The sequence below is a fragment of the Prosthecobacter sp. genome, from assembly GCF_044227185.1.
Classification (GTDB): Bacteria; Verrucomicrobiota; Verrucomicrobiia; order Verrucomicrobiales; family Verrucomicrobiaceae; genus Prosthecobacter.
Genome location: NZ_JBGAFO010000007.1, coordinates 56732 through 114402, shown reverse-complemented (window position 1 = coordinate 114402; position 57671 = coordinate 56732). Strand labels below are relative to the sequence as shown.

Sequence of the window (57671 nt, the reverse complement as noted above, 5' to 3'; positions counted from 1 at the left end):
TTCATTGTTTTGCAGCACCAGATCCGCCGGAGAGGGATCCTGCGACCACTTCATGCCCATGTAAACACAGAGCCGTTCGATGCCCATGCGGTCGGCATAGACAAGGAGGGCTTTGAGGCGTTCTTCCGGCGTGAGGCCGGGGACGCCGGAAAGATGACAGTGCAGATCCCAGATGCGCATGGGGAGATTGAAGCGGAGGCATTGCATCGCGGCAATGTTTTCTTTGCGGGCGTGCGGAGGCGCTTCACTTTGAGCCCATGTCCACCACCAAGCCCACCGACGTCCGAGTCACCGCCGCCGAAGTTTTCTTCCTTCCCATCACCCTGCGGGTGCCGCTGAAGTTCGGGCCGGAAACGGTGACCAACGCCGTGTGCCTGCGGGTGCGTGTGACGGTGGCGGACCGCAGCGGCAGGACAGCCCAGGGCTGGGGGGAGACCCCGCTGAGTGTCTCATGGGTCTGGCCCAGCACCCTCAGCGTGGCGGTGCGCGCGCAGCGCATGCGGGATTTTTCCACGCTGCTGGCACAGCGGATTGTGGAAAGCGGCTTCATCGGGCATCCGATGGAGGTGGGGGCGGACTTCATGCACGGCCCGCTGGCGGCGACCTTGAAGGAGTCCAACGCAGCGGCCGGCGGGGATGAGATGCCCTACCTGGGCTCGCTGGTGGCCTTCAGCGCCTTCGACATCGCGGTGCATGACGCCTATGGCGTGCTGCACAACCGTGACATCTACTCCACGTACAACGCCGAGTTCATGAACCGTGATCTCTCCGCCTTCATCACCCCGGAGGAAGGCAGCGGCATTGACTTCAAAGGACGTTATCCGCAGGACTACCTCGTGATGGATGCACCGAAACAACTGCCGGTGTGGCATCTGGTGGGCGGAGTGGATGCCCTGGAGGCTGCGGATTTGAACGGCAGCGAGCCGAAGGACGGGCATCCGCTGCTGCTGGCGGACTGGATTCAGAAAGACGGGCTGAAGTGCCTCAAGGTCAAGCTGCGCGGAACAGATGCAGCCTGGGACTATGAGCGCATGCAGCGCATCGGCCGCATTGGCTTTACCAATGGCGTCCAGTGGCTCAGCGCTGACTTTAACTGCACGGTGAAGGAGCCGGGCTATGTGAATGACATTCTCGACCGGCTGCTGCGCGAAGAGCCGGAGATTTATGCCCGCACCCTGTATGTGGAGCAGCCGTTCCCGTATGATCTGGAGGCGCACCAGATCGATGTGCGCAGTGTTTCGGCGCGCAAGCCGCTGTTTCTGGATGAAAGCGCGCACGACTGGGAGTTTGTGCGACTGGGCCGCCGTCTCGGCTGGTCCGGCGTGGCCTTGAAGACCTGCAAGACTCAGACTGGGGCGCTGCTGAGCCTCTGCTGGGCCAAAGCGCATGGCATGCCGCTCATGGTGCAGGATCTGACGAATCCGATGCTCGCCATGATCCCGCATGTCCGCCTGGCCGCCCATGCCGGAACGATCCAGGGCGTGGAATGCAATGCGATGCAGTTCTATCCTGACGCTTCGCTGCCCGAGCAGGAGATTCACCCCGGGCTGTTCCAGCGCCGCAACGGTGTCGTGGATCTCGGCACCATCCGCGGTCCCGGCTTCGGTTATCGTGCGGATGAAGTGAAGCGCACCCTGTAAACTGACGTCGCTTACGCCAGCTCCTCGATCATGATCGTGTAGCGGTGCGGGCTGTCGGCGTTGCCGAAGACGATTTTGTTTTCACCCGTTTTCAGCGGGGTGCTGATGCAGCCCGCATCAACGCTGACGTGTTCGCCATTCACCCACGAGCCCAGCTTGCTGCCGCGGTCGCGAAGGATGAAATGACCGTGCTCGAAGTCGATCTCGCAATGATTGCGCGAGAGATGGTAAGGGTGCTGCTCCTCAATGGAAAGATCGTTGCGTGCCAGCGATGACACCGCCGTGTCAAAGTAGGTGCGGCCGATGCGGAAGGGCAGCTTGGTGATCGTTTTTTCCACCGGCGGATGATTGAAGCCGGTTTCGTCGTAGTTCGAGCGCAGCTTCACCCGGAACACGGGTTCTTTGGCCGGTTTGGGCTTGGACACCAGCGGCACGGTCGCGTTGGTGGTCGTGCTCAGCAGCAGGTCGGTCCTGCGTATGCGCTCAAACAGTGTGGCGAGATACACATGCAGGCGTTCGGGACGCTGGATGATCTGCTGTTCAAACTCGTCTTCGGCCACAGTTTCCAGCGTCGTGTTCTCCAGCGCGGTGGCGGTGGCCGAGCGCGGGCGGTCCATGATCATGCCCATCTCCCCGAAGATTTCTCCGGGGCCAATTTTGGCGAGCGATTGAACTCCGTGGGAGGTGTTGATGGAGATTTCGACCAGTCCGCTGACGATGAAATAAGCCTCCCGAGACTTGTCGCCTTCACGGAAAATCACCTGACCTCGTTGGATATGCTCGGTTGCCATGGGTGCGGAGAATATGGGGTGGCCCTGCAAGGTCAAGCCTCACCTCGGGCAGATTAGAGACGCCGCACCAGCACGTGCCGGATGCGCGACTGTGTGGCATAGCTGGCGAATCCGAAAGGGATGCATTTTTCAATGTCGCCGGGCCGCAGGCCGAGCTTCCGGCCCTTGGTGCTGGTGTTCACAAAGAGTTTGTCATTGATCCAGGCGCGCAGTTCGTCATCGCGCACCTCGATGCGGACCTTGTGCCAGCGGTTGTTTTCAAAGTAGGCGTTTCCGGCGGTGGAATTGTCACTCGCGTCCATGTCGTCGATGCTGGAGATGCCCACAAGGGTGCCGCCCCAGCCTCCCACCACGAGGGACACATGGGTGTCATTCACCGGAAAGGTCACGGTGCCGAAGAAGTCATTTCCCGCCACACGCATGGCTTCGTACTCGATGGCGTAGCGGGTCAGCGGCAGCCCGGCGGACTTCCAGGCGTCAAATCGTGCGCCGGTCATCGGCTGGCCGGGCTGCAGGGTGATCTCGCCATCACGGACCACCACCCGGCCCTCTTCTGGAATGCCGGAGGCTTTCCAGTCAGAGGCAAACTCCGGCGAGAGCAGCTTCCACTCCATGCGAGGCGCGGGGCCGCAGTGGGTGAGCACAAAAAAGAGGCAGAGCCACGCGGCCCTGCCCCTGAAAAGCTTGAGGGTGCTGCTCATCAGCCTTTCACATCGTAGCAGGAGATGAACTCCTGGTCACGCAGGTAAAGCTTGCCGTTGCTGATGACGGGATGAGTCCAGATGCGGCCGTCTGGCGCCCGCTGGGAGGTTTGTGCCTGGAGCTTGAAGCTGCTGACCATCTCCCAGCCCTTTTCAGAAACTTTGACCAGCGCGATGGTGCCATCCTTTTCTGCCTGGCAGTACAGCATGCCATCAGCAAAGGCCACGGCACCTTTGCCGATGCCCTTGTCCTGCCACACGATATCGCCCGTCTTGAAATCCTGGCAGGTCCAGCCTCCCTTGTCGCTGAAGCCGTAAAGCTTCCCATCCACGAGAATGACGCCGCCATGATGATTCTGCATGTCTTTGTTGGAGTAAACTTCCGTGACATTGCTGCCGTCAACCTTCACGGATTTGCTGCCCACCTTGTAGCCTGCGGTCACATAGATCTGGCCGTCCTTGTGAATGGGGGTTGGAATGACGGCCACATCGCCGGGGAAATCCGTTTTCCACAGAACCTTGCCGGATTTAGACACACCAAAGATGGTCTTTTTGAGCAGCTGCACATACTGGCGCTGTCCGCCGATCTCCGCCGGAATGATGGATGAATACTGCGCCTCTTCAGGCACATCCGAGGTCTGCCACTCCACCTTGCCCGTCTTGGCATTGATGCCCGCCATGGCGCCTTTGGAGCCGCCGGGCGTCACGAGAACAAGATCGCCATCGACGAGAGGAGACTCGGTGTATCCCCAGTTCTGCAGCTTGCCGCCGAGATCTTTCACCAGACTCACGGACCATTCTTTTTTGCCAGACTCGGCGTCGGCGCAGACGAGATCTCCCTGGCCTCCCAGGGCGTAAACCTTGCCTCCTGCCACGGTGGGCGTGCTGCGTGGTCCGTTGCCCCATTTGTTGTTGTAAATGGCTCCGACCACGGTCTCCCACACCTTCTTGCCTGTGGCGGTGTCGATGCAGATGAGCTTCTCCTCGGCATCGTACAGTCCCATGGTGTAAAGCTTGCCGCCTGTAACGGCAAAACCCGAGTAGCCGAGTCCGGCATCTTCGTTCACCCAAACACGCTTGGGTCCGTCTTCAGGCCATTTTTTGAGAAGACCTGTCTCCTTGGAGACGTCGTCACGGTTCGGGCCGCGCCACTGCGGCCAGTCCCCCGGCGCGCCACCGCCTGCACTGCCGGAGCCTCCGCTGAGCAGCGCCTGGTCCGCCTTGCTGAGAGAACTGACCGGCAGGGTGACCAACGTGCCGTTTTCACGCTTCAGGGTGACTTTGCCTCCCGCCACGCCGACGAGTTCGGCTTTGATTTCGTGGGCGCCGGAGGCGTCTTTCCAGATGCGGATTTCAGCGCTGGCCGTGAGGGCCAGGCAAAGGGACAGCAGAACGGTGGTGGTGATCTTCATGGATGGATGGGAATGAGCAGCGGGGATCAAACGGGCGATGCAGGCCGGGTTTTAGCACAGACTGCCACTTTCCCAGCATTCTACCGCATGGAGTTTTCAGCCGCCCATGTCCTTGAGCAGGGATTCCGCGGCAGCGCGGGCGGACTGCTCTTTGAAACGCTCATCCTGGAGGAGCTCACGCAGCAGCGTGCGCGCGGCAGAGGCCTTTTCGCTGCGGCGCAGCATTTCCGCACGGTACAGCTTCAGGCGCAGGAGTGCGGCGGCATCTTGTGTGACGGATTCGGCATGTTCCAGCAGGTCAAGCGACTGGGGAAGCTTGGACTGAAGCGCGGAGAGCAGGGCGGTGAGCTCGAGGAAGAGCGACGGTTCACGTTTTTCGGCGAATTCGGTGAGGGCCGCCTTGATGTGGCTGTCTGGCTCGCCCGCCAGACGCAGGATCATGCCTTGATAGAGCGCATAGCCGCGGTCGGAGCCTTCACCGAGCTTGGCGCCGATGCCCTTCCCAAACGGACGGTACAGCGGGTCTCCCAGCACGACGTTCATCCACGACAGCGCCGGCGTGGCATTCCACGCGGCCTCGCCGACGGTGAAACCTTCCAGGAGGCGCCTGTTGAACACATCAAAGTGCATCGTCAGCGCGAGGTAGGGCTCAAAGACGTTGCCAAAAGTCGCGGCGGCTCCGTGCGAGAGCAGCGGACCGGCCCAGGCCTTTTCATGGGAGCGAATGATGCCGGCGCTGAAGGAATGCAGATGGCAGGCAATGGCACCGCGTTTGAACCGAAACGAGGGCGACGCGAGCGCGCCGGAGATGTGGTCTGTGTACCAGCCGAAATAGAGAATGGTGTCTGGCAGCGGCCAGCTTTCACGCAGCACGGTTTCGGACCGGTCAATAAACACGGGGATGCCCGCGCGGCGGAAGGACTCGGCGCTGTTTTTGAGCCAGTCTTCACCTTCCTGATACGCGCCGGATTTTTGGGCGAGATCAATGACGGCGCGCCCCAGCAGGCCGGTTTGCTCCGCATGCAGCGCATCGTCGATCATGCGTTTCACCGTGGCATCATCAGGTCCGTCCAGCCTGCCGACGATCAGCAGGCCGGCGGAGTTTGCAGCCTGGGGGAAACGCGACTGCTGATCGAAATAAGGATTGCGCAGGCCTCCCTGCACCGGCGGTTTGGTAAGGCCCAGCACGGTGAGCTCGGAGTCAACGCTGGCCTCGTCCTCCTGCGATTGCTTGGGGTTTTGCGCAGCCCGGCGGATCTGAAAAGGCAGGCCACGGATGAGCACCAGCACGCGCGCCTTGTTTGACGGAGCCATGGGAGAGGGAACTCCATCGCCCGTGAGCGGCCTGCCTGGGGCGGGAGGTTCGGCATTCCACCAGTGCCTTGAGGCAAAGAGCTGCAGCAGCGGACCGCGCAACTGGGCCTCAAATTCACCGCGGGAAATGGAGTCCTCCTGCGAGCAGCGCAGCCCAATGAGGCGCTCCTTGGGGATTTGGCGTTTTTCGGCGTAATAGGCGGCGAGCTCCGCGGATCCGGGAAAGTCCGGGTTAAACACGACGACGGTTTCTGCGGCGGCATCCCAGTCCGCCACGAGCTGGGCGCGGGCTGGAAGCGCGAGCGCCAGGACCAGGCAAAAATGACGGATGATGAATGCGGACTGACGAATGAATGACGAGGTGTAAAGCTTATGAGAGCGGCGCAAAACGGACGGCGCCAGGGCGGCTGGCGGTCCGCTTTTCGTCATTGAAGCTTCATTCGTCATTCCATCAGGCCCACTCCAGCTTGAGCCCGTCATAGGCGATGTTCACTCCCGGCGGCAGCTTGGGGTCTTCCACGGCGTGCATGATCTCGCACTGGATGTGGGTGAACCACGTCTGGCACGGCCGGAGCTCCCGCTGCACGGCCAGGCTCTCCTCAAAGCTCATGTGAGTGGAGTGCGGGGTGTGGCGAAGGGCATCGATGATGAGAGTGTCAACACCGCGCAGCAGCTCGAAGGCCTCCGGCAGCAGGGTTTTGCAGTCGGGAATATAGCCGCACAGCTTTTTTCCATCGCGTGAGAAAAGATAGCCGATGGTGTGCACCTTGCCATGCTGGACGGGCAGCGGGGTGACCGTCGTCTCGCCCAGATGAAAGGGGCCGTGGACCAGTTTCGGGAAGGGCTTCAGGTAGCCGCGGTAGCGGTTTTCGCCATTGAAGGCGTAGATGAACATGCGCTCCAGTGAGGCGAGGCATTCTGCCGTGCCGTAGATCGGCAGAAAATGATCCGCCTCGGTGGTGAAACGGCGCAGATCATCGAAGCCCGTGAGGTGGTCCATGTGCGGATGCGTGTAGATGGCGGCGTCCAGGCTGCGGATGTTTTCACGCAGGCACTGCGTGCGGAAGTCCGGCCCCGTGTCCACCACCCAGGCCGCCTCCGGTGTGCGGATGTAAACGGAACTGCGCAGCCGCTTGTCCTTTGGGTCCGGGCTGCGGCAGACCGCACAGTCGCAGCCGATCACGGGAATGCCCACGGAGGTGCCGGTGCCGAGGAAGGTGAGCTGCATTTCCATGGCGCGCTTTATTCGACCTCCGGCACTGGGCGGTCCACCGATCCCTTGTTCCAGCGGCCGTCCAGGGTGAAGGAAAGATGCGGGGTGTAGAGCTGGGGCTCGAGCAGGAAGGAGTCATGGCCTTTGTCGGAGTGCACGGTGATGTGCATGTTGGACACCTCGGCTTTTTCCAGATGGCTGACCAGCTCAGCCTGCTCCTCGGGATAGAAGCAGAAGTCGCTGTCGATGCTGAAGACGAGGTAGTGCTGCCCGGCGGCGGCGCTGCGTGCGAAAAGCTGGGCGTAGGTTTTCACGCCGGCATCTCTGAGCGGATCGTAGCGCAGCCACATGTCGGCGATGCGCAGATAGGTGTTGGCATCAAAGCGCTTCACGAATTTTTTGCCCTGGTGCAGCATGTAGCTCTCCACATTGTGCTGCACGCGGTACCACGAGAGGGACGCGCCGCCGTTTTTCACGTCCTGGCGCGCGCGGCGCTCGATGGCGTCCAGATGGACAAAAGTCTTGTGGCTGATCATGCGGGCGAGCGCCAGACCGTACTCGGGGGCTTTGTCTTCATAATAATCGCCGCCCTGGAAGTGGGGATCATTTTCAATGGCAAGCACCTGCTCAAACAGCGTGAGGCGTGTGAGCACTGTGGTGCGGCAGCCGCTGGCAATGGGGACCACGAGCCTGGCGCGCTCGGGGTAAAGGGTGGCGAGATTGATGGCCAGCAGGCCGCCGACGGACGCGCCCATGACGGCGTGGAGCTGCTGGATGCCGAGGCTGTCGAGCAGGGCGAGCTGGGACCGGACCACATCGCTGGTGCGCACCTCGGGAAAGCTGCTGCCGTAGGGCTTGCCGGTTGCGGGGTTCACCGAGGCCGGACCACTGCTGCCGTAGCAGCCGCCGAGGTAGTTGGCGCAGATGATGAAGTAGCGCCTGGTGTCCAGCGCCTTGTCCGGGCCGATGAACAGATCCCACCAGCCATTGTGGATGTCCTCGGTCCAGCGCTCATCGGTGCCCGGCACTTCACGGGTGATGCCCGCGGCGTGCTGGCTGCCGGAAAGGGCATGAAACAGCAGGATGGCGTTCGATTTGTCGGCATTGAGCCTGCCGTAGGTTTCGTAGGCGACCGTGATTTCGGGCAGCTGGGCGCCGGAGGCGAACGTGAACGGTTCCCTGGCGCTGCCGGTCTGGAAAAACTTGGTTTCTGCTGTTTTGACGGTCTTGGACATGTGGCGCGGAAGAAACAGGGTTTTGGAGATGCGGCAAGGCGGAGATGTGGATTGATGGATCATGGGATTGATGGATGTTTCCGCGTTCCCCCCTTTCTCCCTTCATGCTCGATCCGTTTGTCACTCTCGAAGAAGCAGGTTTCTCCCTGCGGCGGACTGGTGGGGCGGACCGGCTGGCCGGGTGGTCGCCGGAGCTGATCTCCGCTCTGGACTGGGCGCGCTTGTCGGAGCTGGCGCGCGCGATCGCGGCGGAGGCGGGCTGCGAGCTGGCGGGGTCCCGCATCATGCCGGACGGGGCGGTGCATTTTGGCATGATCGAGGAGCCAAAGTCAGCCAAGGCCCGGCGGGCGATGGTGAAGATCGCCCCGTGGAATGAATGGGGCGCCACGCCGGAGACGGTGCAGCGTTTTGCGCAGGAAGTGCGCACCGCCCACAACACCCGCGGCATCTTGATCGCCCCCGCGGGCTTCAGCCCGGCGGCCTTGAGCACGGCACAGGAGCTGCGCATCGAAGCCGTGGATGCCGTGGCGCTGGATGCCGCCGTGCGGGCGCTGCCGGGAGACAAGAGCGATTTTCTTTTCGTGGTCACAACGGCGGGCGATTTTTCCACACCCACCTGCCCGATCTGCATGAAAAAGCTGCAGCGCATCGAGCAGGAAACCCTGGCGCTGCCTTCTCGCACGATCGACATGAACGGCCTCATCGCGGACAGCGTGGTCTGTGACCGCCTCGAAGTGAGCGCCGGCTGCGAAGTCACGTTTTTGCAGGAGGTGCGGGCGCGCTCCGTCATCATCGCGGGCCATGCTTCGGGGGATTTTGTGTGCGAGGGGCCCATCACCTTGGAAAAAGGCGGCACTTTGTCAGGCACGGTGGCCGCGCGCTCCCTGGTGGTCAGAGACGGCGGCGAGCTGCTGGGGCAGTTCCGCATTCTGGAGGGAGAGCTGGGTTCGTTTGTAAAGCCCGCCGTGCGCTGGCACTGGCGCTGCGCGGGTGCTGATGGACAGCGCCAGTGCGGCACGGTGGTCTTTGAGCCGCACCAGTAAGGCGCGAGGCGCGAGATCGTTCTTGGCACGCGGGGGCCGTCTGTGGCATGTAACGCTCATGTCTTCCCACTCCTCCGGCCCCGGCGCTCTGCTTCGACTGGTGTTTTATGCCGCCGCCATTGCCATGGCGCTGCTGCATGTGTTTGTGACGTTTCGCGGCCTTAGCAGCGCGGAAGGCATGAACCAGGCGCAGCTCGCGCGGCAGATCGCCCGTACCGGATCCTATCAGACGCGGGTGATCGAGCCCTACGCCTGGGCGCAGATGGAGGCGGCGCAGAAGCAGCCCACGCCGCTGGCCATGCCGGAGACCGTACAGCCGCCGCTCCAGCCGCTGCTGTGGTCGGCCGCCTTTCGGTTCATGAAGTCCTGGGAGGTGTATGATCCTGTCACGGGCAGTGCGGTTTTTATGCTGGATCGCGTCATCGCATGCTTTGGTGTGACGTGGTATCTGCTCACCATCTTTTTCACCCACGGGGCCGCGCGGCGCTTGTTTGATGAGCAGGTCGCCGCCATCGCCGCCATCGCTCTGCTGGTGTGCGAGCCGGCGTGGGAAATGATGGTCAGCGGCGCGCCGCGCGCGCTGCTGGTGCTGCTGTTCGCGCTGGCGTTCCGCCTGCATGCCTCGGCGGTGGTTCGTGCGGTGGAAAACCGGGGCATGCTCGTGCCGCTGGCGCTGCTGGGAATCGTGTGCTCTCTCATGGTGCTCACTCAATGGATGGCGCTGTGGATCGTGCTGGGGGTCATCATCGGCGTGGCGGTGTTTTTGCCGCGCGGCAGGGCGGGTGTCCTGGTGGTGGCCCTGTTTCCAGTGCTGACTCTTGTTGCCTGGGGCTGGTGGAACACACAGCTTTGCGGTGATCCGCTGGGCGGCATCAAGGCGTTGTTTCAGGCGCAGTCCTCCGCGGTTTCGCATGATTCGCTGCTGCGGGATTTCTCCCCCAGCGTGCCGCTGCTGCAGGTGGATGATCTTTTGCGGCGCATTGGCCTCAACTGGCAGGAGCAGATGGGGCTGCTCATCGCGCATCTGGGCTATGGGATCCCCGCGCTGCTTTTCTTCCTGGCCCTCATGCATCGCTTTCGCAAGGCGGACGCGGCCTCCGCGCGCTGGACGCTGGCGGTTGTTTTTGCGTGCGTGACCGTCGGCATGGGGCTTCTGGGGCTGCCTGGAAGGGACAAGGATGACAATGCGCTCTACGTCGTGCTCATGCCGGCCATGGGCACCTTTGGTGCGGCCATGCTGGTGGTGCTGTGGTCACGTTTTCAAATGTCGGGTGACTTCATGTCGCGCTGGGGCGCGCCGCTGGCGGCCCTGATCATCACCGCCCTGCCCATGGCGGTGAATCTTCCTGTGCTGATCAAATTCGGTCTCACCATGGGAGGCAAAATCCCGCCGCACTGGCCGCCCTACCGGCCGGAGCGCATGCCCATTCTGGGGCTGCTGATGGAGAAGAATGAGTTTGTCATTTCAGACGCGCCCGGGTTCGTTGCCTGGTATGGCGACGTGCCGTGCGTGAACCTCTGCACCCAGCGTGCCGACTATGAACTCATGAAATCAAAGGCCGAGGCGCGTGGCGTGAAGCTGGCGGGTTTTGTGATGACGCCCGTGTCTGCGAAAGTCGAGCATATCACCGACCTCTACACCGGCCCCTATGCTGAATGGCGTGACCTCGTGATCCGCGGGCCCATGCTCGCTTTTGACCGTGACTTTTCCCCCAGCCCCGAGTTTCCCTTCAAGAATCCTGTCCCGCTTGTCGGCCAGACCGTGGGCGACAAGGAGCATCTCAGCCTGCCGATGGTGTTCTACACGGACAAGGCGAGGACGATCAAGAAGTAGCGGGATTGAATGCCCTGGTCCAAGTCTGGAGATGTCATCGTTGTGGAGAAGAAAAAGGCCGCCTTTTAACCGTGACCGAGACAAGTGTTAAAAAAACGCAGCGTGTCCGCCAGATGTTCCTGCCAGTAATCCCAGCTATGGCCGCCGGGAAATTCTTCGTACACATGGGGAATGCCCGCTGCCTCCAGATCGCGGTGAAGGGTGCGGTTGTGCTCGATCAGAATGTCTTCCGTCCCGCAGTCAAAGCGCAGATGTGGCAGCCGGGTGCTTAGTCTGGCACAATCGCTCACAGACAAGGGCTCGGTGCCGGTGAGATCAAATTCCGCGAGCAATTCCTCTACAAAGCCCTGCATCTGCACCACATCCGTGATGCTGCTGTGCGCGCTGATGGCCGTGAATTTCTTTGGATTCAGCAGCCCCAGCCGCAGCGCGCCATAGCCGCCCATGGAAAGTCCGCCGATGAAACGTGGCGCTCCCAGGCAGCGAGCGTCGATCTCGGCGGCGGCGTCGGGAATTTCATCCACGATCCAGCTCGCGTAATCGGCGGCGCGGTGCGGCACATAGCCGGAGCCGTCTCCCCAGAGGCCGTCTGAGGGCATGGCCAGCATCATGGGCGGCAGGTTTTCCTCTTGGACCAGCCTGTCCAGCACCTCATGGGCGCGACCTTTATACAACCAGGCCCAGTGGCTGCCGTAAACGCCGTGCAGCAGGATGACGAGCGGAAGCTTTTCGACATCAGCCGCAGGCGGTATGTAGAAGCTGATGTCCGCGCGCCGATGGAGGGCTGCGGATTTGACCGTGGCATGATGGATGCCACCGCCGGCGTGAACCGATTCAAAGGTGCGGAAACTCATTTCACGCGAGGATGTCTTTGATCACCTTCGCGCCTTCCACGCCGCTGAGGCGCGCATCCAGTCCCTGGAACTTGAAGCTGAAGGCATCGTGCTGAATGCCGAGCTGGTGCAGCATGGTGGCGTGCAGATCGTGCACGGTGGTGATTTTGTCGATGGCGGCGTAGCCGAGATCATCCGTAGCACCGTGAACCATGCCACCCTTGATGCCGGCACCCGCGAGCCAGACGGACATGGCCTTGTTGTGGTGGTCGCGGCCGCTGCCGCCCTGGGACATGGGGGTGCGGCCAAACTCGCCGGCCCACACGATGAGGGTCTCGTCCAGCATGCCGCGCTGCTTGAGATCGGTGATCAGTGCCATGCAGGCGCGGTCGATTTCCTGCGCCTTGAGCGCCACGCCTTCCTTCACGCCGCCGTGGTGGTCCCAGTCCTTGTGATAGAGCTGGATGAAGCGCGTGCCGCGTTCGGCAAGACGGCGTGCGAGAAGGCAGTTGGAGGCAAAGGAGCCATCGCCCGGTGTGCAGCCATACAGTTCGAGTGCTTTCGCGCCTTCCTTGCTCACATCCATCAAATCAGGAACGCTGGCCTGCATTTGAAAGGCCATTTCGTACTGAGCAATGCGAGTGGCGATTTCGGGGTCGTCCACCAGCGCGTTGTGCTGCTTGTTGAGAGCATTGATCGCAGCCACATCGCGGCCCTGCTGATCGCGTGAGATGCCGCCTGGATTGCTCAGATAAAGAACGGGGTCACCCTGGGCGCGAAGCTGCACGCCCTGGTATTTGGAGGGAAGGAAGCCGCTGCTCCACTGCCGTGCAGCGATGGGCTGATTCTGCCCGCCTTTGCCGAGGGAGGTCAGTACGACGAAGCCAGGGAGATCGGAGGCATCCGTGCCCAGACCATAGGTGATCCACGAGCCCATGCTGGGCCGGCCGGCGATTTGGGAGCCGGTGTTCATGAACATGTGCGCCGGATCGTGATTGATGGCGTCCGTGGTCATGGAGCGGATCAGGCAGATGTCGTCGATGACGCTGCCGATCTGCGGAAAGAGGGAGCAGATCTCGATCTGATTTTTGCCAAATTTGGCAAAGGGATGCTGCGGGCCGAAGCAGTTCAGCGGCTTACCCTGGAGCTGCGCGAGCTGCTGCCCCTTGGTGAAGGACTCCGGCATGGGCTTGCCATCCATTTCGGCAAGCTTCGGCTTGGGATCGAACGTCTCCAGATGCGAAGGACCGCCAGCCATGGTGAGCCAGATGACGCGCTTGGCCTTCTGCGGCAGGGGCAGGGTGCCCAGCACGCCGCGCACGGGTGCAGCGTGCGCGGGGCGCAGCAGGGAGGCCAGCGCCACCGCTCCGAGGCCCTGGGAGGTCCTGCCGAGAAAAGCGCGACGATGGAGCGGTGTGGGCGTGTGCATGGTGTTACTTGGTACTGGGCTTTTTGCCCAAATTTTTCAGCTCTTCCTCGGTCCACATGGCCATGTGGCTTTTGCTCTGCGCACGGATGCCGGTGACGGTTTTGGCGTCCACAGGGGAGGCCGTGTGCTCCCACTCACGGCGGATGTAAGTGAGCACGCCGGCGATGTCTTCATCGCTAAGCTGGGGCAGGGGAGGCATGGCCAGGTTGAAGCTGCGGCCGCCCACTTTCACCGGGCCGGCGAGGCCCTGCATCACGATGCGGGCGGTGATCTCCGGCTTGCCCAGCACCCATTCGCTGTCCACCAGCGGCGGGGCGAGTCCGTCGAGCCCAAAGCCGTGGGGCTGATGGCAGGCGGCGCAGAGGGTGGCGTAGATGGTTTTGCCTTTTTCAAACAGCGCTGTCTGCGCCTCGTTCAGCGGCACGATTTTCGGCGGGGGCGGTGCGCCGGGCTTGCCGGGCCAGGCGATGCGGGCTTCCACGCTGGTGAAGAGCTTTGCACTCGTTTTGTCCGTCATGGCGGCTTTCAGCTTCTTGAGCGAGGCAGGCTCGGCGTCGAGCCAGAGAAGTTTGGCGGGAACTTTGGATTTGGGATCTCCGCCAGCGGTGGCGAGGCCTTTGATGGCTGCCACCTGAACGGTGCCGCCCTGCGGCTGTGCAGCGGCGAGCTCCAGCATGTCTTCAAACGGCCCTGCCTTGTTGGCGGCTGCAAGCAGGGCACCGAGCGCCTCGATCACCGGGGTGATCTGAGCGGTGTTGTTTTTGGAAAGCTGGGCGGCCAGCAGTTTGGCAAAGGCGGCCTCTCTGCCGCGCAGGCCGGTGAGGGCGCCTTCGCGCACGAGGGCGATCTTGCCATGGCTGGCGAGCAGTTTGGCCAGGGCAGTGTCAGCGTCCGGAAGATTGAGGGAGCTGAGCTTGATGGAGAGGTGGGCGAGCACGAGGGCGTCTTTTTCTGCCGTCAGCGCAATGAGGTCCGGGGCGAGATCGCGTCCGGAAATGCGCACGGCCGCCGCGCGCACCTGAGCGTCTTTGTCAGCGAGAGCGCTGCGCAGGAGGTCAGGCGTGGCGGACGCAAGGCCATCGAGAGTCCAAAGGGCATGCAGGCGGGCAAGCGGTGTACCTGTGGCAAGGAGTTCCTTCAGCGCAGGAACGGTGGAGGCGTCTCCGGATTCCACGATGAGGCGCTGCGTGGTGTCCCGCACCCACCCATTGGCGTGGCTGAGAAGTTTCACATCCTTCGCGGCTTTCACTGGCTGCAGACGCTCCTTGGAGTCCGGCACAATGCGCCAGATGCGGCCCTGGTTGAAAGGCGTCTCCAGCTTGCGGTCCTTGATGTTGGCAATGAGGTAATGGGTGAGGAAGCTCTGGTGCTGAATGATGCCGCGGTACATGTCCACGAGGTACAGCGCGCCATCGGGGCCGTTGGTGGCCTCGACCGGGCGGAAGCGCTCATCGGTGGAGGTGAGGAACTCGGCGCTCCTGGCGGTGTTTGTTGCCTTCACGACGCCGTCCGCTTCGCTCATGGTGAAGCGCTTCACCAGGTTTGCGCAGGGTTCGGGCACAAAGGCGTTGCCACGGTAGGCAGCGGGGAAGGCATCGCCGCGGTAGATCAGCGCGCCGCAGGTGCCGGTGGGCTTGCTCAGTGTGCCGTCTGCACGCAGAGATTTCGGATCGTAGCCACGGTTCACGCCCGGCGTGGGGTGAGACGGATAGAGAGTTTGATCCGCGGCCACCTTGGCGTTGATGCTCGTCGCATTGCGCAGGAGCGGATTGCGCGTGAAGGCCTCCGTGGGCAGGAGGTCCGCGCGGAGCATGTCGGAGTTGTAGTTGAAGTAGAGCCTGCCGTAGTTGTCCTGGCACAGGCCCCACTGGCCGCGGCCAAGACCGCTGTCCTTCTGCCACATGCCGCCGCGCAGTTTAAAGCGGGTGGCGTAGCCGGCGCTCCAGATCGCATTATCCATGGCCCAGACGGGCGTGTTGGCCATGTGCTCCGGCTGGCCGCCGAGAGTGCCGTAGTCGCTCGCGACGACGTCTTTTACATCCGCCTTGCCATCGCCGTCCGTGTCTTTGCAAAAATACAGGTTGGGCGGCACGGCGACCAAGGCCCCGCCGTTCACGGCCAGCACGGCGCGGGGCATGACGAGATTGTCCAGAAACGGAGTGGCCTTGTCCATGCGGCCGTCGCCGTCTGTGTCTTCCAGAAGCGAGACGCGGCCGGTGGCCTCCTTTTCGCCCCCGCCTTCGAGGTCGTGCATGTAGCCGCGCATTTCCACCACGTAGAGGCGGCCCTGGTCATCGAAGCTCATCGCCACCGGAGACTCGATCATCGGCTCGCTGGCCACGAGCTCGACATGGAAACCCTTTTCGACCTTGAAGGTCTTCATTTCATCTTCCGGAGACAGCGGTGCCGGCGGCGGCAGCTTGAACTTCAGCTCGACCTTTTCCGGGCCGGCATTCTTCTGATGAACGGCGAACGCAACGGGCAGAAATGACGAGGCGAGAAGGACCAGCGAAGAACGCCGTAGGAGGGAGGGGAACCTTTGAGGAGGAGGCATGGGGACGGTTTTTTGATTTGAGCGGGGGAGGGGCAACTAACCAAAATCCGGGTGAAATCCTAGTCGCTCAATGACCAATTTTGATATTTCTGGTGTCGTACTGCGCACTTCATTTTTCCTTCTTCGGTTTCGGCTGGTCCGAGGCCTTGATGGTCAGGGCGGGCACGGGATCGTTCCTTCCAGCGAAGGCATTCCAGGCCTGCTGGAAGACGGCGGCATCGCGCACTTCGCCCTCGGACACGAGCCACTGGTAATGCAGCTTGAAGGGAGCCTCCGCTGTCGCCTTGCCTTTGGGGAACATGCCAAAGCGGCCGTAGTCACGGTAGGCAGAGGTGGCGCTGTCCTTCGGATTGTCCGGATGATTGAGAATGACAACTGTGAAGGTCTTGCCCTCCACCGTGAAGATCTCCGCGGCCCAGGGCAGGTCTTTGACCTTGTGCGCATCGATGTTCTCGCCGGGGAAAAGGTAGGTGGTGGTTTTGGTGTCCACCTTCTCAGACGGGCGGAATTGCGCGCCCGCATGTTCGGGGTCGCCGTTCATTTCAGCCTCACCGCTGACAGGCTTGATGGCGCTGGTCATGTCGATGCCGAGATAGAAGGGCTTGGCCGGAGTGGAGAAGGTGAAATGGCGTTCCTCCGTCAAAATCGGATCTTTGGTATTTCCCTGCCAGTCGATGAAAGCGGTGAAAGCAGAGTCCCCGGACGTCACTTTGGTCACCACCTGATCGCCGCCCTTCATGTGCCAGCGGTCATAGGGCTTGCCGTCGTAGCTGATCTTGCTAAAGCCGAGGAAGATGCCGCGATGGTGCGTGAAGTTGAAGCCAGGGCCTTTCGTCAGCTTCGTGGCTCCGCTGGGGTCAAACACGTGCAGGTAAGGCTTGTAGGTGTCGTGGTGCTTTTCCGGCGTGCTTAGATCATTTGCCGTCATGAGACGGGCGACGACCTTGCCACCGGCGGAAACATCGACGTGGTCTTTTTCCACGACGGCGATGTCGAAGGCGGCGGCTTTGAGCGAAAGGGCGAGGAGGATGAGGGCGGTGGGTTTCATGCGAGAATCTTCTTGATGACCTTCGCACCTTCGACGCCGGAGAGCTTTGCGTCCAGCCCTTGGAATTTGAAGGTGAAGGCATCGTGCTGGATGCCGAGCTGATGGAGCATGGTGGCGTGGAGGTCGTGCACGGTGGTGACGTTTTCCTGCGCGGCGTAGCCGAGGTCATCGGTGCTGCCGAAGGTGACACCGCGCTGAACTCCGGCCCCGGCCAGCCACATGGACATGGCCTTGTTGTGGTGGTCGCGGCCCACTGGACCTTTGTTTCCCTGGGCCATCGGCGTGCGGCCGAATTCACCGCTGAAGACAATGAGCGTGTCGTCAAACATACCGCGCTCCTTCAGATCTTTGATCAAGGCTGCGCAGGCCTGGTCCACTTCCTTGGCACGCAGTGGAAGCTCTTCCCGCAGAAGGCTGTGGTGGTCCCAGTCGCGATGATAGAGCTGGATGAAGCGCGTGCCGCGCTCCGCGAGACGACGGGCGAGCAGGCAGTTGGACGCGAAGGAGCCGTCGCCCGGCTGGCAGCCGTAAAGCTCCAGCGTCTTGGCGCCTTCCCCGCGGATGTCCATCAGCTCCGGCACGCTGGCCTGCATCTGAAAGGCCATCTCATACTGGGCGATGCGTGTGGCGATTTCAGGATCGTCGCAGATGGCTGCGTGCTGCTTGTTGAGCTTGTTGATCGCTGCAAAATCGCGGCCCTGCTGCTCGCGCGTCACGCCTTTGGGGTTGGTGAGATACAAAACGGGATCACCAAGCGAGCGAAGTTGCACGCCTTGATATTTGGAAGGCAGGAAGCCGCTGCTCCACTGCCGTGCGGCGATGGGCTGGGGGTTGCGCCCTTTGCCGGTGGACATCATGACGACGAAGCCGGGAAGGTCATCGGCCTCACTGCCGAGACCGTAGGTGACCCACGAGCCCATGCTGGGACGCCCGGCAATCTGCGCGCCCGTGTTCATGAACATGTGTGCGGGATCATGATTGATGGCGTCCGTGGTCATGGAGCGCACGAGGCAGATGTCGTCCGCCACGCCGCCGATGTGGGGCAGCAGCTCGGACATTTCCATCTGGCACTCGCCGTACTTCTGAAAGCGGAACATCGGTCCTTTGCACACAAGCTTCTGCCCCTGGAGCTGCGCAAGCTGCTGCCCTTTGGTGAAGGACTCGGGCATGGGCTTGCCATCCATCTCCGCGAGCTTCGGCTTGTGATCAAACAGCTCAAGCTGGGAAGGGCCGCCCGCCATGGTCAGCCAGATGACGCGTTTCGCTTTTTGCGGGAAAGGCAGGCTGCCCAGGACTCCGCGGGAGGCGGCCTGCAGCAGGTTGGGCTGCAGCAGCGAGGCCAGGGCCACGCTGCCGAGCCCCTGCGCGGTATGGCCGAGAAGAGCGCGGCGGGTCAGCGGAGAAAAGGTGTTCATGGTCTAGCTTCGCGTGATCGTTTCGTGAAGGTTCAGCAGCACGCGCGAGACGTGAGTCCACGCGGCGAGCTCGCTCTTGTTCAGATTGGCGGGCACGGAGGACGCGCCGGTTTTGAGCAGCGCCTCGGCTGCGGCGGGGTCTTTCTGATAGTCGGCCATCTGCTGGTCGAGAAGAGAGGACAAGGTCCTGAGTTCCTCGGCAGTTGGCTTGCGCTGCAAGGCCTGCTGAAAGGCCCACGTGATGCGCTGACCGGCATCGCCACTGCATTCGGTGAGAATACGTGCGGCGAAGGCGCGGGCGGCTTCGACATACGTCGGGTCATTGAGCAGGACGAGCGCCTGCTGCGGGATGTTGGAGCGGTTGCGCTCGGCCACGCATTCTTCACGGCTGGGCGCGTCAAAGGCGAGCAGGGAAGGATGGGTGAAGGTGCGCTGCCACCAGGTGTAGAGGCCGCGGCGATACAGGCCTTCGCCGCTGTCGTTCTGCCATTCGCGCTGCGGGAAGTTCAGGTTTTCCCAGTATTTGGCGGGCTGGTAGGGCTTCACGCTGGGGCCGCCGATTTTGGGAACGAGCAGGCCGGAGATGACGAGCGCATTGTCGCGCACGAGTTCGGCATCCAGGCGGAAGGGGCTCTGGCGCGCGCATTCGCGGTTGTAGGGATCGGCGGCAGTTAGCGCCTTCGTGGAGGTGGAGACCTGCTTGTAAGTTTCACTGCCCACGATGACGCGGATCATGTGCTGCATGTCCCAGCCGCTGTCCATGAACTCACAGGCCAGCCAGTCGAGCAGCGCCGGATTCACCGGCGGCTCGCCTTGCGCGCCCAGATCATCCAGCACCTTGCTCAGGCCGGTGCCAAAGAACTGCTTCCACAGGCGGTTCATCACCGTGCGGGCGGTGAGCGGGTTGTCCCTGGAGACAAGCCACTGCGCCAGATCCAGACGCGTGAGGTCGCGGCCTTCGATCTTGGGTTTTGGCAGGTAGCCTGGCAGCGCGGCCTTCACGACCTCGCCACTCTCATCCATCCAGTTGCCACGGGGCAGGATGCGCACGGTGCGCTTGGTGGCATCACTGACGGAGACGATGCACTTGGGCGCGCTGTTTTCAAAGTCGGCCTTCTCCTTCTCCACGGTGGCGATCTTGGAGCGCAGCTCTCTGAGTTCCGGGGCGATCTGCTTGTAAGCGGTGGTGAGCTGCTGCTTTTGAGCGGCGCTGCGTTTGTCGGGTGCGGCTTTGAGGATGGCTGCGATCTCAGCGGCGGGAAGCCCTGTGCCGGGCGCGCGGATAGGCTTGGGTGCGCTGGTGGTGCTGAGGCGGAGGTTGGCCATTTCATGATTCTCTCCCCAGGCAAACGTGAGGGTGAGAACCACGCTGGCATTGCCATCGGTGATGGGCTCGGCCAGCTCAAGGTAGAGCGACTGATCTGCTTTCGTGCCACCCAGTACTCCCCAGCCGTTGTTTTTCTGGTCGGCGATGCCATCGATGGCGGCTGCGGCGGCGAAACTCTTCTGCTCATACGTGGCGCTGGCATGCGCGAGCGCGATCTTTGCTTTCTGCTTTTTGTCGCCGCTGGTGAGCGTGACTTCGCTGAGCACGAAGTTGCCATTGGATGACAGGCCAATGCCGGGAAGCTTTTCCTTGAGAGCATCGATGCGGATGCCGGTGGTGCCTGCGGGCAGCCTGGTGGTGAGGGTGTAGGTCTCGGTGCCGTCGTTCTGTTTCCGCTCGTTGCGCTTGGCATCGATGACGCCGCGCACGATGCCTTCTTTGTCGGCCTTCAGGGTGATGTTCTTCTTGGTCGCAGCCGCAGTGACTTGCTTCACGGGCTGCCACTGGCTGTTTGTATTCACTGCTTCCAATGCCTGCTTTTCCCATGCTGCTTGAGCTGGTGCGAGATCGGGACGTGGCTTGGCAAACTCGGCCTGAAGGGCGGCAAGGCGCTGCGCGATATCCGCCTGCTTCTTCTGCCCCGCCTCGTCGAGCACCGTCATGCCGGGTTCGCGGCGGCCAAGGATCGGCTCTTTGATGTCGGCAAAGAATGCACCCAACGAATAGAAATCGCGCTGGGTCCAGGGGTCGAACTTATGATCATGGCACTGGCAGCAGCCGGTGGTCTGGCCCATCCAGGCATTGCCCACGGCGCGCACGCGGTCGGTGAGCATGCGCTGCTCGTAGTCCTTTGCCTGTGCGCCGCCTTCTTCAGTGGTGAGCAGCAGGCGGTTGAAGGCGGAGCCGACTTTGCTTTCCTGATTCGCATCCGGCAGGAGATCACCAGCGATCTGCTCCAGTGTGAAGCGGTCGAAGCGCTTGTTGCTGTTGAAAGCCTGAATGACGTAGTCGCGGTAAGGCCACACGTTGTGCGGGTTGTCGCTGTGGTAGCCGATCGTGTCGGCAAAGCGCACCACATCCAGCCAGCCGATGGCCATGCGCTCGCCATAGTGCGGGTTTTTGAAGAGGCTGTCCACGAGCCTGGCATAGGCGGCGGGTGAGGAGTCTTTTTCAAACGCGGCCACTTCCTCCGGTTTGGGCGGCATGCCGAGGAGGTCCAGGTAAAGCCGGCGGGCCAGTGTCCGCGCATCTGCCCGGGGCGAGGGCTTGAGGCCGATCTCCGAAAGGCGCTGCCGAACCAGTACATCCACTCCGTTTTTCCCTGCGGGAATGGCGGCCTTCACCGGTTTTTCATAAGACCAGTGCAACTGATACGCGGCGCCTTGGTCGATCCATTTTCTGAGGATTTCTTTCTGCCGCGGGGTGAGCTTTTTGTGTGAATCCGGCGGCGGCATGAGGTCGTCCTCATCCTGGGTGAGAATGCGGGATACGAGCTCGCTTTCCGCGCCTTTGCCGGGGATGAAAGCCTTCGCCTTCAGCGCCTCGTCTCGAATGTCCAGCCGCAGGTCGGCCTCGCGGTGCTTGGGGTCGTTGCCATGGCAGTAGAAGCAGTTGTCAGACAAGATCGGCTGCACATCACGGTTAAACACGATCTTTGCCGGCACCGGCGGTTCGGCGGCGTGAAGGCCGAGAGCGGCTAGCAGAAGGAGGCTGGTGGGTTTGAGCAGGGACATACGGGGAAAGAGAACGTGCAGAGAGAACGCGATATTGACCCCTGATTTGCCGCCGGGCCGGCGATCTCACAAAAAATGTTTTTGTGTGAGATTTTCCAATTCGCGGCAAACTCACGGCGATGACCGATCCGTCACAACTGGATGCCGTGCTCAGCGCCGTGGCGCGGGGAGACTCCGCCGCCTTCATGCAGGTGGTGCAGGCGCATGGGCTGATGCTGCGCAGCTACATCAGCGCGCAGGTGTTTAACAGCGGAGATGTGGATGATCTGGCGCAGGAGACCTTCATCGCGGCGTATCGATCGCTGAGCAGCTTCAGGCGTGGAGATGATCTGGGTGCGTGGCTGCGGGGCATCGCGCGCAACAAGGTGATGATGTACTTCCGCAGCAGCCAGCGCCGTGCGAGTGCGCTGGACCGCTTCCGCGCCGAGGTGGCGGAGATTGTGGGTGGCGAGCTGGATGCGGCCGCGGGAGATGAGAAGCCTGCACACATTGAAGCCCTGCTGCGCTGCATTGCCAAACTGCCGGACAAGCTGCGGCGCGTGGTGCACGCGGGGCTGGAGGGCATGAAGGTCCAGACGCTGGCGGAGGCACTGCAAACGTCCGCCGGGGCGGTCTATCAACTGCACTACCGTGCCAACCAGCTCCTGCGGGAGTGCGTGCTGAAGGAGGTGCAAAATGTCTGAGGAACTGCATGAAATCATCGCTGCGTGGTTTGGCGAGGAGATGCCTGAGGCGCGCCGTGCCGAACTGCTGAAGCGGCTGCGTGAAGACGGCGAACTGCGAAAAGAACTGGCGACGGAACTGCGCACCTTTGGAAGTCTGCAGGCGGTGCAGGCGCCGGAGCCGCGCTGGCTGGAGTTGCAGGATGAGCTGGGGCTGGCAGCTGCGAAGAACGATTTCTCCGACGAGCGCCTGCGTGAGGCGCTACGCAAACAACCGCGCCCGTTTGTGGCCTCCTGGTGGCGGCCTGTGGCAGCACTGGCCGCCTGCCTGGCGGCGGTGTTTGCTGTGCTACTGCTGATGAAGCCGAATCAATCAACAGTGGCGGCTGCTGGCCGTGAAAACCTGGCGCTGGTAGTGAAGGCGGATGAGGTGAAATGGAACGCGGCGCAGGCCGACGTGCCGAAGGTCGGAGACTTGGTAGGTGTGGGGAATCTGCGTTTTGACAGCGGGCGGCTCACGCTTGCCTTTCTGAGCGGCGTCAGCGTCCACATTGAAGGTCCGGCCGATCTCACGCTGCAGGATTCCGAGCGCATCACCTGCAGGCGCGGCAACGTGCGCACGCATGTAAACAAAGGTGCCGAGGGGTTCACCATCGAAACACCTGGCGGTGCCGTGGTGGATCTGGGCACGGAGTTTGGCGTGAATGTGGAAGGAGAGGGCAAAACGCAGGTCATGGTCTATCAGGGTCAGGCCGAGCTGGCGATGCTCTCGAAAGACGGCAGCCCGCTGCGGACGCGCCTGCTGAGCGCCCAGCAGTCGTCAGAGCTGGACCCGCGGACAAACACGCTGCGTGGCATTGATCCACGTGAGATGCTCACCGCGCCTGATCTACGCATTCCACCCCTGGTGCTGAGCGCGGACTATTCTCAGCGGATTCTCAAATCCAAACCGCTGCACTACTGGCATGGGCCTGCGGCGCAGGGCGGGCACATTGAGGATGCGGCGCCCGGTGGCGCGAAAGCGCTTAACATCCACGGGCCGATTGCGCCGCAGTCGGATGGGAGCCTGGCCTTCTCTGCCGACAGCGAGCCGCAGTTCCTTCAGGCGGATGGCGAGTGGACGCCTCCCGATGAGTTTGCCGTGGAGCTCTGGTTTGCCAGCGATGCCTTTCACAGCAGTGCTCTGGCGGTGCTGCATGCGCTGGATGATGAGAATGACACCCTCTCCCTGCTGCAACTGACGCGGCGGGATGCACGCAATGCCCTGCGTCCGGGGCGCGTGCGCTTCCTTTTCCGCTGGCCGCCCGGCAGCCGGGACGGCATGAATGTTTACAGCGCTCCGCTCTACACGCCGTATCGCTGGCAGCATCTCGTCTGCCAGCGGCGCGGAGATAAGCTGGAGATGTATCTGGACGGCAGGCTGGTGGGAGATGCCGCTCTGCCGGGTGCGGAAAAGACCACCGCTTGTGCCCTGAGCTTTGGCCGCTTGTTTAAAGCAGCCGGGCATCGGGAAGGCCGCCAGTTTGTGGGTCGGATGGCCCAGATGGCGGTGTATGAGCATGTGCTCAGTGCGCAAGAAATCCGCGAGCACGCGGCGCGTTGACGGCATCAAATCGGCCGCGCCACCACGTCGGAGACAGGATGCAGAATCGTGTCGCCAGAGATGCGGGATGGCAGCGAGGTCAGGATGACGCACGTGGTGTCCGTGGTCGGATCTGCCCACGCGAGTGTGCCGGTGGACCCGGAATGGCCAAAGCTCTGTTCTGAGCAGTCTTTGCCAAAGCCGTCCGGGCCAAGCGCAAAGCCAATGCCGCGCCGTGCGGCGAGGCCCTGCGTGTGGTTTTGCAGCATGAGCTTCATTGTCTCCGGGCGCAGCACCTTGCCGGACAGATGCAGGAACGAATCCAGAAAGCGCGCCACATCGCCTGCGGAGCCATGGGCGCCGCCCCAGGGCGCGGCGAGATTTCGCCAGTAGGGGCTGTTCCAGTCCCAGGAGGCTGCCTTGGGATCGCCCGCGCCTGATTCCGGAGCAGCGTGCTCAGTCTGGCAGCGGATGGTGTCTTCAATTTTGAAGCGGCCGAGGCCAAGCGCGCTGCGGCTCATGCCGAGCGGCGCGAAAACTTCCTTCGCTAGAAACTCCGGCAGCGGAGTTTGGGTGATGCGCTCCACGATCTCCGCCGCCAGCAGGATGCCCATGCTTTGATAGTGATACTTCATGCCAGGGGCAAACAGCAGCGGCGTGCGGAGGGCTCCTTGCACGAACTCCGTCAGCGGTGCGTGTCGTGCGCGCAACGCCGCATTGTTCTCCAACTGGTCAGGCAGCCCGGAGGTGTGGGCGAGCAAATGCTCAAGGGTGATCTCCTTTCGCGCGCCCTCGTTGAATTCCGGGAGAAATTTCACTGCGGGATCGCTGATCCGCAGCTCTCCCCGGTCTGCCAGCACCATTGCTGCCGTGGCGGTCATGGTCTTGGTGATGGACGCGAGCAGGAAGACGGCATCCGCATTCGCGGCTTTGCCAAAGGCCTGCTCAAAGGTGTCCTTTCCCCGGCGCACGTGCAGCACAGCGGACTCCAGCGTGCCGGTGTCGATTTGTTTCTGGATGATCTCAACGGCGGCATTCATGGGGGAGGGAGTGATGGCGCGGCCGGTGGTGGCCGCCAGTCCGGCGAGGGAGGTCAGGAAGGTTCGGCGGTTCGTCATGGGGCAGGGGTTTTTGCTTCAGGTTCCCGGGCCTGAAGGATGAAATCAAAAAGCTGGCCGTAGTGCCGGCCATCCAGAGTGATGTCCATGGGCACGATCTGCACGCCCGCGGCCACCTGGGCGGGGTCGGCGGTGAGCTTCACCTTGAAACTCTGGCGCGACTTCGGCGGCACGCTTCCTTCAAGCGTGGACGGCTCCGCACGAACCCCCGGCGGAAGCTGGAGCACGACGCGGTGCTTTTGCTCCGTGGCGCGGAAGTTGCGCACGGTGATGCTGACCTCCTGCGTGGGCTGCTGTGTCAGGTCCACACGATACGGATAGGAGCTGACCCAGTAGGGGTCGAAGAGGTATTCATAATCCGTGTCGGGCAGCAGCTCCTTGTATTCGGCAATGATGCGGCGGGCCCAGTCGTGGTAGCGTTCGATGAAAGCCTTCGGCTCCGTCATCAGCACGCCATGCGCGCCCATGATGATGTCGGGCTGCAGCTTTTGCAGATACTGCGCGGCGACGAGATAGCCTTCCTCAACGATGGCGCTGTTTCGGGCATTCACGCACTCGTGGCCGTTCTGCGCGGGATCAGCGGGATCGCCAAAGAGGTTGTCTCCGGTGAAGACGATCTTCTTGCCGTCCAGTTCGAGCCAGAGCGCGTTGCCAAACTCCGTCTGCCCGGGCATCCAGTCGATGTGCAGCTTGTAGCCTTCCCAGTCGATGACGTCACCCGCTTTGAGAATGCGGTCGATCTTGGCCTGCTCAAACCCGGCGTTGTAGGCGCCGATCATCGCCGGGTAGTCGTAGTAGCGCGGGTTTTCGCATTTGTCGGCGATGCTGTCCATCGTCCAGAACTTTACGCCATGTTCCTTCAGCGCGGGGAAGAGCGTGAAATGGTCGCCATGCGAGTGGGAGATCCAGCAGGCGTCGATCTGCTTGAGCCCGAGAAACTCCTTCATGTCGCTGATGATGCGCTCGAGCACGAGCTTTGGAAAGAGGCCGCAGTCCAGCAGCAGCGCATGGCCGCTGTCGGCAATGATGATGGCAAAGTTCTTGCCCGCCATCTCCGGGCCGAACATGTAGAGGTGCGGTGTCACCTGCACGATGTAGTGAGCCTGCGTTTGCTTGGTGGCGGGATGTTGCGGGCGCTTCCCGAAGGACTCCACGGGATAGCCGCGCACATAATCTGGGCGAAATTGAGTCAGCCGCTTCTTGTAGGTCTCGAGCTGTGCCGTCGCATTCGCGATGACTGGCCCCTGTGATGCAAAGGCAGTGTCCGGCTTGATCGCGATCAATTTGTCCACCGTGGCGGTGAGCGCATCCAGTCCCTTGGCGAAGCCATAGTCCCACTCCGTGTCGAACCAGTTCGTCATCTTTGCGCCGTCATGCATGACGCCGCCGGTGAACACAAGCGTGTGGCCGTCCTGCTTCATCACGAAGCTCATGCCGCCCGGTGAGTGCCCCGGCGTGCTGACGCAACTGAGCGTGAAACCATTCCACGTGAAGCTGTCTCCATCGCTCGGCGCCTTGTCGATCTTCACCGCCCGGCCCAAAGGGCGGAGGTAGCTGGAGCCGTGGACAGTGAATTTGTCACTGAGGCGCGGGTTCCAGTGGCGAAACTCATTCGGTGTTTCAAAGAAGGCCTGTTCTTCCTTTGGTGCGGCCACCAGGGTTGCCGGGCGTGTCAGGTTGGGCGCTCCCTGGCACAGTTCGCGATGATGATCGGTGAAGAGCACCCAGTCGACCTGCTTCACTCCGATCTCGTGCAGGTGCTTCAGCACCTCGCCGTCGCCAAGATTGATCAGAAGGGCGTGGTCATCGTGCTTCAGCACGTAAACATTGCAGGTGTCCTGCCACACATGCACGCCCGGCGCCGGCTCTTGGAACGCGGCCTGCGCGAGGCTTTGGAGAAGCAAAAATGCAGCGAGGAGACGAATCATGAAACTACCAACGGAGCGGACAGGCGATTCGCTCACTGCCGCCTGAGTTCGCTCAGCACGGCGAGCGTCATCGCTTTGACGCCAAAGGTGATCGAGGGCACGGGCTCGGGGCGGTAAAACGGCGAGTGCAGGCTGGGCAAGGCTTCCCCCGTGGCTTTCGCCTGCTCAAACTTCTCGGGTGCCACGGTGCCCAGCCAGGCGAGGAAGATGGGGATCTTGTCAGAGGTCATCGTGTAGCGGGAGAAATCCTCGCCGGCCATCGTGGGCTTGCGTTCCACGAGGCTCGCCTTGCCAAAGGCATCCGCCCACACCTGGGTCACACGCGTGGTGAGCGCCGGATCATTGTAAACGGAGGGGGTGCCGGGCCCGATCAAGGTGATTTCCGGCAGCAGATTTTCAGGCAGCCCGGCGGCGATGGCCAGGCCGTGGCAGATGCGCTTGATCGCGTCCAGCACCTGTTTGCGTGTCTCCGGGCTGGTGGTGCGCACGGTGAGGCCCAGCTCCACCTTGTCGGGGATGATGTTGCTCTTGGTGCCGCCGTTGAACTTGCCCACGGTGATCACCACCGGCTCCACGGGATGCAGTTCACGGCTGTCGATGGTTTGCAGCGCCAGCACAATCTGCGACGCGAGCACGATGGGATCTTTCGTCAGATTCGGCATGGCACCGTGTCCGCCGATGCCTTTGACGACAATCTCCACCGTGTCCGTGCTCGCGGTGGCCGGACCACTGGTGAAGCCGAAGGTGCCCGCTGCGAGGCTGGAGTCGCAATGCAGCGCCAGGCAGACATCCGGCTTGGGGAAGCGCTGGTACAAGCCGTCTTCGATCATGGCCAGCGCACCCAGGCCGCGCTCCTCGGCCGGTTGTGCGATGAAGACGAGCGTCCCTTTCCATTGATCCTTCGCGGCCGTGAGCGCCCGTGCTGCACCCAGCCAGCACGTCATGTGCATGTCGTGTCCGCAGGCATGCATGACGGAGACTTCATTGCCCGCATCGTCCTTGGTGGTCACCTTGCTAACGTAGGGCACCGAGCCGATTTCGCGCACTGGAAGTCCGTCGAGATCGGTGCGGACGAGCACCGTCCGCCCCGGCCCGTTCTTCAAAACGGCCACCACGCCAAAACCACCGACCTTTTCCGTCACTTCAAAGCCCGCCTTGCGTATTTCCTCCGCCATGCGGGCGCTGGTCTTCTCCTCATGCAGCGAAAGCTCAGGATGCGCATGCAGATGCTCGTAGAGCTGGATCAGCGAGGGCCGTTGTTCTTCGATGAAGGTGTCGAGCGGCTCCGCGGCGTGCAGGCTGAGGGTGAGGAGGAGGGCGAATACAAACAGCTTCATGCGGGAAAATTTAGGGTGTCAGTTCCTTGATGAAAAGGTGGCGGAATTCCACGGCGTCTTTGTGGTTTTGCAGGGTGATGGGGCCTTCGGCGGGGATGCCTTTTACGCGTGCGCCTTGGATCACTTGAGTGCCATTGAGTGACACATCCACGCGGTTGCCGCGCAGCGTGATGATGAAGCGGTTCCACTCTCCTGGGCCTTTGTCGGCGCGGGCGCTGGGCATGGTCTTCATGCGCTCTTCCTGGGTGGCCTCGGTGTCCTTGAATTTGGTGCCCACCTCGCCGCTGCCGCAGGGCTGGCACCAGATGTTGATCTGGGCTGCACGGACGCCGCGCAGATAGATGCCGCTGTCGCCCCAGGTAAGATTGTCCTTCATGATCACCTTGCCGGCCGCATCGGTGTGAAACTGCCCGTCCTCCATGAGCCACTGGTGAGGCTTCACCACCGGTTTGCCGGTGAGGCGCCAGTCGAGCATCAGCGTGAAGTTTTTGTACTTCTTTGTGGTGGAGAGATTGTAGTCCTTTCCGGCTGCGCGGGGCGGTTCGTCGGTGCGCAGACGGATCACACCATCGGCGATCTCCCACACACCGTCGAGGTGCGCGTCGTGCTGCCAGTTGGCCCACGTCCGGCCGTCAAAGAGGGGGACGAAATTCACGGGCGGGAGGCCATCACCAAAACTCTGCACCTCTTCGAGCGTCGGCGGTGTCTTGCGTTCGGATGTGGCGGCGCGCACGCGTGCCGTGTCGGCGGCGGTGAGAAACGGTGCGCGGTTGCCGAAGCTGTTGCGGATGTAGTTGGAGACATTGGCCACCCAGCTGTCAGAGTTCGCCCCCATGGGCACCATCTCGGTGGGATATTTGTGTCCGTTTTGGTGGGGGCCGGTGAGGCCGTGCAGCAGCACCATCAGCACTCGTTCCGGCGGCCCCTGCACCAGTGGCGAACCTGCCAGCGCTGGCGCGAGTGTGGCTCCTTTCTGAGGGCCTTCAAACGGTGCGCCTGCACCGGAGAGGCCGTGGCAGGCAAAACAGAGCGCGCGGTAGGCCACCTCTCCGGAGCTCATGGAGTTCTTCTGCACCTGCGTGAGGCTGTCATCCGTCAGGAAGGGGCTCACAGGAGTGAGAAGCTGCTGGGCGATCTCGCGGACACCCCGCACGGAGTGTTGAGTGGAGAGACGCTGCAGGCTGGCGGCGGCCTCCGGCCAGTTGAGAAGCTTGGCCGTCATCAGCCCCTGCATCACCACGCCGGCATCGGCATCATCGGTCAGGCGCTGCACCTGCCGCTGCAGGGAGGCATCGCCTTTTTTAAACAAGGTCTCGCTCACGCGGATCGCCGCGCTGCGCATCTGCGGCTGCGCGTCCTTGAGCAGATCGCTCACCAGAGCTGCGTCGAGCGCACCTGTTCCCTCCAGCGTCCACAGCGCGTGCAGCCGTGCCACAGGGCTGCCATGGCTGCGCGCCATTTCCACGAGGGCGGGCGCCACGCTCTTGTCCTGCTTCATCACCAGCAGCTTCTGCGCGGTATCGCGCCACCAGCCGTTTGGATGTGCGAGCTGCGTTACGAGTTCCGCGGGCGTGGACTCCAGCAGGCGTGGCTGCGGTCCCGGCTTTGCCCCCTCATGCACCAGCCGCCAGATGCGGCCACGGCCGATGTTCTTTTCCAGGCCCAGATTTTCGACGACGCCACGCAGATAACTGCCACGACGAATCGCGACCGCCTCCTGCACCACACCCCGGTACATGTCCACGATGTACACGCAGCCGTCCGGCGCGGTGGCGAGATTCACGGGGCGGAAGTTGGGATCGGTGGAGCGGATGAATTCGGATTTTTCATGCGGATTGCGCAGCATGGTCACGCCGTCGTTCAGCGTCACCTTGGCGCGACGCACCAGACGGCCCACGGGCTCGCACATGAGGAAGTCGCCGCGCAGATCGGCGGGCATGCGGTCGCCGCGCACGATGTCGCTGCCGCAGGGGGAGGAGAAGTGGTTGAGGGTTTTGTCCTCGGGGCGGAAGCGCATGGGGCCACCCTGAACGTCGGCAAGGCCCACGAGGGGCCATACGGCGGAAAAATCGGGATCGGTCTGGCCGTCGATGTTGAAGGCGCCGTAGAGGATGGGCTGCTGGAAGTTGAGGGGGCCACGTTCGGCGCCGCCAATGAACCAGGGCTTTCCATAATCATCCTGGGAGAGGCCCCACTGGCCACCGTTGGGTGCTGTAGGTTCCTTTAAGGGGGCGCGGCTGGGGCCGTTCCAGCGCAGGCGGTGGGCGTTGTAGCTGGAGTAAATCCAGTTGTCCATGCACCACACGAGGCCGCTGGGCTGGTGCTCCAGATTGCCGCCACGGGGGCCGCCGGTATACCAAAGTTCCTTTTTGTCGGCCACTCCGTCGTTGTCGGAATCGCGGTACAAATACAGGTCATCTGTGTCGGATTCGGCAATAATCACGCCGCCGGCGAGCGGCAGAATCATGCGGGGGAGGATGAGGTTGTCGGCAAAAACGCTGTGGCGGTCAAAGTGGCCGTCGCCTTTGCTGGACCAGTGCATGGAGACGCGGCCGTTTTTGGCGCGCTGGTCGGTGCCTTCGAGGTCCTGCATGAAGGCGCGCATTTCGGCGACGAACATGCGGCCATTGCCATCGAAGGCGATGGCGACGGGTTCTTTAATCACCGGATCGCTGACGACGAGTTCGAGGCGGTAGCCGGGCTGGAGGTGGAAGGTGGCAAGTTCCTGCTCGGGGGTGAGATAGGGCACCTGCTCTGCTGCGCAGGTGGTGATGGCGAGCAGAAGGGCGAGGAGGTTTTTCATCCGAAGTAGGCGCTGAAGGGGGCATTCATATCGTCAGCAACGTGGATCCAGATATGGACGTGGGGGGCGCCGCGGAAGTACCAGACGAAGGAGGGGCCTTCGATGCGCCAGATGTCCCACTCTTGATCGGCACCCATGTCGAACTGTTCGTAAAAGGCCATGCTGCAGGCGTCGATGCCGCCTTGTTTTTTGAGGCAGCGGAGGACCTGATCGCGGTATTCGGGCTGGTAGGGTTCGAGGAGGGCTTCGAGGGTTTTGAGGACGGCGTCTTGTTGATCGCGGCCCATGGATGAGATGGGGAGGCCGGGGAAGCCGCCTTTGGGGCCGCGAAAACGGATTTCGGATTCGCGCCGGTCATCGCGCTCCACGCCGGGACGGATGACGGTGCGGTCGATGTGCTGGGTGAGTTCCTTGTGAAGCTGGGTGAAGTTGACGCCTTCGGGATGGCGCATGGCCTGATCCACGTGCGCGACGGCACCGGGGTCTGAGGAGACAAACGGCGCGTTCCCTTTGATCAAAGCCTTGGCACGCTGCTTTTCATCCAGCAGCGCATACACCTTGTTCGCCAGCAGGGACTGGTACCACCAGATGTTCCGCGGGTGCCCGGTCTTTTCGTAGAAGCCGGTGGGCTGATGGCCCTGGGAGATGCCGCCGCCAAAGGCGGAGGAGGTGTTGTGGCCGCTGCCGGCGCGGAGGGTGAGATGGAAGCCGGTGACGACGCATTCGAAGTTTTCGCTGTCGGGCGTGCCGAAGAAGGCGAGGGCCTGGTCGGCGCCCCACGGCCCATAGTCATCCTGCGCCTGCTGCTGAAATTTCTCCGTCCATCCCGGCGCGAGGACGGTCTTCATGACGTCCAGCACCAGGCCACGTTGCTTGTCCGTGTAAAACTCGCTGCCAAGAAGCTGCGGCGTGATGAGCCAGGCATTCGCCATGTGCGCCCGCAGCAGCACGCCTTTGGGATCCGGCGTGTGCAGCGGCTTGCGGCCATATTGGATGTCCACGCGGTGGTCCCAGTCAAAGCACATGGCCGCGCGCTGCACCGCGCTCAGGCTGGCATGCAGCTCCCGCATCGGCTCGTGGGAGGCGCTCAGGGCCTTGGTTGCCCCCACCGCCGGAGCCGTGCGGGAGGCGATGATGCCTCCCAGCGCGCCCCAGGAGGCGGTTTTGATGAAATCACGTCGGGAGGCCTGGGAATGGATCAGTGCGTTCATGGTGCGGATGCCGGAGGTTCAATGCACGCACACAAAACGCACGACGGGCGCAAATCATGCGCTTCCTCATGAGGTCAGGGGAACTCTTTAGAAATGCCGCCGGGACGCCTGGCGTTTAATCGCGCGACCGCCATGAAACGTCTTTTCCTTCTTCTGCTGTGTCTGCCGTGCCTCACTCTGTCCGCCGCTGACACCGGCCGTCCGAACATCGTGGTCATCCTGCTCGACAATGTCGGCAAGGAGTGGTTCGGCTGCTATGGCAGCGAGGAGAAGTGCACGCCCAACATCGACCGCCTCGCCGCTGGGGGAGTCCGTTTCGCGAACTGCTACACCACCACCGTCTGCGGCCCCAGCCGTGTCGAGATGCTCACGGGACGCTATCCTTTCCACACCGGCTGGTATTTGCATCATGATGCGGCGCTCTACAGCGGCGGCGGTTTCGATCCCCGGCGGGAGACCACCTATGCGCGTCTGCTCCGGGATTCCGGCTACGCCACGGGGATGGCGGGGAAATGGCAGGTGAACAATCTCTACGATGAGCCGGACGCCATCACCAAGCACGGTTTTGACGAGCAGCTCGTGTGGCCGGGCAGCATCGACCGCGACAAAGTGGGGCCCGATTTCAACGCCGCGTTCCAAAAAGCGATCGCTGGCAACGACGCGGATTTTCTCTCCAAAGCCACGCAGCACATTGAAAGCCGCTACTGGGACCCCGTGCTGCTGCGCAATGGCAGGCGTGAGATTGCCAGTGGTCGCTTTGGGCCGGATGTGTTTCAGGAGTTCGCGTTCGACTTTTACCGGCGGAATCGTGAAAAGCCGTTCCTGTTTTATCACGCCATGGTGCTCACCCATGGGCAGAATGTGCAGCAGCATGTGGTGTCCACTCCCGACAATCGCGACAACCCGCCGAAGGAGGAGCACGAGATGTTTGCGGACATGCTGCGCTACGCAGACAAGCAGGTCGGCGCCATCGTCGCCGAACTGGAGCGGCTCGATCTCTTGAAGCGCACCATCGTCATCATCGCCTCCGACAACGGCACGGAAAAATCTCTCTCCGCCCGTGCCAACGGCCGCGAGGTGCAGGGCAGCCTGTATCAGATCAATGAGGCCGGAGGCAACGTGCCTCTCATCATCCACAGCCCGCAGCTGGTGCGCGGCGGACGCACCGCGCCGCTGGCGGATTTCACCGACATTCTCCCCACCATCTGCGATCTCGCCGGTGCGAAGCCTCCCGCATCGCTCGTGCTCGATGGAAAATCCTTCGCGCCCTTCCTGCGCGGGGAAGGGGCCGCGCCGCGCAAGTGGATCTTCAACCACTACGCGGATGAGCGCGTCGCCCGCGACGGGCGCTTCAAGCTCACCAACAGCGGCAGCCTGTATGATCTCGAGGCGGATCCTGCGGAACAAAAGCCGCTGCCTCCAGACGCTTCCGGCCCTGCCGCCGCGGCCCGCACCAAGCTGCAGGCCGTGCTGGATCAAATGCCGCCTTCCACGCCGCTGCCCTTTCCGCATCGCAGCCTCTCCGCCTTCAAAAAGCGCGCCGAGGCTGCCCAGGCCGGGGCGAAGTGATCACGCCGGCTTCACGGAGAAATCGCTGTCATCCAGCGAGCGCAGCACCAGCTCGCGCGGCACGCAGAAGTCATCCATCTCAAGGCAGCGCACAATGCCGTCGGCAATGTGCTCCGGCTTGAGGAAGAGCTGCTTCGGCGCCTGACGCTGCGAGGCATCGTCCCAGAAAGCGGTGTCCACGCCGCCGGGAAGAATCGCGGTGACGCGGATGCGGTGTGGCGCAGCCTCCTCCGCCAGCCCCTGCGTAAAGCCCCGCACGCCCCACTTCGCGGCGCAGTACACCGTTTCGCTCGGAATGCCGCGCAGGCTGGCGGTGGAGATCACATTGATGATGTGCCCCCGCTTGTGCGGCATCATGGCCTTCAGCGCCGCCTGGGAGCCAAGGATCGTGCCTTTGAGATTCACATCCAGCATCAGGTCGATCTCACTCTCCGTGTAGTCCGGAATCCAGCGATGGCGCGCCAGGCCCGCGTTGTTCACCCAGACAGAGATGGGCCCGAGGCGCTCCGTGACCTGATCCACCGCGGCCTGCACCTCCGCAGCGCGTGAGACATCACAGCGGACAGAGAGCGCGTCGGGATGATCGAGCGCCACGTTTTCGAGATCGAGCAAGGCCACGCGCGCGCCGCGTGCCAGAAGGGCCTGGGCGGTGGCGAGGCCGATTCCTTTGGCACCGCCAGTGATGACGCAGACTTGGTTGGTGAGATTCATGGTTTTTGAGAAGGGGGTGTGGTTGTGGCGAAAGGCTGGGTCATGGCCAGAAGGTCGCCCTCCTTGCCATAGGCGGTCAGGATGTCGCCTGCTTTGATCAGGTCATCCCGGGCGGGAATGCCGGACTGGGTGTGGCCTTCGCGCTTGATGGAAAGGATCACCACCCCGCGATCCCACGGGCGCGATTCACGCAGCGTGCGCTCAGCCAGGAAAGTGCCTGCCAGCACTTCGATCTCTGACACCACATACCCGTGCTGAATGCGCAGCAGGAGCTCGTAGTCCAGCGCGCGCACCATGCCCGTGCGCTCCAGCGTGCGCTGGATGAGGTGATCGAGCACCTTTTGAAACCAGGCGAGGCGGGAGATGAGATGCATGACCACGAGGCCGCCCACGAGCCATGCCAGCATCAGCATTGTATCCCCGCCAGAGCCGCTTTGCAGCAGCGTCACGATGAGAGTCGCCAGCGCGGAGGTCAGCCCGACATTGCCTGCCAAAATCAGATCGCGGATGATGCGCCGGCGCACCGGATGATTCACCACCAGCTCCGCCTCCTTGGTGGTGAAGCCCACGCCGAAGAACGCTGAGTACGCCTGAAAGCTGGCCGTGTCCCAGCTGATGCCCGTCATCATGAGCGCCGTCGATCCCACGCGCACCACCAGCAGGGAGAGCAGGGCGATGACGAGGAGCGCAATGACTGGAGCGGCCATGAGGAAAAATGACGAATGACGAAGTCAGAATGACGAAAGCCCTGGTCAGAGATGCTTCTCGCTGATGGACTTGTCGTGATCGTAGATTTGTTCCTTGGTCTGTTTGCCCTTCATGTCCCAGTAGCGGTTGAGGCCGTGGCGCTGGCCGTGGTCAAAGTTGGTCTCGGCAGACTGCTGGCCGTTGTCGTACCACTCTTTCATGACTCCATGCATCTTGCCGTCGATGTAGGGATACTCGCCAGCGGTTTTGCCGTTGGAGTGTTTGTTGCGGAGAAGGCCGGTGTAGGGTTTGCCCTTGTAGTTCGCCTCCTTGCCGTCATTCAGGAGCTCGATGTCCTTGTCCGCAAAATCCACCACCGGGGGCTGCTTTTCTCCGCAGGAGGTCAGGCAGAGCGCGCAGAGAAGAAGGAGGGCGAGGAGTTGTTTCATGCGTTCAGGTTGGAGATGGCGCGCCGGTTTTCAACTCGCAGCACGCCTCACTTTGCCGCCAGCGCCTTCTTCCACTCCGCCGGTGCTCCCGGCAGGGTCTCCGCCAGGATGCGGCGGATGTGGCCGCGTTCGGTGCTCGTCAGGTAGGTGAAATGGCCGCTGGTGTCCCGGCCCTCCAGGATGGTCCACAGCCGGTTCAGCACCGTCTGCTTCAGTGGCGCGGTGAGGTGCTGGAAGGTCAGGGAATAGACCATGTAGCTGCAGCGGTACTTGAAGAGGCGGTGCAGGAGCTGGAAGTCCTTCAGGCTGCGGCCGTCGCTGCTCTGCGGTGCATTTTTGGCAAAGGCTGTCTGGAAGGCAGGGTCGCCCTCAATGCCGCCTTCAGGCAAAGCGGCCTCGTCTTTGAAGAGCAGGGCTTCCACCACGTCCTCCGCACTGTGGTCGATGATCCGCCGGGCGGTGCCAGTGGGTTCGCTCTGCACAGGTTCCCCCAGTTCTTTCTGCAGGCTCGTCTGCATGTGCATGGCCCGCAGGGCGGAGTGATTGGCCTTGGTGAGGATGTTTTGCACGCTGGTCTGGTGCTCCAGCACCATGAGGGCCACGATGTCGCTCTGCTTGCGCGGGTAGGGAGTGACATCGAAAAACTTCGCGAGGTTGGTGACGTTCGCGCCCGCCTTGAAATCAATGCTGATAGTCTGGTCGTTTTTCTCCGTGGCGGTCACGTTGCCGCGGTGCAGTACACTGCCGTGTTTGCCCGTGACGTACCAGCCGCCCCAGCGGTCGCTGAAGGGCGTCGTGGTATCCACCACCGTGCTCCCCTGGCTCATGATGGGATGGCCTTCGGGGCCGGGATACACGGAGCGTACGATGACCCCCGGCACTTCCGGGGTGAAGGGGCCGCCGTGGCAGCTCAGGCAACTGTTGTCCCGCTGGAAGCGCAGCGGCCTGGCAGGCTCCTCATAGGGATCCAGCAGGTAAAAAATGGGCCCCAGCTTCGGATCGATGGTGGAGACCTCGATCGATCCGCCCAGGCAGTAGCCCACGTAGGCGTTGTCACCGAAATATACCACCCGCGGCGTCTGCGGGCTGATGCGGTCATTCTGCTTGCTGGTCTTGGAAAAGACCATGACCTGGGATTCTTGCGGAATGTCGAACTGCTTCATCACATCGCGCAGCACCGTCCATGCGTCAGTGCGGTCGATTTTGACCTTGCCCGCCGCCATGAGGTTTTCCAGCCGTTGCACGGCATCGTTCGGGGTGGTCTCCGAGTAGCGGATGGGAGCGTTTTCATACTCGTCTTCAGCGTGGAGCGTGAAGAACGAGGGCGCCAGCATGGCGAGGCTCAGCCACCACGACGAAGCGCGGAGCGTGCAGAGGTTGAAAAGAGGGCTGGCCATGGCTGTAAAATTTGGCGTTTGTGGTGAGTGGGGGCCCGTCATTGCCGCGGCATCAGTTTCTCCCTCATGCCTTTGCCCGCGGAGCCGCTGACGAGGTCGCGCAGCGTGTGGCGGTCGAGCGTTTCATAAAAGGCGTTTACAGCCTGGGCCAGCGCGCCTTTGAGCCGGCAGGACCCGTCGATGGGGCAGGTGTTGCGGTGTTTGTCGAAGCACTCCACGATGAAAGGCGTGTCCTCCGTGCGGCGCACGACCATGCCGATGCGGATCGCTTCCGGCGGCATGCCCAGGGAGATGCCGCCACCTCTGCCGCGGCGGGTTTCCAGGTAGCCCAGCTTGGCCAGGTAGTTCACCACCTTCACCAGATGGTGGCGCGAGATGCTGTAGGCCTCCGCGACTTCGCTGAGGGAAAAGGCGTCCCCTTTCAGCGCGGCAAACATGAGCACGCGCAGGGCATAGTCTGAAAAAAGGCTGAGTCGCATGCCTCGATTTACGAGGGCAGATGGTTAAACTTGCATTTCCAATGCAAGTTTAACCATCTGCGCCAAGAAGGGCGCAATGGAGGGCAGGATAGGCGCAATGCGCGGGTCAAAGCTTGCCCGCCAGTTTGACGAACTCCCGACGATAGCCATCCGGGTCGGAACCGACTGAACTGGAGGCCCAGGAGCGGATCTGGCGGGAGGAAATGGCTTTGGCGTGGGGGGAGCCGCGGAGCTTCATGCCGAAGGCGGTGACGGCGGTGGCGAAACGGAAGTCGGAGTCGGCGTGGTCGAAGGTTTGACCGGAGTTTTGCACGACCTGCTGCAGGAGCTGGCTGCTGGACTGGCCGGGGCGTTTGTAGCGGAGCTTCACGGTGAGGAGTTCGCCGGAGGCTGCGGCGGCGGTCGGAGCCGCAGTGGCGGTGTATTTGAGCGGGATGTCCTTGGCGCCGGGCACGGGCTGTCCGGCGGGGATGATTTCATAGAGGGCGGTGACGGTGTGGCCGGAGCCGATTTCTCCCGCGTCCTTGGTGTCGTCATCGAAGTCCTGGTGCTCCAGCTTGCGGTTTTCATAACCGAGCAGGCGGTAGGCGGCGACGTTGGAAGGGTTGAACTCGACCTGGATTTTGACGTCTTTGGCGATGGTGATGAGGGAGGCGCCGGCCTGCTTGACGAGGACTTTGCGGGCTTCGTTGAGGGTATCGATGTAGGCATAGTTGCCGTTGCCTTTGTCAGCCAGTTTCTCGAGGGTGGAGTCTTTGTAGTTGCCGATGCCGTACCCAAGCACGCTGAGGTAGATGCCGGATTTGGCCTTCTGCTGGATGAGTTTGACGAGGGAGCTTTCATCGGTGGTGCCGACATTGAAGTCGCCATCAGTCGCGATGATGACGCGATTGATGCCGCCGGAAATGAAGTGTTGCTTTGCGGTGGCGTAGGCGAGTTCGATGCCTTCGCCGCCATTGGTGGAGCCACCGGCTTCGAGTTTGTCAATGGCCTTCAAAATGCGCTCTTTTTCGGAGCAGGGTGTGGAGGGGAGGACGAGGCCGGAGGCTCCGGCATAGACGGTGATGGCGATGCGATCCTGCGGATTCAGCTCATTGACGAGAAGGCGGAGGCTGCTTTGCACCAGCGGCAGCTTGGCGGGATCTCCCATGGAGCCGGAGACATCAATGAGGAACACGAGATTGGCGGCGGGGCGGCTGGTTTTGGCGATCTCGCGGCCATGCAGGCCGATGCGGACGAGCTTGTGGCCAGGGGCCCAAGGGCAGGAGGCGACCTCGGTATTTACGGAAAAGGGGGCGGTGCCGTTGGGCTGGGGATAGCTGTAGGTGAAGTAGTTGACCATTTCCTCGATGCGCACAGCACCGGATGGCACGCGCTCGCCACTGGTGAGGAGGCGGCGGACATTGGTGTAGGAGGCGGTGTCCACATCAATGGAGAAGGTGGAGAGGGAGTCCTGCTTGGTGGGGCGGAAGGGGATTTCTTCGACCGTGTCGTAGGACTCGGTATTGGCCGGGGCGCTGGGGCGGCGGAAGGAGAACCCTCCGGAGCGGGTGGCGGCCGCGTGGACCGGGGGAGGAGGGGGCGCGGGAGCAGGCAGGCTACCGTAGTCGCTCAGAGAGTCGGGCTTGGGCGGCAGCTTTCTCTTTCTCAGGGGAGCGCCGGATTCCGTTTCCCCGCCGCCGTAGAACATTGCGACTGGCGGCGGAGGTGGTGCGTATTGTGGAGACGAACAACTGGTGAGGGGCTGAAGGATGCCTGCGGTGATGGAGAGGCAGGCGAGCGTGGAGAGACGGCCGGTGGGGGGCTTCATGGGCTGCATGTTGCATGGGACTGCCGCCGGATGGCAAGAAAAATGATCTAGGTAAAAGTTGGCTGAAGGTCGCGCACATGCACTGACTTTCTCAAGCAGGTACAAAAAAGCCCGGAGGCATCGCCTCCGGGCTTCATCAGATTGGATCGCCTGGGAGTTACTTCTTCTTGGCAGGGGTGGCCGTGCCGTGGCTGTGGCCGGTGGAGCAGCAGGAGGCACCGGAGCTGGCGGAGCCGCTGGCGCAGCAGGAAGAGCCGGCTTTCTTCTTCGCGAAGATGCAGTGGCCGTTGGCGCAGCTGCTCAGCAGAAGGCTGGTGGAGGCGAGGGCGAGGGTGAGAAGCAATTTCATGGGTATGTGGTGTGGTGTGTCTTGATGCGGGGCAGGGGTGTGCGCCGCTGCCAGACATTAAGAGGATCAATCAGACAAATTATTTCATGTGACTGCAAGAATAAATGCAAAATTCCCAGGGGGCTCCCCGGATGCGGGCATGAAAAAGCCCGGAAGGGACGCTTCCGGGCTTTCAGGGCGGAGATTACCGCGAAATGGATCAGCCTTCCTTGAGGGACTCCACTTTCTTGTGGGAGCTGACGGCGGTCACCTTCTTGCCGACGAGCTTGTCAGCGCCGGTGACGGAGGCGGTGAGGGTCAGCTTGACGTCCTTGCCGCCGGATTCGATCACGATGGACTTGGAGTCAGCGTCAACGGACTTGAGCTTGCCGCTGGTGGTTTCGGTTTTGCCGCAGCCGGCGAAAGCGGACACGGAGAGGCCAAGAACGGCGAGGGTGGTGAGGATGGATTTCATTGGATTGGAGTGTGGTTAGCTTTCCGTCAGGGAAGTGACCGAGCGGATTTGCACGCATTCAAAACGAGCCTTGCCCCCCATGACAATCAAAAAATGTGGGGTTTTTGAAAAAAGCTCGTCACAGGGGCCCGGCCTGTGCCACGCTGGCTGGATGAAGAACCCGCTCCTCAGCCTCTCCCTGCTAGCCCTGGCGGTGTGCGCCACCCCCTGCGTGGCGCATCCGCTGCCAGACGTGGCGGTGCGGGCCAATTTTGAGCAAAACGGCGAATGGACGCTCCAGGTGGAGATCGACCCACGCAGCTTCCAGCCCGACCCCAATGTGGCCCCCTACCTCACGAATGCCGATCTGGGCGTCACCCCGGCGGAGCAGCAGGAAAAGCTCAAGGCCACCGCCCGGGACTACTTCCAGCGGGTGGTGGAGGTCGTTCTCGATCCCCCCGTGCCGGTGAAGCCCGAGCTTGCCTGGGAGTTTACCGCTGTGGAAAACGCCCCCCTGAAGCTGCCGGAGGACCCGGTGATGCTCACGGGCACCTGGCGCACCAAGCTTCCCGCCGGCAGCACCGGCTACTCCATCAAGGCGCTCCCCGCGGGAACGCTCAGCGTGCTGTATCACAACACCGCCCTGGGGAAGAAAGTGGAGCGCTTCCAGATCCTCTTTCCGGGTGAAACCAGCTATGTGCTGGATCTGAAAACCTTCACCCCCCGCACCAAGGCGCCGCCGCCCATCACGGCGGAGTCCGTGGAGGCTGTGGATGCGGCGGCCGGCGGCTCTGATGCCATGTGCGCCCTGTGCGGCACCTCCGCGGATGGCGGATACCTGCTGCCCACGGCGGCCGCCGTCGCGGTCATTGTCATCCTGGTGGTGATGATGCGAAAGAAGCGGGCGGCCTGAGCCTCCTGGGGAGAACTTCCGTTTGCGCCGCCATCGCGTCCGCGTAAATGCCGCGCGTGAAACAGGCATTTGTATTGGGCGCAGGCATTGGCGAAAGGTTGAAACCGTTGACGGAGCAGCTTCCGAAGCCGCTGGTGCCCGTGTTTCACCGGCCGCTGATCACCTATGCGTTTGACCACCTGAAGGCGGCCGGGGTTTCGCGCTTCGTGGTAAACACCCACCACATCCCGCAGGCCTATGCCCAGGCCTTTCCGGATCAAAGCTACCAGGGCACGCCGATCCAGTTCCGCAACGAAAGCCCCGTCCGCCTCGAAACCGCCGGCGGCATCGCCAACGTGCGCGACCTCCTCGGCAGTGAGCCCTTCCTCGTCTATAATGGGGACATCCTGACCGACCTGCCGCTTCAGCCCCTCCTCACCACCCATCGGGAGCAGGGCCATCTCGTCACCCTCGTCCTGCGCAGCCATGGGCCTTCCCTTCACATCGCCTTTGACCCCGCCAGCGGCCTCGTCACGGACATTCGCAACAAGCTCGGCACCGGAGACGAAGGCAAATACCTCTTCACCGGCATCTATGCCTGCGACCCCGCCGTTCATGACTGGATCACCCCTGGCAAGGTGGAGTCCGTCATCCCCATCTTCCTCAACATGATCCGGGCCGGGGCCAGGCTCGGGGCCGTGGTGATCGACGAGGGGAGCTGGTGGGACCTCGGCAGCCGCACGGCCTATTTGTCCGCCCATTCGGCCCTGAACGGCATGTATGCCCCGGCCATCGACCCCGCGGCGCAGATCGAGCCCGGGGCCGTCCTGCGGGGCATCAATGTCGTGGGTGCGGGGGCTGTGATCGAAGCCGGGGTGCAGTTGGAAGACAGCATCGTCTGGCCCGGCGGCCGGGTTCAGGCTGGCGCGGAGCTGAAGCGCTGCATCGTCCGCAGCGGCATCGTGGCATCCGGAAGGGCCGAAGATGTCGATTTTTAACCCGGCATTGCTTTGCGGTGGACATTCGCCATTCCGCAATCGTCATTCCGCCTTCCCACCCATGCTCCCCGAACACGAGGCTCTTCTCATTTTCACGCGCGAACAGTTCCCAGAACTGGACGGCACCCCGTGCGATGTGGAGGTGATTCTCAAAGGGGCTTCAGACCGCCATTTCTACCGCCTCAACTGGCAGGTGGGCCGCGAGCCCATGATCCTCATGGTTTACACCCTGGCGCGCCGGGACAACCCCAAGTTCGTCCCGGCCACCCACCGGCTGCGGAAGATCGGCGCCCATGTGCCGCAGGTGTACGCCTTTGATGAGCAGCGCCTCTGCGTCTGGCTGGAGGACCTGGGGCGCATTGACCTGCAGTCCTTCAACGAGCACCCCTGGGACCGGCGTTTCCCGCTGTATCAGGCCACCCTGCGGGAGGCCGCCAAATTTCACGGAGTGCAAGAGAGCACGCTCACTCCTGCGGATGTCGAGGAACTCGAGCCCGGCTTTGATGAAGCCCTCTACGAGTGGGAGCAGAACTACTTCCTCGAACACTTTGTGGGCGGCTACCTGGGGCGGGACTGCTCCGGTCCGGAGTTCGCCACCGCGCGTGAAACCCTCCGGCAGCTCCGCCGCCGGCTGGCCCGGCTGCCGCGATGTCTCGTGCACCGGGACTTCCAAAGCCAGAACGTTCTCATCCGTGGGGAGGATGCCTGGCTGGTGGATTACCAGGGGCTCCGCCTCGGCCGCGCCGAATACGATCTCGCCTCGCTGCTTTACGATCCCTATGTGAATCTCAGCATGGAGGAGCGCGCCAGCCTGCTGAGCTACTACGCGGACCACCGTGCACTGGGGCTGCAGGACCTGCGGGAGGTCTTCTATCTCTGCGCCGCGCAGCGCCTCATGCAGGCCCTCGGCGCCTACGCCAATCTAAGCCGCAATCTCGGCAAGCCCCACTACGAGCAGCACATCCCCGCAGCGGTGTTCAATCTCGCCGAAGTTTGCGAGGAAGGGCAGGGGCTGCACGAACTGCGCGCGTTCTTTGCCGGAGGGCTGTGATCACACCGGAGGGCAGGTCCGTGAAGTGAACCCGGAAGCCCGGATCGCGCAGGTTCGGCGCACAAAAGCAGCACACCAGCGCCGGGCTGGATGGCGCAGGCTGCCATGCGAACTAAAATTAACGGGGCGGGAAGGAATGCCAAATGCGAAATAGCATTGCTCTCCCCTGCGGGATGGGCTCTAAATGGCGCACCCCCAACCTGCCGCATGTCTGAAACCGCCGCCGTCACGCCGCCTCCCGCGCCCAGCAAGCGTCGTGTTTTCGCTTCGCGTCTGTTCAGCACGCTGCTGCTGTGGTCGCTGCTCGCCGTGGCATTCGTCCAGTGGCAGCACACCTGGCTGATCATCGCCATCACCGGCTTCTTCGGTGTCGCGGGCGCTGTGGAATACTTCCGCCTTTTGCGCAATGACCCGCATGCGCGCTCCTTCAATGCGCTCGGCTTCGTCATCTGCATCACCTACTGGGCGGGGGTGCTGTGGTACACGATGACGCACCACAAGGCACCGCCCATGGAGTTTGATCTGGCGGCGCTGACCGCCAGCGTGCACGGCTCCTTCATCCTCTGCTACCGCCACCAGCTCGAAGGTGCCGCGACTCTGCAGCGGATTTTTAACACGGTGTTTGGCACGGTTTACACGGTGATCTTTTTCGGGTTCATGATACGGCTGATGTATTTCCATCCGGACGGCAAGGGCATCACGGACATCCTTCTCGTGCTCTTCCTCATCGCCGTCACGAAGTTCAGCGACATGGGCGCCTACATTGTCGGCGTGCTGTTTGGGAAGCACAAAATGATCCCGCACATCAGCCCCGCCAAATCCTGGGAGGGCTTTGTCGGGGCTTTCATCGGTTCGTTTGCCGCCGCTGCCGTGGTGCTTTGGGCCGTTCCCCTTGAAAGGCTGGCCCCTCTCACCTGGATGCACGGCATGATCCTTGCCCCGGTGCTTTGCGCCACGGCCATCACTGGAGATCTCGCCGAGTCCGTGCTCAAGCGCTGTGTCGCCATCAAGGACAGCGGCCACGCCCTCCCCGGCATCGGCGGCATCCTGGATCTCACCGACAGTCTGCTCTTCACCGCGCCGGTGTTTTACTTTTACCTGTCCGCGATTGCGCGTTGAGGAATGACGAAACCAGAATGAGGAATGATGAATCAATGACGAAGCTCGAAGCACGACCCCGCTTGGTTCATTGGGACTTCATTCGTCATTCCTCATTCTGATTTCGTCATTTTTTGTCTCGCATGTCCGCCTCCTCTCCCGCCTCCGTCCGTCGCGTGCTGCTTCTCGGCTCCACCGGCTCCATCGGCACCAGCGCCCTCAAGGTCGCGCGCGACATTCCTGAGCGGATGCAGATCGTCGGCCTGGCCGCCAACTGCAGCGTTGAGGCGCTCGTGGAGCAGGTGCGCGAAACCGGCGTGAAGCAGGTTGCCCTCACCGATGCCGCTGCCGCGGAAAAAGCCCGCGCGCTGCTGCCGGCGGACGTCGTGCTGCACACCGGCGCGCAGGGCCTCGTCGATCTGGTGAACGAGTCTGACGCCGACATGGTGCTCGTCGCCATCGTGGGCACCGCCGGTCTTGCCCCGGCGCTCGCCGCCATCGAGCGCGGCATGCACCTCGCTGTCGCCAGCAAGGAAATCCTCGTCATGGCCGGCGAGGCTGTGACCGAGGCTGCCAAGCGCAAGGGCGTGAACATTCTGCCCGTGGACAGCGAGCACAACGCCATCTTCCAGTGCCTGGAAGGCCACCGCCACAGCAGCGTGCAGCGCATCCTTCTCACCGCCAGCGGCGGCCCCTTCCGCACCCTGCCTGCCGCTCAGTTGCCCTCCGTCACCATCGCGCAGGCCCTGAAGCACCCCACCTGGACCATGGGCCGCAAGATCACCATCGACAGCGCCACCCTCTTCAACAAGGGCCTGGAAATGATCGAGGCCAGATGGCTCTTCGACGTGCCGATGGACAAGATCGAAGTCGTCGTGCATCCCCAGAGCATCGTGCATAGCATGGTGGAGTTTGCCGACAACAGCGTCATCGCCCAGCTCAGCCACAGCGACATGTGCTTTCCCATCCAGTACGCCGTCACCTGGCCCGACCGCGTGCCGAACAACCTCAAGCCGCTCGACTTTGCCAAGGTGGGGGCGCTGCATTTTGAAGCTCCGCGGGTGGACGATTTTCCCGCCATCAACCTCGCCCGCCACGCCGGCACCGTCGGCGGCACCCTGCCAGCCGTCCTCAACGCCGCCAATGAGGTGGCGGTGGATGCATTTCTGAATGGCCGCAGCACCTTCCCCGGCATCTGGCAGGCGGTGGAGCGCGTCATGGCCGCGCATCAGGTGGTTGAACATCCTGTGCTCGATGCACTCATCGAAGCGGATGCCTGGGCGCGCCGCAAAGCAAAGGAGTCGCTCTAAACGCGGCGCAATTTCGCAGGCGTTCCGGCGTTTCACCGCGCATGATTCACGCCCGCGTCTTCCTCTTCTTCGCCCTCTCCAGCTTCGCCACCGCTGCTGACCTGACCCCGCAACTCGGCGCCCTGGGAGACAAGCTCCTAGACGAATCCTTCTCCGGCTCCGAAGTGCCCAAGGGCTGGAATGGGAACACCGGCACCCTGCGCGTGGCGGACGGCATGCTGCTCGCCGCCGAAAAATCCAGTGACGGCCACATCGGCGCCTTCCGCTTTCGCCTGCCAGTGCAGGACTGCGCCGTGCAGATCGACTTTAAACTCGGTGCTGCGCGAATCATCAATCTCGGTTTTGACCCCGCCCCGGGCGAACTGAAAAAGAAAGGCCACCTCCTCTCCGTCACCGTCAGCAAAACCGGCTGGAGCATCATCGAGCACAACGACAAGGCCAACCCAGAGAGCAAGACCAAGGTGCATGCCAAGGCCGAGACAGCGTTTGACTCCGCCGCCACCTATACCCTCCTGCTGGAGTGCAAGGGCGACAACGTCGTCGCTCAGATCACCGGCAAAGAACCGCTCAAGGCCACGTCCCCCGATTTTCACGTCAAAAAACCCGGCCTCGTCTTCCGCATGGGCGGGAAGGACGGCCAGGAGGTCGCCTTTGATAATGTGAAGGTGTGGGCGTTGAAGTGAAGTGATTTCTCGTGCGGCTAGGAGGCCAGGTCAGCTTGAGGTGTCGTTTGCCGGCGGCGGGAGAATGTTTTCGCGAGAAATCCAAGCAATCCTCCGACGCAGGCACCATTGGCGCTCCCTGCAGCCAGGGGCATGTTCCAGTCTTCGACGTTCTCAGAGGCGGGTGTTGCACGCTCTTGGATGGCCACGTCTTTTCGTGGGTCCAGCCCCGCCTCCTCGGCCTGACGCGTGCGCAAAATCATGAACTCATCCAGAAGGGCATTGAGGAAGATTCGGGTGTATCCAGGTTCGCCGCCCGTTGCGAGAACATTGAAAATGGCGCTGCCTTTCGTTTGGGCGACGCGCACATCCACGTCAAGGTCCCTGACTTCCGGGTTTGAGGCTTTCACACGCTTCATGGCCGCCGCTAACATCTGCGGGGATTCCAGAGTTTCGATGATCGTTCCGTCATAGTCGTCGCTGACCCGGTGGCCTGCCATTTTCTCCGGGTTCAATCCCTGCACACGCACCACCTTCGCCAGCGAGCGGAATTCCTGAGGCCTGCTCGTCAGCCGGACGATCTGAATCAGCAGGCCTGAAACGGCACCCATGGCGACACCGAAGATCAGCAGCCGGCTGGCCGCGAGAAGTGAAGGCGCCTTTTCTTCCGCTGGGACGGCGGGAATTTCGTCAGCGGGTCTCACAAAAGCAAATGCCAGCAGCAGTCCTGCCATGAGCCCCGCCAGCCCGCCGGTCAGTGCTCCGCTGAAAGCTGCCTCCCGCCATTCTCCCAGCACCTTCTTTGCAGGCGATGCGTGCTGCTGAATGGTGATCGTGTCCAACTTTTCTGATTTCTCATCCCCGGCCGCCTCTCGGTAGTCAATGAACTCTTCCAGCAGTGAATCGAGAAAAATGGAGACGGCACGCGGATCTTCGCTTGTGGTGATCACCTTGATAACATCGCTGTTTCTGAGCAGGCTGACCTCCACACGAACCTCGCAGGAGGCCAGATCAGGAGCCGAGGCGAACAGTTTGGTCATCGCCCGTCGTTTCATCTCGCCAGATTCCAGTGTCTCGATGATTGCACCGTGGAAGTCCCTGGTCTGTTTTTGCCATTGGGAGCCGGAACCTTGCTGTAAGGAAGGACTCTTTGCGGCCAGTCTGCCGACAGACTGATACAATGGCACTTCGTCCTGCAGCACAAAGACTTGCAGCAGCGTGCTTAGAGTGGCGCCCAGGAGAACGGTCACAAGCACGATGACAGGGCGGCGAAGGCTTTTGGCTCGGGGCATAAGTCGGGGTCGAATCGGCAGATCACTGGGCGGGGGCGGCTCAAAAACAAGCGTGAACGCCTCCGCCTAAGCGGTCGGCTTAATATCAAACATGGGTCATGGCAGAGGGCTCTGGCGAGATTTGTCAATGGCGGCGCGTGGGCCTGGATTGCCTTTTGACTTCCAAAAACTTCCCAAAAATATCCTCGCCCTTGCGGGCGGCGTGCTAATCTCCGGCGAACCCACTGTTCGCCATGAAAACCTCTTTCAGCCTCGCGCTGCTGCCAGCCATGACGCTGGCTTTTGTTTCCGCCGTTGCCCTCTCCCAGGCGGCTCCGCCCAAGGGCCGTTCCGAAACCAAAACCCCGCCTCCGCAGGAGCTCCATGCAGAGATCACCATCAATCCCGAGGAACTGGCGCCGGATTCCACCATCGAGGTCGTGTTCCCCACGCCGATGGTGGCCAAGGATCAAATCGGCAGGAACGCGGCCGCCTCGCCCCTGGTCATCACGCCCGAGCTGACCGGCACTTTTGAATGGACCAGCACCCGCAGCGGTCAGTTCCACCTCACGCAGGCGCCGAAATTTGCCGAGGGCTACGATTTCAAGCTGCGCGCCGGTTTGACCGATCTCGCGGGGAAACCGCTTTCCACCGAAAAACTCGACTCCGTGCAAAGCGCGCAGTTTCGCATCATCGACCAGCATCCGCGCTGGTTTGATGACGACGCCCAGAATCGTACGCCGCGGTTTCTCTTCGAGTTCAATGACAGCATCACGCCTGCGGAGGCCGTCAAACACATCAAGTTTGTCTCGGAGTCCTCTCCCCAGCCGGTCGCCGCCAAAATCCGTCATGCCACGGGCAAGGACTTCAAACGCATGGGCACCGAACCGCAGGCCACCTGGGCGGAGCAGATCTCCAAAGTAACACCTGCCGTGGGAGATGATGCAGCGCGGCTCAGCGCCATCATCATCGAGCCTGAATCCCAGCTCGCCATCGGCAAATGGCGTCTCACCATCGCCCAGACCCTCAGCAATGCCTCCGGTGCCAATCAGATCGCCACTGGCGATGACATCCAGCTCGGTGAGATCAAACCGTTTGAGGTGCGCGAGGTCGAGGCGCACACGCCCTTTGACAGCAACTACTACATTGATGTCGATTTCAACAAGCGCCTCCTGCCACCGACGGATGATGAAATGACCCAGGAGATGGCGGACGCCTTCGCGCAAAAGCTTGCGCCGTTTGTCACCATCCGCCGTACCTCGCTCGGCCAGAAGCTGGCGGCTGTGGTGAACAAGGATGAAGGCCCCGTGCCCGGCCTCAAGGTCGAAATTCTTGGCCGCACCCTGCGCTTCACCGGTCCCTTTGAAGTGAACAAGAAGTACACCGTCACCGTGGACAAGGCCATGACGTCGGGAGACAACCTGCCTCTGCAGGCGAACTACAAGAACGACGTCACCTTCGTCCCCAATCCTCCCTATCTCGCCGCGCCCACCTTCATCAATGCCCAGCTCGCCAAAGGGGCGGCGGATTATGAGTTCAGCGCCGCAAACGTGAGCCAGGTGCGCGTGCGTGCGAAGCGCCTCAACGGGCCCGAACTGCTCAAGGCGCTGGATCAATACCGCGCCTACCGCACCGCCTACTATGGCAACGACAAGCAAAAGGCCGCCTACAAAACGCAGTCCATCGACACCTATCCCGGCACCCAGGTGTACGACCGCACCTTCCCGGTGAACAAGCCGCTGGACCACAGCGAGATCCTGAAGCTGAACCTGCGCGAAGTGCTCGGCGATTTCCCCGCCGCGCCCCTGTTCATCGAGCTCGAAGGCACCGCCGCCGCGGGGCTGGAGCAGAAAGGCGTCCTCACCCAGACGCTCGTGCAGTTCACCGACCTCGGCATCATGCAGAAGAGCAACGGCCGCGAGTCGATGGTCTTCGTGACTTCACTCGAAACCGCCAAGGCCGTGCCCGGTGTGCGCCTGACCTTTGTCGATTCCGATCTGAAGCTCATCGGCTATGGCGACACGGACGCCAGCGGCATCGCCACCGTGCCGGGTGCCACGCCCGCCTTTGTGCTCGCTGAAAAGAACGGCGACTGCGCCGTCATCGAGGGCAGCGACAGTGCCGTGGGCGTGCCCTACGACATCTCGCAGGCTTATGAAAACGTCTGGCAGCCGCAGCGGCGCACCTTCGTCTTCTCCGACCGCCCGCTCTACAAGCCCGGCGACACCGCCCACTTCAAGGCGCACACCCGCCTGCTCACCGGCGACGACTTGAGCCTCGACTCTGCACCCGCGCAGGGCCGCCTGGTGGTTCGTGATCCACGTTATCGCATCGTGGTGGACAAGCCGGTGACCTTCACCGCCAATGGCGCCTGGGCGGATGATCTTGTGCTGCCGACCGGGCCCGCCGGATGGTACGATCTCTCAATCAATCTCAAGTCGGCCAATCCCAACAGCCAGAGCAATGACGGCGGCGGCATGAGCTTCCGTATCGACGACTACAAGCCCAACACCTTCGAGGTGAAGCTGGACACCAAGGCCCTCAAGTTCCAGCCCGACCGCATCCATCTGCCCCTCAGCGCGAACTATTACATGGGCAAGGCGCTCTCCGTCGCCAAGGTGCAGTGGAGCGCGAACTCCCAGCGCAACTATGAGGCGCCGGAGGCTTACAGCCGCTACCACTTCGGCGAGGCGGATGCGTGGTCGCACTACGGGCAGGACCGCGATGCCGATGGCGACTATGAGGGCAATGCCAATGACGAAACGGAAAACGAGTGGTTCGTGAACGGCAATCTCTTCCTGGCTGAAGACGGCACCGCCACCCTGGAAATGCCGCAGCCCCCGCCTGACCGCGCCGCACTGCCGCAGCGTGTGCGTGTGAATGCCGAAGTCACTGACATCAATGAGCAGACCATCAGCGCCTCCACCGAGTTTGAGGTGCCTGGAGCAAATTTCCTGCTCGGTCTCAAAGGTCCCGAGTATTTCGGCACCGCGGGCAAGCCGCTTCAGCTTGAAGTGGTCGCGATCGATTCCAAAGGAGCACCCGCCGCCGGCAGCGTGCATGTCGATGTCAAGGTCGAGCGCCAGGAATACCACACGCTCAAAATCGCCACCGCCGGTGGTGGTTCCACCACGAAGGACCAGGTCGTCCTGCGTGAGGAGCTGAAGCAGAGCTATGATTTGAAAGCCCCCACCGCAGGTTCGGCTCCTTCCGCCACCATTCCTTTCACGCCAGCCGCCGGCGGCGTGTATTTCGTCACCGCCGAGGCCGTGGATGCCAAGGGCACCAAAGTGCTCTCCCGCATGCCCTTCTATGCTGTCGGCGGCAAGGAGTTCCCCTGGGCCATGGAAGATGGGAACCGCATGAACCTCCAGCCGGAGAAAACCACGCTCAAGCCCGGCGAAGACGCCGTGATCGTGGTGAAAACTCCCATTGCCGGCACCGCGCTCGTGACCGTGGAGCGCAACAAGCTGCACCGCCAGTTTGTCACCGAACTCACGCTCGAAAACCCCATCATCCGCGTGCCGCTGGGTGAGGATGAATTCCCCAATGTCTTCGTCTCCGTCATCGTCATTCGCGGCTCCGCTGCCAGCACCAAGCAGCACAAAATGCCGGAGTATCGCATCGGCTACTGCGCGCTGACCGTTGAATCTGACGCCAAGGAGCTGAAGCTCGCCGTGAAGCCGGACCGCGATGAAGTGCGCCCTGCCGAGGCCGTGAACATCTCCACCACCATCACCGACGCCAAAGGCGTGGCGGTGCCGGGAGCGGATGTCACGCTCTATGCCGTCGATGAAGGCGTGCTCAGCCTCATGAAGCACGAGACGCCGGACCCCTCCGCGTTTTTCCACGCCGAGATGCCCCTGGCCATCGACAACTTCACCTCCTTTGACAACCTGCTCCCCGAGGAGGTCTCCGCGCGCGACCGTGGCAACAAAGGCTTCGTCGTCGGTGGTGGTGACGGCGATGGCAACGGGCCGGAGGTGAACATCCGCAAAAACTTCATCGTCACCCCGCTGTGGCTCGCCTCCGGCACCACGGATGCCCAGGGAAAACTCACCGCCAGCGTCACAGCGCCGGACAATCTCACGCGCTACCGCATCATGGCCGTCGCCGCCAGTGGCGTGGATCGCTTCGGCAGCGGCGAGTCCGCCTTCAAGATCAACAAGCCTCTGATGATCGACCCCGCCGTGCCCCGCTTCGCCCGTCTGGGAGATGAGTTCCTCGTGAAAGCCATCGTTCATAACACCACGCCAAACGCCGGCGCGGTGGAGGTCACTCTGGAGCTCGATGACACCGCCAGCTTCATTCAGGAAAAGCGCGATTTCATTCCCGCCTCCCTCAAGGCCGACACGGGCGGCAGCGCCAAACAGCAGAAGGTCATCCTGCAGATCAAGGCCGGTGAAACCGCCGCCACCGCCTTCCCGGTGCAGTTTGTCCAGCTCGGCACCGCGAAATGGAAATGGACCGCGCGCGGCGTGAACTGGCCTGAGGCCGTCAGCGATGGCACGGAGTCCAGCTTTGATGTGAATCATCCCGTGCCCGAGCTGCGTCACGTCAGCTACCCGCTGCTCAAGGCGGACCAGCCGGATGAAAACCTCATCAAGGATGTGAACCCCGCGCTGCTGGAAGGCGAAGGCTCGCTCTCGCTCGGCATCAGCAACAGCCGCCTCTACGAAGCTCGGGATGCGATCGACTACGTGCTGCACTATCCTTATGGCTGTGTGGAGCAGACCACCTCCGCCACGCTGCCCTGGCTCGCCCTTGGCAAATACGAGCCGCTTTTCCCTGACCAGCTCGGAAACGGCAAGGCGCAGAAGGCCATCCAGGCCGGTGTGGAAAAGCTGCTGCAGATGACCACGGACGAGGGCGGTCTGGCCTACTGGCCCGGCGGCAGCGAGTCCAGCTTCTGGGGCAGCGCCTATGGCGGCATGATGCTGCTTCGCGCACGAGATCAGGGCGCCAACGTTCCCGACGACGTCATCAACAAGCTCGTCGAATACCTCTCCAAAAAACTGCGCGGCCTCGATGAGGAGAAAGACCTCTACAACATCACCGACTCCGCACTGGCGCTCTACACCCTCGCGAAAGCCGGCAAGCCCGAGCCGGCCTATCAGAGCCTGCTGTTTGCCAAACGCGATCGCCTGCCGGAAATCGCCAGGCTCTACCTCGCGCTTTCCATGTGCCTGACCAATGCGCCCGAGCAGCAGATCAAGGACACCCTCGGCTGGAAGCCCGCCGAGCATCCCGCGCCCGCCAAGGCCGACAGCAAGACCAAGGTCGCCGCTGGTAAATCCAAATCCAAAACAGAGAGCAAGGCGAAGACAACCCAAACGCCAGCTCCGGCTCCGCGACCGGTCGTCTGGAGTCACTGGGCGGGCAACGGAGCCAACAAAGCCCTGCGCCTGATCTGCTACACCCACCTCGGCCTCACGGAAGACGCGGAGCACCTCGCCGTCTCGATCCTGCAGTCCCGCAACGGTCACGGCGAATGGGGCAACACCTTCACCAATGCATGGACGCTCACCGCTCTGGCCGCCTATGAGCGCAGCCTGAAGAAAAACGGCGAGCCCCTCACCGCCACCGCGCATTGGGACGCCCAGGCCGTGCCGCTCAATCTCGCCGCCGGATTCTCCAGCACGCACGTGAACTTCGCCCTCAATCAGGCGCTCAGTGCCAAACCTCTCAGCGTGGAGCTTCCCGCCGGCCGCGAAATTTACGGCCGCGTGGAGGCCCGCAGCTTCCCGCCGCAGCGCGCCTTCGCCGGTGAAAACAAAGGCTACGCCATCGAGCGCAGCTACGAGGAGCTGAACATGGACGGCTCCACCTCCGGCACCGAGGACCTCCGCGTGGGAGACATGGTGGTGGTCACGCTCAAGATCGAAATCGGCGGCGGTGACCGCTACCTCGCCATTGATGACGCCCTCCCCGCCGTCTTCGAAGCCATCAATCCCGAGTTCGGCACCCAGAGCGAGCGCGAAGGCGACCAGCTCCCCGACGGCACCCAGCAGTGGTTCTGCGACCACCGCGAGATCCGCACCGACCGCGCCCTCTTCTTCACCGACTACGCACCCGCCAAGGGCAAGTTCAGTCTCCAATACCTCGCCCGCGTCATCGCCGAAGGCGACACCACCGCTCCGCCTGCGCGCATCGAAGCCATGTACCAGCCCGACAAATACGGCCTCAGCCCCACCCAGCGCATTCGCACTCTGCCTTCCGCGGGTGCAAAAGTGGCGGACAAGTAGAATGACATCCACTCTTCATGAATCATGGTCGCCGTACTTCAACCCGTTTCCTGGCAGCGCATGAGTGACGCCGTAGCCAAAGTTCGCGAGCGCCTTCTGCGTGCGGCGCATGTGCTCGATGAAGCGGGTGTGCCGTACGCTGTCGTCGGCGGCAACGCCGTGGCTGCATGGGTCTCTCGTGTCGATGAAAGTGCCGTGCGCAACACGCGCGATGTGGATGTGCTGCTGCGACGCGAGGATCTCGCGGCGGCGGCGGCGGCTCTTGAGAAAGCTGGGTTCGTGCATCGCCAGGTGGCTTCCATCGGAAAATCCGGCCACATGGATGTCTTTCTCGACGGTGCCGACGCCAAGGTGCGCGACGCTTTGCATATCGTCTTCGCCTCGGAAAAGATCCTGCCTGACAGCATTGCGGCGAATGCGGACGTGAGCGAAAGCGAAGAGTCCGGCGAATTCCGTCTGATTCAGTTGGAGGCGCTCGTGCGCATGAAGCTCACCGCCTGGCGTGACAAGGACCGCATGCACCTGCGCGACCTGGCGGATGTGGGATTGATCGATGAGTCGTGGCCTGCCCGTTATTCAGGAGAACTAGCGAAACGCTTGCAAGCGCTCCTGGATTCTCCCGAGGGATGAAACGACAGCACTCGCGGGCTTCTCTGTTGCACTGGCGTTCATGATCATCATTGTCTCCTCTACGAGAATTCAGTCGTAGATAATTGATTGCCCGCCGCATCTGCCATCTCCCACATCCGCGCCTCCTTTCCGGAGCAGGGCTTCTTCGCGGAGAAGGAGTGGGTGCTGTCTCCAGAAGCATTTGCTCTGGATGAGAAGACAGTGGCGCTGATCCAGTCCCTCGGTCCGGCATTGCGTGCCTTTCAGCGTGCCTGCAATCGCTTATACTTCGATGAATCTTACCCCTGGGTGGCAAAACTGCTGGATCAGGGCAAGCCGCAGCGTGTGCTCGATCTCGGCCGCAATCCGCGCTGGCACGAGGACCTCCCGCGCGTGCTGCGCCCGGACCTGGTGCTGACGGAAACCGGCGTGACCATCTCTGAGCTGGACTCGCTGCCCGGTGGCATCGGTCTCACGGCGTGGCTGAACGAGACCTATGCCGCACTGGGGCAGGACGTGATCGGCGGTGCCGCCGGCATGCTGGAATCCTTTGCCGCCGCATTTCCGAGCGAGGACATCCTCGTCTCACGCGAATCAGGCGACTACCTTCCGGAAATGAGCTGGCTGGCGGAACGCCTGGGCCGGCGCGTGCTGCGCCCTTGGGAGGTGGAGCCCTACGAGCTCAATGGTTCTGCCATCTACCGCTTTTTCGAGTTGTTCGATCTCGCGAATGTGGAGAATGCCGATGTCATGCTGCGCATGGCCGAGCGCGGCGAGCTCACTTTCACCCCGCCGATCAAGGCCTTCCTTGAAGAGAAGCTGTGGCTCGCATTGTTTTGGTCGCCCGCATTGGCAGACTTCTGGAACCGTGAACTGAGAACCGAGCACCGTGAACTTTTACAGCAGTGCATTCCCATGGGCTGGGTGGTCGATCCCGTGCCGCTGCCTCCCTTCGCCGTGTGGCCAAAGCTCGACATCCAGAGCTGGCACGAGATGAAATCCTTCGGCGGCAGGCTGCGGCAGCTCGTGCTGAAAATCAGCGGTTTCTCCGAGCGCGGCTGGGGCTCACGTGGCGTGTTCATCGGCCATGATCTTTCGCAGGAGCAGTGGGGCGCGGCCATCGATGAAGCCCTGGCCAGCTTCCCGAGCAATCCCTTCGTCCTGCAGGAGTTCCATCGCGCCCGGGTGGTCACGCATCCGGCCTGGGATGAGGAGAAGCAGGCCACTCGGGCGATGCAGAGCCGTGTGCGGCTGTGCCCCTATTATTTCGCCACATCGGAGGCGGATGATGATCCAGCCCTCGGCGGCGTCCTGGCCACTGTCTGCCCGGCGGACAAGAAAATCCTCCATGGCATGCGGGATGCGATGATGCTGCCTTGCGTTGCGCGGTGATTTCCGCTCCATTGGCGGCACCATGAAGCTCCTTCCCGCCCTTCTGCTGTTCGCCTCCTCGGTTTTCGCCGCCGACCCCATCGTCGTGAAACTCTGGCCCGGTGGTGCGCCGGAAAAGCCCGGCGTGAAAATCGAGGCCGAGAAGGAGGTGCCGAAAAAATCGGCGGATGACGTGCTGCGCATCACGAATGTGACCGACCCAATGATCACCGTCTTCAAGCCTGAAAACCCGAACGGCACCGCCGTCATGGTCTGCCCTGGCGGCGGCTACGGCATCCTGGCCTATGAGCATGAAGGCTCGATGGTGTGTGACTTCCTCAACAAGCACGGTGTCACCGGCATCCTGCTCAAATACCGCGTGCCCAAGCGCGATCCGAAAGACCCGGGCCGCGAAGCACTTCAGGACGCCCAGCGCGCCATGGGCATCATCCGCCATCATGCCGCCGAGTGGGGGCTCAAGCCCGACCGCATCGGCATCCTCGGTTTCTCTGCTGGCGGCCATCTCACGGTGATGACAACCCTGCACGCCAATGAACGCACCTACACCACCGATCCTGCGCTGGATGTGGAGGACGCGACCCCCAGCTTCGCCATCCCGGTTTATCCCGCCTATCTCGTCAGCAAGGAGGACATCACTCACCTGCTCCCTGGCTTCGAAGTCACTGCCAAAGCTCCGCCGATGTGCCTGATCCATGCGGGTGATGATCCCTGGCCCGCCAGCGCCAGCGCCCTGCTGTACCTGGAGTACAAGAAGCTGAACATCCCCTGCGAGCTTCACATTTACGCCAAAGGCGGCCACGGTTTTGGCATGCGCAAAGGCGGCGGTCCGGTGAATGCCTGGCCTGACCGTGTGGCGGAGTGGATGAAATCCATGGGCTACATCCCGCAATAAAGCATCCCTCAGAAGTGCATCTATGCGGTGACTTATGCGTCCCCCCGGGGTAAGCTCTCGCTGTGCCTGCATGAAGACACGCAAGACCCGACCCGCTGAGCCGCCTGCAGCCTCGCATGCGCATCTGACATCAGACCCCTACCGCACGGTGGTGGAGGATCTGACGGAGACGATCTGCCGCTTTCTCCCGGACGGCACCTTCACCTATGTGAACGAGGTCTTCTGCCGCCTCTTCGGCAAGACGCGCGAGGAGGTGGTGGGCCGCTCCTCCTGGCGGCCGGTGGTGGTGGAGGAGGATTTGCCCCTCATCGAGGCCGGGCTGAAGCTCATCACTCCGCCACACCCCGTGGCGGTGATTGAGAACCGTGTCTATGATGCCAAAGGGCAGATGCGTTGGATGCAGTTTGTGAACCGCGGCTTCTTTGATGCCCGCGGTGTCTTGGTGGAGATGCAGTCCGTCGGGCGCGACATCACCGAGCGCGTGCTCGCCGAGCAGCGCCTGCAGGAGGGCGAGCAGCGCTGGAAGTTCGCGCTGGAGAGCTCCGGTTTCGGCGTGTGGGACTGGGAGCTCGCGCGCAACAGGATCTTCCGCTCCAGCCAGTACAGGATGATGCTCGGCTATGGCCCCAATGAGCCGATGGATGACACCACGGAAGGCTGGCGCGCGATGGTTTGCCCCGAGGATCTGCCGGGAGTGGAGCTGGCGATGAAAGAACACCAGATGCAGCGGTCAGACGCCTTCGCCCACGAGTTCCGTCTGCGCTGCAAAGACGGATCATGGAAATGGGTGATGGGTCGCGGCAAGGCCATCAGGCGTGACGAGCAGGAGCGCTTCGTGCGCATGACGGGCACGATCGAGGACATCTCCCGGCGCAAGGCGGCCGAGGATCGCGAGGCGCACAATCTGCAGCTCATCGTGGAGGGCGCTCCCTGCGCCGCTGTGCTGGAGGCCATCGTGCGCAGCGTGGAGGCCGGCCACCCGGGCATGCGCTGCAGCATCATGGTGGCGGATGAAACCGGCGCCCGGCTGCGCATGGCCGCCGCGCCCAGCCTGCCCGAGTATGTGCGGAAGGCCTTGGATGGCTTGCCCATCGCCCCGGACGTGGGCATTTGCGGTGTGGCCACCTGCACCGGGCGCAGGGTGATCTGCCCGGACGTGCTCGCAGATCCACGCCTGGAGCCCTTTCACAAGCTGGCGGAGAAG

At 62.4% G+C, this 57671-nt stretch carries 44 protein-coding genes (2 of these 44 running past the window's edge); 17 read left to right on the top strand and 27 right to left on the bottom strand.

Annotated features, from left to right (window positions below):
- A protein-coding gene (locus ACILSQ_RS17430; RefSeq protein WP_395744940.1) for an amidohydrolase family protein crosses the window boundary here: on the bottom strand, positions 1-207 show its beginning. It extends 606 nt beyond the left edge of the window; only the first 207 of its 813 coding nucleotides appear in the window; it begins with the start codon at positions 205-207; the stop codon falls past the left edge of the window.
- Positions 208-257: 50 nt separating this feature from the next.
- Between ACILSQ_RS17430 and ACILSQ_RS17425 the strand changes: the two genes are divergently transcribed.
- Positions 258-1640 (top strand): enolase C-terminal domain-like protein, encoded by a 1383-nt coding sequence (locus tag ACILSQ_RS17425; RefSeq protein WP_395744939.1) that lies wholly within the window; start codon positions 258-260, stop codon positions 1638-1640.
- An 11-nt stretch (positions 1641-1651) separates the two neighbouring features.
- Here ACILSQ_RS17425 and ACILSQ_RS17420 read toward each other — a convergent pair whose 3' ends face one another.
- The 6 genes from ACILSQ_RS17420 to ACILSQ_RS17395 form a co-directional block, all read right to left on the bottom strand.
- Positions 1652-2431 (bottom strand): cyclic nucleotide-binding domain-containing protein, encoded by a 780-nt coding sequence (locus ACILSQ_RS17420; RefSeq protein ID WP_395744938.1) that lies wholly within the window; start codon positions 2429-2431, stop codon positions 1652-1654.
- A 53-nt stretch (positions 2432-2484) separates the two neighbouring features.
- Positions 2485-3132, bottom strand: a complete 648-nt coding sequence (locus tag ACILSQ_RS17415) for a family 16 glycoside hydrolase (RefSeq protein ID WP_395744937.1) — start codon at positions 3130-3132, stop codon at positions 2485-2487.
- Positions 3132-4544 carry a PQQ-binding-like beta-propeller repeat protein gene (locus ACILSQ_RS17410; RefSeq protein WP_395744936.1) on the bottom strand — a complete coding sequence of 471 codons (1413 nt, stop codon included), beginning with the start codon at positions 4542-4544 and terminating at the stop codon, positions 3132-3134. The genes ACILSQ_RS17415 and ACILSQ_RS17410 overlap by 1 nt, the downstream gene beginning before the upstream one ends.
- A gap of 96 nt (positions 4545-4640) precedes the next feature.
- Complete coding sequence (locus tag ACILSQ_RS17405) at positions 4641-6245, bottom strand: TIGR03790 family protein (protein WP_395744935.1); 1605 nt, start codon at positions 6243-6245, stop codon at positions 4641-4643.
- A 64-nt stretch (positions 6246-6309) separates the two neighbouring features.
- Positions 6310-7092 carry an MBL fold metallo-hydrolase gene (locus ACILSQ_RS17400; protein ID WP_395744934.1) on the bottom strand — a complete coding sequence of 261 codons (783 nt, stop codon included), beginning with the start codon at positions 7090-7092 and terminating at the stop codon, positions 6310-6312.
- Positions 7093-7100: 8 nt separating this feature from the next.
- Complete coding sequence (locus ACILSQ_RS17395) at positions 7101-8369, bottom strand: homoserine O-acetyltransferase (protein ID WP_395744933.1); 1269 nt, start codon at positions 8367-8369, stop codon at positions 7101-7103.
- A gap of 41 nt (positions 8370-8410) precedes the next feature.
- Here ACILSQ_RS17395 and ACILSQ_RS17390 point away from each other — a divergent pair, with 41 nt between their 5' ends.
- Together ACILSQ_RS17390 and ACILSQ_RS17385 are read left to right on the top strand one after the other, a co-directional pair.
- Positions 8411-9349: a polymer-forming cytoskeletal protein gene (locus ACILSQ_RS17390; protein ID WP_395744932.1), complete on the top strand. Its 939-nt coding sequence runs from the start codon at positions 8411-8413 to the stop codon at positions 9347-9349.
- Positions 9350-9407: 58 nt separating this feature from the next.
- Positions 9408-11183 (top strand): hypothetical protein, encoded by a 1776-nt coding sequence (locus ACILSQ_RS17385; RefSeq protein WP_395744931.1) that lies wholly within the window; start codon positions 9408-9410, stop codon positions 11181-11183.
- A 65-nt stretch (positions 11184-11248) separates the two neighbouring features.
- Here the strand turns inward: ACILSQ_RS17385 and ACILSQ_RS17380 are convergent, their stop codons facing one another.
- The 6 genes from ACILSQ_RS17380 to ACILSQ_RS17355 all read right to left on the bottom strand — a co-directional run bounded on the left by ACILSQ_RS17380 (position 11249) and on the right by ACILSQ_RS17355 (position 21522).
- Positions 11249-12037 (bottom strand): alpha/beta hydrolase, encoded by a 789-nt coding sequence (locus tag ACILSQ_RS17380; protein ID WP_395744930.1) that lies wholly within the window; start codon positions 12035-12037, stop codon positions 11249-11251.
- 1 nt (position 12038) lies between these two features.
- Positions 12039-13445: a DUF1501 domain-containing protein gene (locus tag ACILSQ_RS17375; protein WP_395744929.1), complete on the bottom strand. Its 1407-nt coding sequence runs from the start codon at positions 13443-13445 to the stop codon at positions 12039-12041.
- A 4-nt stretch (positions 13446-13449) separates the two neighbouring features.
- Positions 13450-15999: a c-type cytochrome gene (locus ACILSQ_RS17370; RefSeq protein WP_395744928.1), complete on the bottom strand. Its 2550-nt coding sequence runs from the start codon at positions 15997-15999 to the stop codon at positions 13450-13452.
- Positions 16000-16108: 109 nt separating this feature from the next.
- Entirely contained in the window at positions 16109-17047 is a 939-nt protein-coding gene (locus ACILSQ_RS17365; protein WP_395744927.1) for a DUF6807 family protein, read from the bottom strand.
- On the bottom strand, positions 17044-18462 hold the full coding sequence (locus ACILSQ_RS17360; protein WP_395744926.1) for a DUF1501 domain-containing protein: 1419 nt from the start codon (positions 18460-18462) through the stop codon (positions 17044-17046). The genes ACILSQ_RS17365 and ACILSQ_RS17360 overlap by 4 nt, the downstream gene beginning before the upstream one ends.
- Before the next feature lie 3 nt (positions 18463-18465).
- The gene (locus tag ACILSQ_RS17355; RefSeq protein ID WP_395744925.1) at positions 18466-21522 is read right to left on the bottom strand and encodes a PSD1 and planctomycete cytochrome C domain-containing protein; all 3057 of its coding nucleotides are present in this window, start codon (positions 21520-21522) and stop codon (positions 18466-18468) included.
- Between the two features lie 119 nt (positions 21523-21641).
- Between ACILSQ_RS17355 and ACILSQ_RS17350 the strand changes: the two genes are divergently transcribed.
- Together ACILSQ_RS17350 and ACILSQ_RS17345 are read left to right on the top strand one after the other, a co-directional pair.
- Positions 21642-22205 (top strand): sigma-70 family RNA polymerase sigma factor, encoded by a 564-nt coding sequence (locus tag ACILSQ_RS17350; RefSeq protein ID WP_395744924.1) that lies wholly within the window; start codon positions 21642-21644, stop codon positions 22203-22205.
- Positions 22198-23787: a LamG-like jellyroll fold domain-containing protein gene (locus tag ACILSQ_RS17345; RefSeq protein ID WP_395744923.1), complete on the top strand. Its 1590-nt coding sequence runs from the start codon at positions 22198-22200 to the stop codon at positions 23785-23787. The genes ACILSQ_RS17350 and ACILSQ_RS17345 overlap by 8 nt, the downstream gene beginning before the upstream one ends.
- A 5-nt stretch (positions 23788-23792) precedes the next feature.
- Here ACILSQ_RS17345 and ACILSQ_RS17340 read toward each other — a convergent pair whose 3' ends face one another.
- From ACILSQ_RS17340 to ACILSQ_RS17320, 5 genes are read right to left on the bottom strand one after another with little or no spacing between them, the layout of a single operon-like run.
- Positions 23793-24884, bottom strand: a complete 1092-nt coding sequence (locus ACILSQ_RS17340) for a serine hydrolase domain-containing protein (protein WP_395744922.1) — start codon at positions 24882-24884, stop codon at positions 23793-23795.
- The gene (locus ACILSQ_RS17335) at positions 24881-26812 is read right to left on the bottom strand and encodes an MBL fold metallo-hydrolase (RefSeq protein WP_395744921.1); all 1932 of its coding nucleotides are present in this window, start codon (positions 26810-26812) and stop codon (positions 24881-24883) included. The genes ACILSQ_RS17340 and ACILSQ_RS17335 overlap by 4 nt, the downstream gene beginning before the upstream one ends.
- A 32-nt stretch (positions 26813-26844) precedes the next feature.
- Positions 26845-28149 carry an amidohydrolase gene (locus ACILSQ_RS17330; RefSeq protein WP_395744920.1) on the bottom strand — a complete coding sequence of 435 codons (1305 nt, stop codon included), beginning with the start codon at positions 28147-28149 and terminating at the stop codon, positions 26845-26847.
- Positions 28150-28159: 10 nt separating this feature from the next.
- Entirely contained in the window at positions 28160-30952 is a 2793-nt protein-coding gene (locus ACILSQ_RS17325) for a family 16 glycoside hydrolase (protein ID WP_395744919.1), read from the bottom strand.
- Entirely contained in the window at positions 30949-32163 is a 1215-nt protein-coding gene (locus tag ACILSQ_RS17320) for a DUF3500 domain-containing protein (protein WP_395744918.1), read from the bottom strand. Before ACILSQ_RS17320 ends, ACILSQ_RS17325 begins: the two co-directional genes overlap by 4 nt.
- A 132-nt stretch (positions 32164-32295) precedes the next feature.
- Here ACILSQ_RS17320 and ACILSQ_RS17315 point away from each other — a divergent pair, with 132 nt between their 5' ends.
- Entirely contained in the window at positions 32296-33732 is a 1437-nt protein-coding gene (locus ACILSQ_RS17315) for a sulfatase-like hydrolase/transferase (protein ID WP_395744917.1), read from the top strand.
- Here ACILSQ_RS17315 and ACILSQ_RS17310 read toward each other — a convergent pair whose 3' ends face one another.
- From ACILSQ_RS17310 to ACILSQ_RS17275, 8 genes are all read right to left on the bottom strand, one after another.
- Entirely contained in the window at positions 33733-34443 is a 711-nt protein-coding gene (locus tag ACILSQ_RS17310) for an SDR family oxidoreductase (protein ID WP_395744916.1), read from the bottom strand.
- Entirely contained in the window at positions 34440-35150 is a 711-nt protein-coding gene (locus ACILSQ_RS17305; protein ID WP_395744915.1) for a TrkA C-terminal domain-containing protein, read from the bottom strand. The genes ACILSQ_RS17310 and ACILSQ_RS17305 overlap by 4 nt, the downstream gene beginning before the upstream one ends.
- A 45-nt stretch (positions 35151-35195) precedes the next feature.
- On the bottom strand, positions 35196-35579 hold the full coding sequence (locus ACILSQ_RS17300) for a toxin-antitoxin system YwqK family antitoxin (protein ID WP_395744914.1): 384 nt from the start codon (positions 35577-35579) through the stop codon (positions 35196-35198).
- A gap of 47 nt (positions 35580-35626) precedes the next feature.
- Positions 35627-36976, bottom strand: coding sequence for a hypothetical protein (locus ACILSQ_RS17295; RefSeq protein WP_395744913.1), 1350 nt, complete (start codon positions 36974-36976; stop codon positions 35627-35629).
- 38 nt (positions 36977-37014) lie between these two features.
- Positions 37015-37455 carry an Rrf2 family transcriptional regulator gene (locus ACILSQ_RS17290; protein WP_395744912.1) on the bottom strand — a complete coding sequence of 147 codons (441 nt, stop codon included), beginning with the start codon at positions 37453-37455 and terminating at the stop codon, positions 37015-37017.
- A 106-nt stretch (positions 37456-37561) separates the two neighbouring features.
- Positions 37562-39265, bottom strand: coding sequence for a von Willebrand factor type A domain-containing protein (locus tag ACILSQ_RS17285; protein ID WP_395744911.1), 1704 nt, complete (start codon positions 39263-39265; stop codon positions 37562-37564).
- A gap of 157 nt (positions 39266-39422) precedes the next feature.
- Entirely contained in the window at positions 39423-39614 is a 192-nt protein-coding gene (locus ACILSQ_RS17280) for a hypothetical protein (RefSeq protein ID WP_395744910.1), read from the bottom strand.
- 199 nt (positions 39615-39813) lie between these two features.
- Positions 39814-40068 carry a hypothetical protein gene (locus ACILSQ_RS17275; protein WP_395744909.1) on the bottom strand — a complete coding sequence of 85 codons (255 nt, stop codon included), beginning with the start codon at positions 40066-40068 and terminating at the stop codon, positions 39814-39816.
- Positions 40069-40219: 151 nt separating this feature from the next.
- Here ACILSQ_RS17275 and ACILSQ_RS17270 point away from each other — a divergent pair, with 151 nt between their 5' ends.
- The 6 genes from ACILSQ_RS17270 to ACILSQ_RS17245 all read left to right on the top strand — a co-directional run bounded on the left by ACILSQ_RS17270 (position 40220) and on the right by ACILSQ_RS17245 (position 46079).
- Positions 40220-40960: a hypothetical protein gene (locus tag ACILSQ_RS17270; RefSeq protein ID WP_395744908.1), complete on the top strand. Its 741-nt coding sequence runs from the start codon at positions 40220-40222 to the stop codon at positions 40958-40960.
- A gap of 56 nt (positions 40961-41016) precedes the next feature.
- Entirely contained in the window at positions 41017-41937 is a 921-nt protein-coding gene (locus ACILSQ_RS17265; protein ID WP_395744907.1) for a sugar phosphate nucleotidyltransferase, read from the top strand.
- Between the two features lie 61 nt (positions 41938-41998).
- Positions 41999-42988, top strand: coding sequence for a phosphotransferase (locus ACILSQ_RS17260; protein ID WP_395744906.1), 990 nt, complete (start codon positions 41999-42001; stop codon positions 42986-42988).
- A 207-nt stretch (positions 42989-43195) separates the two neighbouring features.
- A complete protein-coding gene (locus ACILSQ_RS17255; RefSeq protein ID WP_395744905.1) occupies positions 43196-44107 on the top strand; it encodes a phosphatidate cytidylyltransferase in 912 nt (303 codons plus the stop codon).
- Positions 44108-44229: 122 nt separating this feature from the next.
- A complete protein-coding gene (locus tag ACILSQ_RS17250) occupies positions 44230-45396 on the top strand; it encodes a 1-deoxy-D-xylulose-5-phosphate reductoisomerase (RefSeq protein WP_395744904.1) in 1167 nt (388 codons plus the stop codon).
- A 41-nt stretch (positions 45397-45437) separates the two neighbouring features.
- A complete protein-coding gene (locus ACILSQ_RS17245) occupies positions 45438-46079 on the top strand; it encodes a hypothetical protein (RefSeq protein WP_395744903.1) in 642 nt (213 codons plus the stop codon).
- Between the two features lie 17 nt (positions 46080-46096).
- On the opposite strand, the gene ACILSQ_RS17240 is transcribed toward ACILSQ_RS17245, so the two are convergent.
- On the bottom strand, positions 46097-47350 hold the full coding sequence (locus ACILSQ_RS17240) for a hypothetical protein (RefSeq protein WP_395744902.1): 1254 nt from the start codon (positions 47348-47350) through the stop codon (positions 46097-46099).
- Between the two features lie 233 nt (positions 47351-47583).
- On the opposite strand from ACILSQ_RS17240, the gene ACILSQ_RS17235 reads away from it, so the two are divergent.
- The 5 genes from ACILSQ_RS17235 to ACILSQ_RS17215 all read left to right on the top strand — a co-directional run.
- Positions 47584-53574: an alpha-2-macroglobulin family protein gene (locus tag ACILSQ_RS17235; protein WP_395744901.1), complete on the top strand. Its 5991-nt coding sequence runs from the start codon at positions 47584-47586 to the stop codon at positions 53572-53574.
- 24 nt (positions 53575-53598) lie between these two features.
- Complete coding sequence (locus ACILSQ_RS17230; RefSeq protein WP_395744900.1) at positions 53599-54204, top strand: nucleotidyl transferase AbiEii/AbiGii toxin family protein; 606 nt, start codon at positions 53599-53601, stop codon at positions 54202-54204.
- Positions 54205-54291: 87 nt separating this feature from the next.
- Positions 54292-55575: a hypothetical protein gene (locus ACILSQ_RS17225; RefSeq protein ID WP_395744899.1), complete on the top strand. Its 1284-nt coding sequence runs from the start codon at positions 54292-54294 to the stop codon at positions 55573-55575.
- A 22-nt stretch (positions 55576-55597) separates the two neighbouring features.
- On the top strand, positions 55598-56467 hold the full coding sequence (locus ACILSQ_RS17220) for an alpha/beta hydrolase (protein WP_395744898.1): 870 nt from the start codon (positions 55598-55600) through the stop codon (positions 56465-56467).
- 70 nt (positions 56468-56537) lie between these two features.
- Positions 56538-57671, top strand: partial view of a PAS domain S-box protein gene (locus tag ACILSQ_RS17215; protein WP_395744897.1) — the 5' portion only. It continues 2355 nt past the right edge of the window; 1134 of the gene's 3489 nt are visible here — the first part of the coding sequence; the start codon lies at positions 56538-56540; the stop codon falls past the right edge of the window.

Excerpts from the sequence above, each read along its gene's own strand:
- ACILSQ_RS17360 (WP_395744926.1), bottom strand. The coding sequence starts at position 18,462 with ATGAACACCTTTTCTCCGCTGACCCGCCGCGCTCTTCTCGGCCATACC.
- ACILSQ_RS17350 (WP_395744924.1), top strand. The coding sequence starts at position 21,642 with ATGACCGATCCGTCACAACTGGATGCCGTGCTCAGCGCCGTGGCGCGG.
- ACILSQ_RS17375 (WP_395744929.1), bottom strand. The coding sequence starts at position 13,445 with ATGCACACGCCCACACCGCTCCATCGTCGCGCTTTTCTCGGCAGGACC.
- ACILSQ_RS17290 (WP_395744912.1), bottom strand. The coding sequence starts at position 37,455 with ATGCGACTCAGCCTTTTTTCAGACTATGCCCTGCGCGTGCTCATGTTT.
- ACILSQ_RS17255 (WP_395744905.1), top strand. The coding sequence starts at position 43,196 with ATGTCTGAAACCGCCGCCGTCACGCCGCCTCCCGCGCCCAGCAAGCGT.
- ACILSQ_RS17275 (WP_395744909.1), bottom strand. The coding sequence starts at position 40,068 with ATGAAATCCATCCTCACCACCCTCGCCGTTCTTGGCCTCTCCGTGTCC.
- ACILSQ_RS17400 (WP_395744934.1), bottom strand. The coding sequence starts at position 7,092 with ATGGAAATGCAGCTCACCTTCCTCGGCACCGGCACCTCCGTGGGCATT.
- ACILSQ_RS17270 (WP_395744908.1), top strand. The coding sequence starts at position 40,220 with ATGAAGAACCCGCTCCTCAGCCTCTCCCTGCTAGCCCTGGCGGTGTGC.
- ACILSQ_RS17355 (WP_395744925.1), bottom strand. The coding sequence starts at position 21,522 with ATGTCCCTGCTCAAACCCACCAGCCTCCTTCTGCTAGCCGCTCTCGGC.
- ACILSQ_RS17280 (WP_395744910.1), bottom strand. The coding sequence starts at position 39,614 with ATGAAATTGCTTCTCACCCTCGCCCTCGCCTCCACCAGCCTTCTGCTG.
- ACILSQ_RS17310 (WP_395744916.1), bottom strand. The coding sequence starts at position 34,443 with ATGAATCTCACCAACCAAGTCTGCGTCATCACTGGCGGTGCCAAAGGA.
- ACILSQ_RS17245 (WP_395744903.1), top strand. The coding sequence starts at position 45,438 with ATGATTCACGCCCGCGTCTTCCTCTTCTTCGCCCTCTCCAGCTTCGCC.
- ACILSQ_RS17370 (WP_395744928.1), bottom strand. The coding sequence starts at position 15,999 with ATGCCTCCTCCTCAAAGGTTCCCCTCCCTCCTACGGCGTTCTTCGCTG.
- ACILSQ_RS17340 (WP_395744922.1), bottom strand. The coding sequence starts at position 24,884 with ATGACGAACCGCCGAACCTTCCTGACCTCCCTCGCCGGACTGGCGGCC.
- ACILSQ_RS17335 (WP_395744921.1), bottom strand. The coding sequence starts at position 26,812 with ATGATTCGTCTCCTCGCTGCATTTTTGCTTCTCCAAAGCCTCGCGCAG.
- ACILSQ_RS17415 (WP_395744937.1), bottom strand. The coding sequence starts at position 3,132 with ATGAGCAGCACCCTCAAGCTTTTCAGGGGCAGGGCCGCGTGGCTCTGC.
- ACILSQ_RS17230 (WP_395744900.1), top strand. The coding sequence starts at position 53,599 with ATGGTCGCCGTACTTCAACCCGTTTCCTGGCAGCGCATGAGTGACGCC.
- ACILSQ_RS17390 (WP_395744932.1), top strand. The coding sequence starts at position 8,411 with ATGCTCGATCCGTTTGTCACTCTCGAAGAAGCAGGTTTCTCCCTGCGG.
- ACILSQ_RS17320 (WP_395744918.1), bottom strand. The coding sequence starts at position 32,163 with ATGAACGCACTGATCCATTCCCAGGCCTCCCGACGTGATTTCATCAAA.
- ACILSQ_RS17240 (WP_395744902.1), bottom strand. The coding sequence starts at position 47,350 with ATGCCCCGAGCCAAAAGCCTTCGCCGCCCTGTCATCGTGCTTGTGACC.
- ACILSQ_RS17365 (WP_395744927.1), bottom strand. The coding sequence starts at position 17,047 with ATGAAACCCACCGCCCTCATCCTCCTCGCCCTTTCGCTCAAAGCCGCC.
- ACILSQ_RS17260 (WP_395744906.1), top strand. The coding sequence starts at position 41,999 with ATGCTCCCCGAACACGAGGCTCTTCTCATTTTCACGCGCGAACAGTTC.
- ACILSQ_RS17420 (WP_395744938.1), bottom strand. The coding sequence starts at position 2,431 with ATGGCAACCGAGCATATCCAACGAGGTCAGGTGATTTTCCGTGAAGGC.
- ACILSQ_RS17250 (WP_395744904.1), top strand. The coding sequence starts at position 44,230 with ATGTCCGCCTCCTCTCCCGCCTCCGTCCGTCGCGTGCTGCTTCTCGGC.
- ACILSQ_RS17345 (WP_395744923.1), top strand. The coding sequence starts at position 22,198 with ATGTCTGAGGAACTGCATGAAATCATCGCTGCGTGGTTTGGCGAGGAG.
- ACILSQ_RS17385 (WP_395744931.1), top strand. The coding sequence starts at position 9,408 with ATGTCTTCCCACTCCTCCGGCCCCGGCGCTCTGCTTCGACTGGTGTTT.
- ACILSQ_RS17380 (WP_395744930.1), bottom strand. The coding sequence starts at position 12,037 with ATGAGTTTCCGCACCTTTGAATCGGTTCACGCCGGCGGTGGCATCCAT.
- ACILSQ_RS17285 (WP_395744911.1), bottom strand. The coding sequence starts at position 39,265 with ATGAAGCCCCCCACCGGCCGTCTCTCCACGCTCGCCTGCCTCTCCATC.
- ACILSQ_RS17325 (WP_395744919.1), bottom strand. The coding sequence starts at position 30,952 with ATGAAAAACCTCCTCGCCCTTCTGCTCGCCATCACCACCTGCGCAGCA.
- ACILSQ_RS17425 (WP_395744939.1), top strand. The coding sequence starts at position 258 with ATGTCCACCACCAAGCCCACCGACGTCCGAGTCACCGCCGCCGAAGTT.
- ACILSQ_RS17220 (WP_395744898.1), top strand. The coding sequence starts at position 55,598 with ATGAAGCTCCTTCCCGCCCTTCTGCTGTTCGCCTCCTCGGTTTTCGCC.
- ACILSQ_RS17300 (WP_395744914.1), bottom strand. The coding sequence starts at position 35,579 with ATGAAACAACTCCTCGCCCTCCTTCTTCTCTGCGCGCTCTGCCTGACC.
- ACILSQ_RS17330 (WP_395744920.1), bottom strand. The coding sequence starts at position 28,149 with ATGAAGCTGTTTGTATTCGCCCTCCTCCTCACCCTCAGCCTGCACGCC.
- ACILSQ_RS17295 (WP_395744913.1), bottom strand. The coding sequence starts at position 36,976 with ATGGCCAGCCCTCTTTTCAACCTCTGCACGCTCCGCGCTTCGTCGTGG.
- ACILSQ_RS17410 (WP_395744936.1), bottom strand. The coding sequence starts at position 4,544 with ATGAAGATCACCACCACCGTTCTGCTGTCCCTTTGCCTGGCCCTCACG.
- ACILSQ_RS17305 (WP_395744915.1), bottom strand. The coding sequence starts at position 35,150 with ATGGCCGCTCCAGTCATTGCGCTCCTCGTCATCGCCCTGCTCTCCCTG.
- ACILSQ_RS17395 (WP_395744933.1), bottom strand. The coding sequence starts at position 8,369 with ATGATCCATCAATCCACATCTCCGCCTTGCCGCATCTCCAAAACCCTG.
- ACILSQ_RS17235 (WP_395744901.1), top strand. The coding sequence starts at position 47,584 with ATGAAAACCTCTTTCAGCCTCGCGCTGCTGCCAGCCATGACGCTGGCT.
- ACILSQ_RS17315 (WP_395744917.1), top strand. The coding sequence starts at position 32,296 with ATGAAACGTCTTTTCCTTCTTCTGCTGTGTCTGCCGTGCCTCACTCTG.